46 protein-coding genes (1 of these 46 running past the window's edge) are annotated in these 57,671 nt (G+C 62.4%); 29 read left to right on the top strand and 17 right to left on the bottom strand.

Annotated features, from left to right (window positions below):
- Positions 1–146: 146 nt before the first annotated feature.
- Positions 147–1,373 (top strand): trehalose 6-phosphate synthase, encoded by a 1,227-nt coding sequence (locus E8L03_RS05615; RefSeq protein WP_171266796.1) that lies wholly within the window; start codon positions 147–149, stop codon positions 1,371–1,373.
- Positions 1,374–1,431: 58 nt separating this feature from the next.
- Complete coding sequence (locus E8L03_RS05610) at positions 1,432–4,611, top strand: beta-phosphoglucomutase family hydrolase (protein WP_144305831.1); 3,180 nt, start codon at positions 1,432–1,434, stop codon at positions 4,609–4,611.
- A 221-nt stretch (positions 4,612–4,832) separates the two neighbouring features.
- Here the strand turns inward: E8L03_RS05610 and E8L03_RS05605 are convergent, their stop codons facing one another.
- The gene (locus E8L03_RS05605; protein ID WP_171266795.1) at positions 4,833–5,978 is read right to left on the bottom strand and encodes an aminotransferase class V-fold PLP-dependent enzyme; all 1,146 of its coding nucleotides are present in this window, start codon (positions 5,976–5,978) and stop codon (positions 4,833–4,835) included.
- A 164-nt stretch (positions 5,979–6,142) separates the two neighbouring features.
- On the opposite strand from E8L03_RS05605, the gene E8L03_RS05600 reads away from it, so the two are divergent.
- On the top strand, positions 6,143–7,039 hold the full coding sequence (locus E8L03_RS05600) for a radical SAM protein (RefSeq protein ID WP_171266794.1): 897 nt from the start codon (positions 6,143–6,145) through the stop codon (positions 7,037–7,039).
- Positions 7,040–7,208: 169 nt separating this feature from the next.
- On the opposite strand, the gene E8L03_RS05595 is transcribed toward E8L03_RS05600, so the two are convergent.
- Genes E8L03_RS05595 through E8L03_RS05585 form a run of 3 tightly spaced genes read right to left on the bottom strand, consistent with a single transcriptional unit; the run spans position 7,209 to position 9,741 of the window.
- On the bottom strand, positions 7,209–7,508 hold the full coding sequence (locus E8L03_RS05595; RefSeq protein ID WP_144305834.1) for a hypothetical protein: 300 nt from the start codon (positions 7,506–7,508) through the stop codon (positions 7,209–7,211).
- Positions 7,509–7,534: 26 nt separating this feature from the next.
- Complete coding sequence (locus E8L03_RS05590) at positions 7,535–8,470, bottom strand: polysaccharide deacetylase family protein (RefSeq protein ID WP_171266793.1); 936 nt, start codon at positions 8,468–8,470, stop codon at positions 7,535–7,537.
- Between the two features lie 41 nt (positions 8,471–8,511).
- Complete coding sequence (locus E8L03_RS05585) at positions 8,512–9,741, bottom strand: zinc-dependent alcohol dehydrogenase (protein WP_171266792.1); 1,230 nt, start codon at positions 9,739–9,741, stop codon at positions 8,512–8,514.
- 348 nt (positions 9,742–10,089) lie between these two features.
- On the opposite strand from E8L03_RS05585, the gene E8L03_RS05580 reads away from it, so the two are divergent.
- Genes E8L03_RS05580 through E8L03_RS05570 form a run of 3 tightly spaced genes read left to right on the top strand, consistent with a single transcriptional unit; the run spans position 10,090 to position 13,533 of the window.
- A complete protein-coding gene (locus tag E8L03_RS05580; RefSeq protein WP_171266791.1) occupies positions 10,090–11,301 on the top strand; it encodes a radical SAM/SPASM domain-containing protein in 1,212 nt (403 codons plus the stop codon).
- 13 nt (positions 11,302–11,314) lie between these two features.
- Positions 11,315–12,496: a glycosyltransferase family 4 protein gene (locus E8L03_RS05575; protein ID WP_171266790.1), complete on the top strand. Its 1,182-nt coding sequence runs from the start codon at positions 11,315–11,317 to the stop codon at positions 12,494–12,496.
- Positions 12,484–13,533, top strand: coding sequence for a glycosyltransferase family protein (locus E8L03_RS05570; RefSeq protein ID WP_171266789.1), 1,050 nt, complete (start codon positions 12,484–12,486; stop codon positions 13,531–13,533). The genes E8L03_RS05575 and E8L03_RS05570 overlap by 13 nt, the downstream gene beginning before the upstream one ends.
- A 251-nt stretch (positions 13,534–13,784) precedes the next feature.
- Here the strand turns inward: E8L03_RS05570 and E8L03_RS05565 are convergent, their stop codons facing one another.
- Positions 13,785–15,218 (bottom strand): oligosaccharide flippase family protein, encoded by a 1,434-nt coding sequence (locus tag E8L03_RS05565; RefSeq protein ID WP_144305840.1) that lies wholly within the window; start codon positions 15,216–15,218, stop codon positions 13,785–13,787.
- A 572-nt stretch (positions 15,219–15,790) separates the two neighbouring features.
- On the opposite strand from E8L03_RS05565, the gene E8L03_RS05560 reads away from it, so the two are divergent.
- The 7 genes from E8L03_RS05560 to E8L03_RS05530 all read left to right on the top strand — a co-directional run bounded on the left by E8L03_RS05560 (position 15,791) and on the right by E8L03_RS05530 (position 23,910).
- Positions 15,791–17,062 carry an aminotransferase class I/II-fold pyridoxal phosphate-dependent enzyme gene (locus E8L03_RS05560; RefSeq protein ID WP_144305841.1) on the top strand — a complete coding sequence of 424 codons (1,272 nt, stop codon included), beginning with the start codon at positions 15,791–15,793 and terminating at the stop codon, positions 17,060–17,062.
- A 139-nt stretch (positions 17,063–17,201) separates the two neighbouring features.
- Positions 17,202–18,392, top strand: coding sequence for an ABC transporter permease (locus E8L03_RS05555; RefSeq protein WP_144305842.1), 1,191 nt, complete (start codon positions 17,202–17,204; stop codon positions 18,390–18,392).
- Between the two features lie 33 nt (positions 18,393–18,425).
- Positions 18,426–19,103 (top strand): ABC transporter ATP-binding protein, encoded by a 678-nt coding sequence (locus E8L03_RS05550; RefSeq protein WP_144305899.1) that lies wholly within the window; start codon positions 18,426–18,428, stop codon positions 19,101–19,103.
- Positions 19,069–20,472 carry a TolC family protein gene (locus E8L03_RS05545; RefSeq protein WP_171266788.1) on the top strand — a complete coding sequence of 468 codons (1,404 nt, stop codon included), beginning with the start codon at positions 19,069–19,071 and terminating at the stop codon, positions 20,470–20,472. The genes E8L03_RS05550 and E8L03_RS05545 overlap by 35 nt, the downstream gene beginning before the upstream one ends.
- Positions 20,473–20,482: 10 nt before the next feature.
- Positions 20,483–21,496, top strand: a complete 1,014-nt coding sequence (locus E8L03_RS05540) for an efflux RND transporter periplasmic adaptor subunit (RefSeq protein WP_167512505.1) — start codon at positions 20,483–20,485, stop codon at positions 21,494–21,496.
- Between the two features lie 96 nt (positions 21,497–21,592).
- Positions 21,593–23,464 carry a hypothetical protein gene (locus E8L03_RS05535; RefSeq protein ID WP_171266787.1) on the top strand — a complete coding sequence of 624 codons (1,872 nt, stop codon included), beginning with the start codon at positions 21,593–21,595 and terminating at the stop codon, positions 23,462–23,464.
- The gene (locus E8L03_RS05530; RefSeq protein ID WP_144305846.1) at positions 23,461–23,910 is read left to right on the top strand and encodes a hypothetical protein; all 450 of its coding nucleotides are present in this window, start codon (positions 23,461–23,463) and stop codon (positions 23,908–23,910) included. The genes E8L03_RS05535 and E8L03_RS05530 overlap by 4 nt, the downstream gene beginning before the upstream one ends.
- 163 nt (positions 23,911–24,073) lie before the next feature.
- Here the strand turns inward: E8L03_RS05530 and E8L03_RS05525 are convergent, their stop codons facing one another.
- From E8L03_RS05525 to E8L03_RS05515, 3 genes are all read right to left on the bottom strand, one after another.
- Positions 24,074–25,246 carry an SGNH/GDSL hydrolase family protein gene (locus E8L03_RS05525; protein ID WP_171266786.1) on the bottom strand — a complete coding sequence of 391 codons (1,173 nt, stop codon included), beginning with the start codon at positions 25,244–25,246 and terminating at the stop codon, positions 24,074–24,076.
- A 9-nt stretch (positions 25,247–25,255) separates the two neighbouring features.
- On the bottom strand, positions 25,256–26,038 hold the full coding sequence (locus tag E8L03_RS05520) for a glycosyltransferase family 2 protein (RefSeq protein ID WP_171266785.1): 783 nt from the start codon (positions 26,036–26,038) through the stop codon (positions 25,256–25,258).
- Positions 26,039–26,177: 139 nt separating this feature from the next.
- Positions 26,178–28,193, bottom strand: a complete 2,016-nt coding sequence (locus E8L03_RS05515) for a flagellar assembly protein A (RefSeq protein ID WP_171266784.1) — start codon at positions 28,191–28,193, stop codon at positions 26,178–26,180.
- A 434-nt stretch (positions 28,194–28,627) separates the two neighbouring features.
- Between E8L03_RS05515 and E8L03_RS05510 the strand changes: the two genes are divergently transcribed.
- Both E8L03_RS05510 and E8L03_RS05505 read left to right on the top strand, forming a co-directional pair.
- On the top strand, positions 28,628–29,089 hold the full coding sequence (locus E8L03_RS05510) for a hypothetical protein (RefSeq protein WP_144305850.1): 462 nt from the start codon (positions 28,628–28,630) through the stop codon (positions 29,087–29,089).
- A 27-nt stretch (positions 29,090–29,116) separates the two neighbouring features.
- Positions 29,117–30,934: an SPOR domain-containing protein gene (locus E8L03_RS05505; RefSeq protein ID WP_171266783.1), complete on the top strand. Its 1,818-nt coding sequence runs from the start codon at positions 29,117–29,119 to the stop codon at positions 30,932–30,934.
- Between the two features lie 102 nt (positions 30,935–31,036).
- Here E8L03_RS05505 and E8L03_RS05500 read toward each other — a convergent pair whose 3' ends face one another.
- Positions 31,037–31,891: a purine-nucleoside phosphorylase gene (locus E8L03_RS05500; RefSeq protein ID WP_171266782.1), complete on the bottom strand. Its 855-nt coding sequence runs from the start codon at positions 31,889–31,891 to the stop codon at positions 31,037–31,039.
- A gap of 152 nt (positions 31,892–32,043) precedes the next feature.
- On the opposite strand from E8L03_RS05500, the gene E8L03_RS05495 reads away from it, so the two are divergent.
- From E8L03_RS05495 to E8L03_RS05460, 8 genes are all read left to right on the top strand, one after another.
- The gene (locus E8L03_RS05495; protein WP_144305853.1) at positions 32,044–32,805 is read left to right on the top strand and encodes a motility protein A; all 762 of its coding nucleotides are present in this window, start codon (positions 32,044–32,046) and stop codon (positions 32,803–32,805) included.
- Positions 32,792–33,532 carry an OmpA/MotB family protein gene (locus E8L03_RS05490; RefSeq protein WP_235896645.1) on the top strand — a complete coding sequence of 247 codons (741 nt, stop codon included), beginning with the start codon at positions 32,792–32,794 and terminating at the stop codon, positions 33,530–33,532. The genes E8L03_RS05495 and E8L03_RS05490 overlap by 14 nt, the downstream gene beginning before the upstream one ends.
- 39 nt (positions 33,533–33,571) lie before the next feature.
- Entirely contained in the window at positions 33,572–33,967 is a 396-nt protein-coding gene (locus E8L03_RS05485) for a PilZ domain-containing protein (protein ID WP_144305854.1), read from the top strand.
- 25 nt (positions 33,968–33,992) lie between these two features.
- The gene (locus tag E8L03_RS05480; protein ID WP_144305855.1) at positions 33,993–35,411 is read left to right on the top strand and encodes a biotin carboxylase N-terminal domain-containing protein; all 1,419 of its coding nucleotides are present in this window, start codon (positions 33,993–33,995) and stop codon (positions 35,409–35,411) included.
- Positions 35,412–35,436: 25 nt separating this feature from the next.
- On the top strand, positions 35,437–37,704 hold the full coding sequence (locus E8L03_RS05475) for a carboxyl transferase domain-containing protein (protein WP_144305856.1): 2,268 nt from the start codon (positions 35,437–35,439) through the stop codon (positions 37,702–37,704).
- Positions 37,705–37,719: 15 nt separating this feature from the next.
- Complete coding sequence (locus tag E8L03_RS05470; RefSeq protein WP_171266781.1) at positions 37,720–38,370, top strand: biotin attachment protein; 651 nt, start codon at positions 37,720–37,722, stop codon at positions 38,368–38,370.
- A 157-nt stretch (positions 38,371–38,527) separates the two neighbouring features.
- The gene (locus E8L03_RS05465) at positions 38,528–38,890 is read left to right on the top strand and encodes a hypothetical protein (RefSeq protein ID WP_144305858.1); all 363 of its coding nucleotides are present in this window, start codon (positions 38,528–38,530) and stop codon (positions 38,888–38,890) included.
- Positions 38,891–38,963: 73 nt separating this feature from the next.
- The gene (locus E8L03_RS05460) at positions 38,964–39,485 is read left to right on the top strand and encodes a single-stranded DNA-binding protein (RefSeq protein ID WP_144305859.1); all 522 of its coding nucleotides are present in this window, start codon (positions 38,964–38,966) and stop codon (positions 39,483–39,485) included.
- A gap of 336 nt (positions 39,486–39,821) precedes the next feature.
- Here E8L03_RS05460 and E8L03_RS05455 read toward each other — a convergent pair whose 3' ends face one another.
- The 3 genes from E8L03_RS05455 to E8L03_RS05445 all read right to left on the bottom strand — a co-directional run bounded on the left by E8L03_RS05455 (position 39,822) and on the right by E8L03_RS05445 (position 42,668).
- Positions 39,822–40,493, bottom strand: coding sequence for a DUF1641 domain-containing protein (locus E8L03_RS05455; RefSeq protein ID WP_171266780.1), 672 nt, complete (start codon positions 40,491–40,493; stop codon positions 39,822–39,824).
- A 12-nt stretch (positions 40,494–40,505) separates the two neighbouring features.
- Entirely contained in the window at positions 40,506–41,750 is a 1,245-nt protein-coding gene (gene sqr, locus E8L03_RS05450) for a type III sulfide quinone reductase, selenoprotein subtype (RefSeq protein ID WP_144305861.1), read from the bottom strand.
- Positions 41,751–42,011: 261 nt separating this feature from the next.
- A complete protein-coding gene (locus E8L03_RS05445; RefSeq protein WP_144305862.1) occupies positions 42,012–42,668 on the bottom strand; it encodes an HAD family hydrolase in 657 nt (218 codons plus the stop codon).
- A 340-nt stretch (positions 42,669–43,008) separates the two neighbouring features.
- Here E8L03_RS05445 and E8L03_RS05440 point away from each other — a divergent pair, with 340 nt between their 5' ends.
- Positions 43,009–44,226, top strand: coding sequence for a patatin-like phospholipase family protein (locus tag E8L03_RS05440; RefSeq protein WP_171266779.1), 1,218 nt, complete (start codon positions 43,009–43,011; stop codon positions 44,224–44,226).
- A 217-nt stretch (positions 44,227–44,443) separates the two neighbouring features.
- On the opposite strand, the gene E8L03_RS05435 is transcribed toward E8L03_RS05440, so the two are convergent.
- Positions 44,444–45,655: an MFS transporter gene (locus E8L03_RS05435; RefSeq protein WP_171266778.1), complete on the bottom strand. Its 1,212-nt coding sequence runs from the start codon at positions 45,653–45,655 to the stop codon at positions 44,444–44,446.
- Positions 45,656–45,674: 19 nt separating this feature from the next.
- Positions 45,675–48,884, bottom strand: coding sequence for a DEAD/DEAH box helicase (locus E8L03_RS05430; protein WP_144305865.1), 3,210 nt, complete (start codon positions 48,882–48,884; stop codon positions 45,675–45,677).
- Between the two features lie 444 nt (positions 48,885–49,328).
- Here E8L03_RS05430 and E8L03_RS05425 point away from each other — a divergent pair, with 444 nt between their 5' ends.
- Positions 49,329–51,542 (top strand): RelA/SpoT family protein, encoded by a 2,214-nt coding sequence (locus tag E8L03_RS05425; protein WP_144305901.1) that lies wholly within the window; start codon positions 49,329–49,331, stop codon positions 51,540–51,542.
- A gap of 163 nt (positions 51,543–51,705) precedes the next feature.
- Here the strand turns inward: E8L03_RS05425 and E8L03_RS05420 are convergent, their stop codons facing one another.
- On the bottom strand, positions 51,706–52,596 hold the full coding sequence (locus tag E8L03_RS05420; protein ID WP_144305866.1) for a flagellin N-terminal helical domain-containing protein: 891 nt from the start codon (positions 52,594–52,596) through the stop codon (positions 51,706–51,708).
- A 260-nt stretch (positions 52,597–52,856) separates the two neighbouring features.
- On the opposite strand from E8L03_RS05420, the gene E8L03_RS05415 reads away from it, so the two are divergent.
- Both E8L03_RS05415 and E8L03_RS05410 read left to right on the top strand, forming a co-directional pair.
- Positions 52,857–53,576, top strand: a complete 720-nt coding sequence (locus tag E8L03_RS05415; RefSeq protein WP_171266777.1) for a hypothetical protein — start codon at positions 52,857–52,859, stop codon at positions 53,574–53,576.
- 277 nt (positions 53,577–53,853) lie between these two features.
- Complete coding sequence (locus tag E8L03_RS05410; RefSeq protein WP_144305868.1) at positions 53,854–54,129, top strand: hypothetical protein; 276 nt, start codon at positions 53,854–53,856, stop codon at positions 54,127–54,129.
- Positions 54,130–54,257: 128 nt separating this feature from the next.
- On the opposite strand, the gene E8L03_RS05405 is transcribed toward E8L03_RS05410, so the two are convergent.
- Together E8L03_RS05405 and E8L03_RS05400 are read right to left on the bottom strand one after the other, a co-directional pair.
- Positions 54,258–55,046, bottom strand: coding sequence for a nicotinate-nicotinamide nucleotide adenylyltransferase (locus tag E8L03_RS05405; RefSeq protein WP_167512506.1), 789 nt, complete (start codon positions 55,044–55,046; stop codon positions 54,258–54,260).
- 13 nt (positions 55,047–55,059) lie between these two features.
- A complete protein-coding gene (locus E8L03_RS05400; protein ID WP_244963671.1) occupies positions 55,060–56,328 on the bottom strand; it encodes a glutamate-5-semialdehyde dehydrogenase in 1,269 nt (422 codons plus the stop codon).
- A 331-nt stretch (positions 56,329–56,659) separates the two neighbouring features.
- Here E8L03_RS05400 and E8L03_RS05395 point away from each other — a divergent pair, with 331 nt between their 5' ends.
- On the top strand, positions 56,660–57,376 hold the full coding sequence (locus E8L03_RS05395; RefSeq protein WP_144305871.1) for a tetratricopeptide repeat protein: 717 nt from the start codon (positions 56,660–56,662) through the stop codon (positions 57,374–57,376).
- A gap of 11 nt (positions 57,377–57,387) precedes the next feature.
- Positions 57,388–57,671 carry the 5' portion of an indolepyruvate ferredoxin oxidoreductase subunit alpha gene (iorA, locus tag E8L03_RS05390; RefSeq protein WP_171266776.1) on the top strand. The gene runs 1,639 nt beyond the window's last position, so 284 of the gene's 1,923 nt are visible here — the first part of the coding sequence; its start codon is at positions 57,388–57,390; its stop codon lies off the right edge, out of view.

Here is a 57,671-nt window from a genome sequence, read left to right as displayed (position 1 = left end):
TTCCGGCATTCCTGCTCTACAGGCGGTCAAAATTGTGGTAGGCTCGCGGTACTCCTCCCCCCAGGGGGGATTCTACTGGATGACGGACGAAGAAATCTTCGAAAACGCAACCAGCAATGCACATGGGAACGCACGCAGGAACCCGCATGGAACGCTTACCGATACGCAAGGAAACCATCTACACGCTGCTTGAGTTTTACGATCTCATGGCCAGGACCCGCAAGGTCAAGAAGGCCATGGCCGAGGACATATTCGCCGGCAGGCCCGGCATGGAGAACGGACGCCAGGATCTGAACAACGCCCTGGACACGCTGCTGGCCATGCCCCGGGACGGCTTCGATCCCCTCAGGCTCCGGCAGGTTCTCGCCCTGGACGGCAAGGGCGTGGCCGTGGACCTGGCCTACGAAAAGACCGAGCTGCTCAAGGACCTGCAGTTCATCGACCTCGACGAGGCATCATTCGTCCGCTTCCTCGGCACTATCCACCCCGACTTCGAGCGCTACGTCCAGGAGGGCGTCTGCCTGCTCCAGGGCAAACGCTTCCGCGCCTTCATCACCGACCGCGACGGCACGGTGAACAACTACTGCGGTCGCTATCGCTCCTCCATCCAATCGTTGTACAATGCCGTGTTTCTGGCGCGTTTCGCCAGGAATGCCTGCGAGTTTCCGATCCTGCTCACCTCGGCGCCGCTGGCTTCGCCCGGCGTGGTGGACGTGAGCGTGATGCCCACCGGCGCGATGATCCTGGCCGCATCCAAGGGCCGGGAGTACCTGGGCCTGGACGGCAAGCGCCACGCCTATCACATCGAGGACGCCAAGCAGGCCGTGCTCGACGCCTTTAACGAAAAGATATCCGCGCTGCTGGAAAAGCCCGAGAAGAACAAGTTCACACTCATCGGCTCGGGCCTGCAGTTCAAGTTCGGCCAGACCACCATCGCCCGGCAGGACATCTCCCGCTCCGTCACAGAACAGGAGTCCCAGACTCTGCTCGACCAGATCGAGGACATGGTCCGCAAGGTCGATCCCGAAGGCGCGGACCTGCGCATCGAGGACACCGGCCTGGACGTGGAGGTCATCCTGACCTTTGAGACGGCCGGCGGCATGGTCAAGGACTTCGACAAGGGCGACTCGGTCCGCTACCTCGACGAAACCTTGGGAATCGGCATGGAGCAGGGGCCGCACCTCGTCTGCGGCGACACCCCTTCCGACCTGCCCATGCTCCAGGCGGCCATGGAGAAGAACCCGGACGAGACGTACGGCGTGTTCGTCACCAAAAAACCGGAGCTTGCGGAGCGCGTGCGGGAAATCTGCCCGCGCAGCGTCGTCGTGCCGGAACCCGACATCCTTGTGACGATGCTCGGTCGGTTGGCCTGAACCATACAGGAACATTACTCGATCTACATAACGAAAGCTGAAACGAGGAAGAGCGCTTATGACCGCTGAAGTATGCAAGGGAGTCATCTTCGACCTGGACGGAGTCATCACTGGAACCGCAAAGGTCCACGCACAGTCGTGGGAGAAGATGTTCAACGAGTTCCTGAGCAGGTATGCAGAACGAGAAGACAAGCCCTTCCTGCCGTTCGATCCCAAGGACGACTACCTCAAATATGTGGACGGCAAGCCGCGCTACCAGGGCGTGAAGAGCTTTCTGCAATCGCGTGGCATAGACCTTTCCTTTGGCTCACCCGAAGACCCCAGCGACAAGGAAACCATCTGCGGTCTCGGGAATCGTAAGAACGACTTCTTCCGCGAGATCGTCAAGGAGCAGGGTCCTGAGGTCTTCGAGACTTCGGTGCAGTTCATCAAGGCGCTCAAGGAAGAGGGCATCCGCGTGGGCGTGGCCTCCTCCAGCCGCAACTGCCGGCTCATCCTGGAGCAGGCCGGCCTCATGGACATGTTCGACACCCGCGTGGACGGCGAGGTCTCGGCCGAGCTGAAGCTTCAGGGCAAGCCCAATCCAGACATCTTCGTCACCGCGGCGCACAACATGGGGCTGCGCTCGGCCCAGTGCGTGGTGGTGGAAGACGCCATCAGCGGCGTGCAGGCCGGCAAGGCCGGGAACTTCGGCCTGGTGCTGGGCGTGGCCCGCGGCGTGGAAGGCACGCTGCTGGAGCGGTTCGGCGCGGATATCGTGGTGCGCGACCTGGGCGAGATCACCCTTGCCGACGTCCGGGAGTGGTTTCGCACTGGTCTGCAGGAGGACGGCTGGAACCTCCACTACGAAGGGTTCGACCCTGGTGACGAAAAGCTCCGCGAAACCCTGACCACCGTGGGCAACGGCGTGGTGGGCACGCGCGGCGCCTTTGAGGGCGAGTCCGCCGGCTTCCACTACTACCCCGGCACGTACATCGCCGGCGTCTTCAACAAGCTGCCCAGCGAGGTCCACGGCCGCACCATCTATAACAACGACTTCGTCAACTGCCCCAACTGGCTGCTCGTCGAGTTCAAGATCGGCAACAGCGACTACGTCAGCCCCATGTCCCTGGAGATACTGAGCTATCACCAGAATCTGGACCTGCGCCGCGCCGTGCTGGAGCGGACCATCGTCTGCAAGGACAAGCTGGGACGCATCACCCGCATCCACACCGGTCGCCTTGCCTCCATGGCCGAGCCGGGGCTTCTCTGCCTGCATTACGACATCACGCCCATCAACTACAACGCGCCCATCACCGTGCGTTCCTCCCTGGACGGCAACATCATCAACGACAACGTCGCCCGCTACAGACAGCTTGCCTCCCGCCACCTGGAGTTCGTCAACTCCGGTCCTGCCGAGGACGGCGAGTCCATTTATCTGCACATGCGCACCAACGTCTCGAACTACGAGATCGTTTTGCAGGCCAAGACGCAGGTCTACGAGGAGCGCGACCGGCTGGAGCTGGACAAGAAGCTCGTCACGGACATGGCGCGCATCGGCGAGGAGATGGTCATCCAGGCAAAGGAAAATCGCACCTACCGCGTGGAAAAGCTCGTGGGGCTGGCCACCAGCCTGCACGAGATCATGGAAGGCGTCTCCTCCCTGCGCGACGAAGCCGCCCGCTGGATGGACAAGGCCCACTCCTTCCACAACGCCCTGGGGCCGCACACCCGCGCCTGGGAAGCGCTCTGGGACAAGTGCGACGTCCAGATCCGCGGGGATCGCTTCTCTCAGAAGGTCGCCCGGCTGCACATGTACCACCTGCTGGTCACGGCCTCGCCCCACAACAAGATGCTCGACGCTGGCATGCCGGCGCGCGGCCTGCACGGCGAGTCCTACCGCGGCCATATCTTCTGGGACGAGATCTACATCATGCCGTTCTACGATCTCCACTACCCCGAGATCGCCCAGGCCCTGCTCATGTATCGCTTCAATCGTCTGGGCCCGGCCATGGAGTACGCCCGCCAGAACGGCTACGAAGGTGCCATGTACCCCTGGCAGACGGCCGACGACGGCTACGAGGAAACCCAGGAGCTGCACTACAATCCGCAGAGCGACGACTGGGGGCCGGACCTCTCCAGACGCCAGCGCCACGTCTCCATCGCCGTGTTCTTCAACATCTGGCGCTACGCCGCCTCCAGCGGCGACAACCAGTTTCTGGCCGAGTACGGCGCCGAGGTCATGCTCCAGATCGCCCGCTTTTGGGGCTCCATCGCCTACTTCGACAAGGACACGGGCCGCTACCACATCGAAGGTATCATGGGGCCGGACGAGTTCCATGAAAAGCTCCCCGGCTCGGACACCCTGGGCCTCAAGGACAACGCCTACACGAACATCATGGTGGTCTGGCTGCTGGAAAAGGCGCTTTCCCTGCTCGATACCGGCATCCTCTCGCCCGAGATCATGTCCAAGCTCGAAGAATCCGGCTTCAGCGACAAGGACGTGGCCAAGTGGCGCGACATGACCACGAAGATGAACGTCATCATCACCGACGACGGCATCATCAGCCAGTTCGAGGGCTACATGGACCTGGACGAGCTCGACTGGGACGACTACCGCAAGCGCTATTACTCCGTGGGCCGCATGGACCGCATCCTCAAAGCCGAAGGGGACTCCCCGGACCACTACAAGGTCGCCAAGCAGGCCGACGTGCTCATGACCTACTACCTTCTGGAACCCGATGAGGTCTCCCGCATCCTCAACCAGCTCGGCTATGCGACCGGCGACCCCATCGAGCTGCTCACCAAAAACTACGAGTACTACGTGGCCCGCACCTCCCACGGCTCCACGCTCTCCAAGATCGTCCACACCGTCATCGCCTGTTACGTGCACGGCTGCCACCAGGCCTGGCAGTGGTTCAAGGAGGCCATGGAATCCGACATCTACGACACCCAGGGCGGCACCACCACCGAGGGCATCCACAGCGGCGTCATGGCCGGCACCATCGAGGCCGTTACCCGCTACTTCGCCGGCGTGGACCTCTCCGGTGACGTCATCTGTATCCACCCCAGCCTGCCGGAGCACTGGACCAAGCTCGCCTTCAAGCTCCTCTGGAAAAGCACCTGGTACGGCTTCCGCATCACCCAGGACCGCGTGGCCGTGCGCGTGGAAGGCAAAGGCCACCGCTCCATCCCGGTCCGCATCGTGGATACCGAGCTCATTCTCACCCCCGGTGAGGAACAGGAAGTGCGGTACTGATAGTCGACATTATATCTGGAATGCACGAAGGCCCGGCTTCTCTAGAGAAGCCGGGCCTTCGTCGCGTCGAGGGGCGCGGGCCAACGCGCGGTTGGCTCTTTGTCCATTGAGGGCTTTGCCCTCAAACTCCCACCAGGGAGCAATGCTCCCTGGACCCAGTACAGGGGTCCAGGGGAACACTCTTCCCCTGGCAGGGGCAGTGGGGGACAGCGTCCCCGCACTCATCCGAGAAAGCGTTCCAACACGCCGAAGAATGTCTCGATATCCTGGTCTGTTGTGTAGAGGTGCGGTGCTACGCGCACGCTGGCGCCGCGGATGGAGACGGAAACCTTGTGGGCGGCCAGGGCGGAGAGCAGGGCGGGGGTGTCCTTGCCGGCGGGCAGGCCAAGGCCGAGCATGTGGGGCGCGCGTGCGCTTTTGGGCGCAACGGCGAGGCCCAGGGATTGGGCGCGGTCGGCGATACGGTCGGTCAAGGCGGCGAGGGTGTCGACAACGGCCGGCAGGGTCCAGTCGAGGATCTGGGTGATGCCGGCGGCGGCCACCGGGGCGAGCTGGAACATGGAGGCCTCGCCCATGTCGAAGCGGCGGGCGCCGGGCTGGTAGGCGTCCTGGTAGTCCACGAGCCGGGAGAAGTCCTCGCTGCCGGCGCGGGAGAGGTAGTTCTCTTCGAGAGGTTCGCCTTCCTGGCGGTGCGGCGCGACGTAGAGGAAGCCGTAGCCGTAGGCGCCGAGCAGCCACTTGTGCGATGCCGTGACCAGGAAGTCCGGCTGAATGGCGGCGAGATCCACGATGGAGGCGCCCATGGCCTGGGTGGCGTCGACGACCAGGGCCGTGCCGGACTCGCGGCAGCGCTGGCCAATGGTGACGAGGTCCACGCGGGTGCCGTCGGTCCAGTGGGACGGCGGCAGGGCGGCGATGGCCGCACGCGGCCCGTCCTCGAAGGCCTCCAGGATGGCGCGGGTCCAGTCCTGGTCCTCCTGGCGAGGGATGGTCTCGACCACGGCGCCGGTGCGGGCGGCGAGATTGCGCCAGGAGTAGACGTGGGACGGGAACTGCTCGGCCAGCACGAGGATGCGCTCGCCGGGCAGCGGCGACAGGTTCCGCGCGGCCGTGGCAACGCCGTAGGAGGCGGCCGGCACGATGGCCACGTCGTCAGACGTGCAGTTGGCGAGCTGCGCGAACAGCGCGCGGCTGGTCTCCATGGAGGCGATGAAGTCCGGCGCCGACAGCTGCCAGGGATGGGCCTTGCGGTCCAGGGCGGCGTCGGCCGCGACGCGCGCAGACTTGAGCAACGGTGAGGTGAAGGCGCAGTTCAGGTAGGCGATGTCGTCCGGGATGTCGAAGAGTGCACGCTGATTGGGGATCATGGCGGGTTCCTGATCAAGGAAAGAAGTTGTAGGAAAAAACCATCTACACCAGGAGTGGAATACGGGCAACAGCAGGCAGAAGATGATGTTGTGTTGTTTCCAGGGTATCTAAAATGAGGGGACCAACAGCGTGCAAGGTCACGGCGCAGGCAAGGAGGAGATTCGTGGTAACAGGCATCCATATTCTACTGACCTATGCGTGCACCCACGAGTGCGACCATTGCTTTCTGTACTGCAGCCCACGGGCAAAGGGTGTGATGACCGCGGCGCAGGTCCGCGCCGTGCTGGACGAGGCCGAGAAGATCGGCACGGTGGAGTGGATCTTCTTCGAGGGCGGCGAGCCCTCCCTGTACTACCCGTTGCTGCTCGAAGGCGTCCGGCAGGCGCGGAATCGGGGGTTCCAGGTCGGAATCGTTTCCAACGCCTTTGGCGCGGTCTCCGATGAAGATGCGGAGCTGTGGCTGAAGCCGTTGGCCGAGCTCGGCGTATCAAGCCTCAGCCTCAGCGACGACGCCTTTCATTACGGGGAAGAGCGCAGCCCGGCCAGACGGGCGCTGGAAGCGGCGCAACGGCTCGGGATTCCGGTCTCGACGATCGCCATTGAGAAGCCGTTCGTGGAAGCCGCGCCCGGACAGGGACAGGACAAGGGAGCGCCGGTCATCGGCGGTGGCGCCATGTTCAAGGGCCGGGCCGCGGACACGCTGACAGAAGATCTGCCGAGACGACCGTATCAGGAGTTCACGGCGTGCACCCACGAGGAGCTGGTGAAGCCGAAGCGGCTGCATGTGGATCCGTTCGGCCACGTCCACATCTGCCAGGGCGTGAGCATGGGCAACATGTGGGAGCGACCGCTTTCGGATCTGGTCGCGGAGTACGAGGCTGGCGCGCATCCCATCTGCGGGCCGCTGGTTGAAGGAGGCCCGGCGCTGCTGGCGGAAAGGTACGGAGTGGAGCTCGATGGCTGTGTGGACGAGTGCCACTGCTGCTTCCTTGCCCGGCGTGCGCTGCTCGACAGCTTTCCGGAGCACCTGGCCCCGCGCCAGGTCTATGGTCGGGAGTAAAGAGTGAGACTGCGCCAGCCTGTACACGACGCCCGACTCTTCGAGAGGGCAGGGTGGGGGAGGGCACAGGCTGGCAGGGCCGCACGGAGGGGATGCTCCAGAGCGGCCACGGGATGTATTGATTCAGGCTTCTGCCGGGCGTTGATGCGGCAGCGGAACGCCGGGCGGGCTACTCCTCCTGCCCGGCCTGGTCCAGCCACGTGGTCAGGGCGTCGATGATCTTGCGCGCCTGGTCCTGGTTGGAAATGACGAACTTGGACTGCTGGCGGAACTCGCCGTGCATCTTGCGGTAGCGGCGGATGGCGTACTTCTCCGGGCCGTAGTCTTCCTTTTTGCGATCCCATTCCTGATAGCGGAAGAGGATGGTGGTCCAGCCGCCGCGGGTCAGAATTTCCTTGTCCAGCTCCTTGACGACAAGGATGCCGTCTTCCTCGTAATCAATTGTAATATCGTCGATATTTTCAGCCATGATATGCCTCGGTGGGGTGTTCTGGGTTAGTCGGCGCGCTTGTACAGCTCGCTCAGGGTGACGCCCTGGATGGGGCCGGACTGGGTCAACCAGCTCAGGAAGTGGCGGATCTTCTCGATGAGCCGTTCCACGGCCTCCTGGTTGGTGAAGTTAGGGCTGTGGCCGGGCATGAGCTCCGAGGAGTGGAGGAACATGATGAGCACGTTGCCCCCGCGCATGCGGTGCAACCTGGCGGCCCAGCGCATGGAGGGCGAGGGGTACCAGACGGGCTGGATGCCGGCCGCGGCGATGGCGCTGTAGTTGGCCAGGATGGATTCCTTGATGCCCGTGGGCATGAGCTTGGCCAGGGCGTGGGTGAATCGCGCCGAAGGTGCGAAGACCGGCAGCATGGTCAGCGGCGCCTCGGTCACGCGGGGAAGATCGCCCACGGCGGGCAGCAGATACGGGTCGTAGGACGGGGTCAGGAAGCGGTCCGGCCCGCGGCGCACGTAGCGCAGGGGGGCGTGGCTGGCGTCCACCAGCACGCCGAACTCGGGCAGCAGGGTTTCGATCTGCTTGCCGAAGTCCCAGCGGCCCATGCGGAAGGAGGTGGCAGGCTTGCCGAAGCGTTGCTCCAACGCCTCGAACAGGGTCGCCATCTTGCCGCGCAGCAGTTCCATGGGCATGTCGTCGCTGCGAACGGGCTCGGGCCCGAGATCCTCGATGGGTGGTGTGTTCCAGGGATGCAGGTGCGCGCCTATCTCGGCGCCGCGTTCATCGCGCAGGCGCATGAGCATGTTGCTGGCCGCGTCGTCCTGGGCCACCTGGTAGCTGGTAAGCAGGGTGAGAGGGAATCCGAACTCGTCGTAGACGAAGTTGAGCGCGTCGAGGTGCGATACGTTGCGCACCCCGGGGGGAGTTCGGGAGTACTTGCCGGAAAACAAGCCTTCTTCTTCAACGTCTATGCTGATGACGAGTTTCACGTAGATATCCTTATATTAATCTCGGCTTGGCCGTTCATGGGTCAGCCGCGCATGTCGAAAGCGACCTTCATGCTGTTCGATCCGCGTTTGTCGAAGACGGACTGAAAGGCCTTGCGCCATTCGTGCAAGGGGTAGGTATGGGTGAGCAGGCCACGCGAAGCAAACGCGGGGTCGCCCAGAAATTCGAGGGCCAGATCGTAGGTGCGGCGGCGTTCGCCGCCATACTCTCCATGGCCGTAGTACACGGTGCCGGTCATGGTCAGCGCGCGGAACCAGAGGCTGGAGATATCCGCGCCGCCGGCGCTGTCGGCCGTACCGACCATCACATATTTGCCGCGACCACGCAGGCTTACGAGTCCCTCTTCCAGAGAACGCGGGCTGCCCACGCAGTCATAGAACACATCGGCTCCGCCTTCAAGATTGCCGCCGCCCAGTGTGGTGGGCAGATACCGGGCGTTCACGGCCGCGCCCAGGTCCTTGCGCGAGGGGCTCATGAGCACCTCATCCGCGCCGCCTGCCGTGGCCAGCTCGGCCTGGAAGCGATGCCGTGCCACGGCGATGACCCGTGCGGAAGAGCCCACGGCGCGCAAGGCGCGCACCAGGAACTGCCCGATCACGCCCATGCCGTAGACCACCACAGTATCCTCATCGGACGGGCGGTTCTCCAGCACAGGCTGCAGGGCGGAGGCCAAAGGATCGGCCAGCACGGCCAACTCGTCGGGCATGGAGTCCGGCACGCGTAAACATTGCAGCGGGTGGGCGGCCACCAGCTCGGCCATGCCACCGCCGGTGGCGGAGTTGAAGCCGATGCCGGGCCCGGCCGCCAGCCCCTCGTGGGTGAAATTTTCGCACAGGTTCCAGTCGCCCCGGGCGCAGTAGCGGCAGGGCGGAAGTCCGCGCACGGCGCAGTGGAGCGTGGGCTCCACCACAACGCGGTCGCCCTCGGAAAAGCCGGAGCCGGCCGGGGCGTCGGCCACCTCGGCCACGATCTCGTGGCCCATGCCGATGGGGAAGGAGCCGTACGGCTCCATCAGATAGGACTCGGCCCCGCGCAACAGGTTGAGGTCGGAACCGCAAATGCCGCACATGCGCACTTTAAGGATGAGCCACTCCGGACCAATGCCGCGCCCGGCAAGGGATTCGCGATCAAAGGGAATGTCCATGAGAGCCACGGGCGCCAGGGCGGGCACAAAGCGGCGCCGCATCAGGCGCGCAGCTCCTGCCGAGGCCAGGTAGCGAGGGACGGATTTTCGGTAGATAAGTGCATGCATGGCGGTATTCCGGGAGAATTCCGGTGTCTTTAATCTGTTACGGTAACGCATGTGCGCCGCGCAAGACAAGTACCAACAGCGGGCACCGGAGCGCTGCGGCGAGTTGCGCAGAAGAATTATTACATCAATTGACGCGAGGCCCGGGGCGCGTTACATGACCTTTCGCCGTCTGGATGTCGTACACCGGACGGCCGTCCGTTCGTATGTTTGTTTGTCACCCGGCGCCGTCCGTTTCGATACAACAGTGAGGAAGCCGGGGCGCGCCCCCGATGTTCCCTCCACCTTGCCGGCTCGCTCCGATGCTGAACGGCAGGGCGCCTCCAATCTCCGAAGGATATAGATAGACCCATGTCAAAACGCAGCACTATCGGTTGCGGTTCGATTCTCCGACTCGCATCCCGTCTGTACAAATACCCCTGGATCTACTCCTCCCTCGCCGGTCTCCAGCTCGAAAAGACCTTCTTCAATCAGATCGGCCCCAAGGGCGGAGAAGGCGACGCCAACAAGATCCGCCAAGTCAGCATCCGCATCACCGATCTGTGCAACCTGCGCTGCATCATGTGCGGCCAGTGGGGCGAGCACGGCTTCCTGCATGGGAAGAACCTCAAGGAGCTCAAGAAGTGCGAGGTCCCTGTGGAGCGCTACCAGGAGCTGCTGCGCGATCTGGCGGCCCACGGCCACCGGCCCATCCTGTACCTCTGGGGCGGCGAGCCCACCATGTACAACGGCTGGCTGGATCTCCTGGAGACGGCCAAGGAGCTGAAGATGCCCTCGTCCATCGTGACCAATGGCACCAAGCTGGCGCAGTATGCCGACCGCATCATCGACTCCTCCATGTATCTTTGCCAGATCTCCATCGACGGCCACAACGAGGAGCTGCACAACTCCATCCGTCGTGCGCAGGGCATCAACAGCTTCAAGTCCATCAACGAGGGCATCGACGCCCTGCAGGAAGCTCGCGCCCGCGCCAACAAGAAGCTGCCGCTCATCGCCTCCCTGACCACGGTGTCCCGCGACAACGCGAACAACCTCGTGGACATCTACGAGGCGTTCAAGGACAAGGTGGACCTCTGCGTATTCTACCCGGCGTGGTGGATCAGCGAGGAGCGCGCCGACGCGCACACCAAGGACTTCGAGCGCCGCTTCGGCTTCGAGCCCCAGCTCCACCGCGGCTGGATCGGCGGTTGGACGCCGCAGGACTACAAGGCGCTCAACGAGCAGTTCCAAGAGCTGCGCGCACGCTCCAAGGGCTACAAGAACCCGCCTGTCATTTTCATCCCCAATCTGGATGGCGAGGAGGATCTGGAGAAGTACTACACGGATCACTCCGAGCGCTTCGGCTATGACGAGTGCATCTCTATCTTCCAGGTTATCGAGATCGACTCCAACGGCGACATCTCGCCGTGCCGCGATTACCACGACTACGTGGTCGGCAACGTCAAGGATCAGACCATCACGGAGATCTGGAACTCGGACCGCTTCAAGCAGTTCCGCAAGTCCATCTCCCAGGACGGCCTGATGCCCGTGTGCAGCCGCTGCTGCGGACTTATGGGGTACTAAAGGCTCATACCATATGGTAGTTCGTCGGAGAGGGACACCGGAGGGCGGACCGCTCTCCCTTGCCCTGTTGCTCCAGGATCTCGATTTCGGCGGGACCCAGCGCCAGACCGTTGAGCTCGCTCACCGTCTGGACCGGGAGCGTTTCGCCCCTGAGCTGTGGGTGCTCAAGAAGGGCGAGGATCTTGCCCCGATCGCCCGTGAGTACGGCATTCCGGTCGTGCGTCTGGGCGACGCCTCGTACGTCTCGCCCGGCAGTCTGCATCGTCTCTACTCCACATTGCGGCAAAGGCCGCCCCATTGCCTCACCACCCTGACGGCCGTGCCCAATATCTGGGGCCGGCTGCTGGGTCGGTTGGTCGGAGCGCCGCTCATCCTGGGAAGCTGCCGCGGTGGCGGCGCGCCCAAGCGCCAGCACGAGAAATGGCTCTGGCGGTTTGCGGACCACCACATGACGAACACCGTGCAGCTCAAACGGCGGCTCATTGCCGAGTGCGGCGTGCCGGAAGCGCATATCAGCGTGATCCACAACGGCGTGGATGTGAGCTATTTTTCGCCGCCGCCGGAAGGAGAGCGGGAGCGCGTGGAGGCCGAGGACGGCCCGGTGGTGCTGTGCGTGGCGCGTCTCGTGGAAGACAAGGACCACGCGAGCCTGCTGACAGGGTACGCGCGCATTGCGGCGGACCATCCGGATGCCCAGCTGTGGCTGGTGGGCGACGGTCCGCTGGAGGCCAATCTGCGCAAACGCGTCGGGAAGCTGCTGGATGCGGCAGGCGCTTCGCAGGACCGCGTCCGCTTCGTACCGGGGCAGCTCGATCTGCGTGACATTTACGCCCGCGCCAGCATGCTGGTGCTGCCGTCCATACGCGAGGCCATGCCCAACGTAGTGCTGGAAGCCATGGCCTGCGGGCTGCCTGTAGTGGCGACGCAGGTGGGCGGACTGCCCGAGATGGTGGCCGAGGGCGAGACAGGGCTGCTCGTTCCGGCGCGCAACCCGGAAGCTCTTGGCGACGCCATTGGCCGGCTGCTGACCGAGGTCGAGCTGCGCCGCGCCATGGGTCGGCGCGGCCGGAAACGCGCCGAATACGCATTTTCCTGGCGCGCGATGGTGGAGCGGTTCTCGACTCTTGTGGAATCGCTGGTCTACCAGAATGCGCTGGCCGAAGGACCGCCCGGGGAGTCCACATGGCTCGGATAATCTACGGCGTCATGGGCGACGCCCGCGGCCATGTGAACCGTTCCCTGGCCGTGATGCAGACTCTGCTGGAGCGCAATCCGGACCACGAGCTCTGCTTTGTGGGCGGCGGCACTGTGCGCGATTTCGCGGACATGGGTTTCCGCTACGAGCAGTTCCCCATGCTGGAAACCGTGCTGCGCGACGGACGTGTGGCCGGTTGGGCCACCCTGAGCAACGCCATGTCCATCCTTCTGCGTCGAGGCGAACACGTTGCCCGGCTGATGAAGATCATGGAGGAGTTCAAGGCGGACATCGCGATCACGGACTATGAGTACTTTACGCCGCGCGCTGCAAAGAAGATTGGTATCCCGGCCATCAGCCTGGACCATCAGCACGTGCTGACCCACACACAGTGCATAGTGCCCAAGGAGCAGCGGCTGAACCGCATCAGCTCCGACTCCGTTATCCGCTTCCTGTACAGCGCGGCGGAGCGTTTCATTGTCTCGTCGTTCTACAGGCCGGAAGCACTCGACTCCGAAATCACGGAGGTTTACCCGCCCATCCTGAACAAGCCGGTGCGTGCGTTGGACGCTCCGGAGCTGGGCGATCACGTGTTGGTCTATGTCCGGGGCGGCTCCCTGGAGAGGCTCACTCCGGTGCTGGATGCCGTGCAGCGCAAGGTGTTCGTGTACGGGTTCGAGGAGCAGCCCTCGCGCGGCAACGTGGTGTTTCGCAAGACCTCGCGCTCAGGCTTTCTGGAAGATCTGCGCACCGCGGCCTACGTCATCTCCAACGGCGGGCACAACCTCATCAGCGAATCGCTCTATCTGGGCAAGCCCGTGTACGCCATCCCCACCGGCTTCTTCTACGAGCAGTTCATAAACGCCGTGTATCTGGAGCGCATGGGCATCGGTATGTACAGCGTGCGGATGGAGGACGCGGCGGCCAGGATTCCGGAGTTCGAGGCCCGTCAGGACGTCATGCGCGCCAACATCGCGACCCATCAGTTCTTTGGCAACGACGCCATTGCCGACCGCATCGAGTCGCTGATTCCCTAGGCTTTCCCACCTCCGCCGTTCAGGCGGCTCACAGAACAGCACTCTGCACGTTTTGTTCAAGGGTGCGTGACGCGCTCGTCCTTTTAAGTATCCGTACAGGTCGAACAGGGCGGCTGGCGCAGTCTTCCCTCAAACTATCGCTGCAATGCACCGGTGGAACGGTCGAAACCGTCTATGCCGCCGGGCTTCCTGGCGCTAACCCTACATGCCTACACCGCCACGGGGTGGGCGGGGCATTGTCGCAACGGCTTTTAGATGATGCTCTGCGTTCTCTGCGTGAGGGAACGCCGCCACTGCCAGGCCAGGAAAAGCATGGGCGCCAGGGCGAGCAGCTCGCCGGCCTCGCGGAACAGGTACTTGATTCCGACCACATAGAGCAGGGCGCCGGCCGCCACGGCCAGGACGATGTGGAATACTCCTGCCAGGGGGATCATGCGCAGACGGAACTGGCAGAAGGTGACGGTCATCAGCGCCACGAAGCCCTTGGTCATGACGATGGAGAGGGCCGTGCCCAGGAGCGGGTACTTGGGAATGAGCACGATGCAGCAGACGAGATTGAAGGCCAGACCCAGCAGGTAGAAAATCAGCAGGAGCCGTTCGCGCTGGATGCTGATCATCAGGTAGTGCGCCAGGTTGTGGATGAAGGCGAAGAAGATGCAGCCCACCAGGTAGCGCTGCATCCAGATCGCGTCGGAGTAGCCGTCCCCGAAGATGAGGGGGATCATGCGGTCGCTCTCCACGGCCAGGATGAACATGACCGGCAGGGCTGTGGCGATGAGCCAGCGCGAGGTGTTGCGCGCCAGGTCGAAGAATTCCTGGCGGTTGGAGACCCAGAGCTTGACGAACAGCGGGAAGAGCACCCGCCGCAGCAGCATGCCCGAGACCATGACGGAGAGGCCGTCCACAAGCTGCCAGGTAACGCTGTACTGGGCCACGCCCACGGCGCCGCCGTATTTCTGGAGAAAGAAGAGATTGAGCTTGTTGTAGAAGATGGCGGCGATGGCCATGAGGGTGTAGACCAGCCCGCCGCGCCACGTCTTCCAGATGAGCTTGATCTGCTCCGGTTTGATGCGCGCCCTGGCGCGCCGCAGGATGGACATGCCCGCGCCCGAGATGGCGATGGTGGTCTCGATCATCATATAAAAAGCAACGACAACGGAGTTCATGCCGCCGACCAGGGTGGCGATGCCGAAGCCGTATCCGGCAAAGGCGGCTATGGAGCGCCAGCGGCCTTCCACATCCTGGCGGTCGAGCACCTGGCAGGCCACGTAGAAGGAGCTGGCCAGCGCTTCCAGGCCGATGCCCGTGGAGATGATGATCACCAGCATCTTCATCTCCGGTGTGTAGCCCTGCCAGAAGATGAAGATGAGCATGCCCAGCCATGAGAGGCCAAGCAGGATGCTTTTCACCAGCGTCACCTGCATGAGGATGACAGAAGGGTAATGCTTCTTGCGGGCGAGCAGGGTGGCAAGGTGCTGGTTGAGGCCGAACTCGGCCACAAAAAGCATGATCTGTCCCACGGAGATGGCAAGCATGAACTGGCCGTAGGTCTCCGAGGAGTGCCGCGCCAGATATATGAGGAATACGGTCTCGAGAGCCTGACGTATCCCGTGCGCGCTGAAGAGATAGGCGAACTTCCGGAATATCCGGTGGGATGCGCCTGCAGAAGATTGCGTATCTGTCATGAAAAGCCTGACGTTGGATGTGCCCTGCAATGGAAAAAGGCGCAGTATACTACCTTTGCGCCGGGGGCAAGTGGTCGTCGAGGGTGTTCTTACAGACAGAGGGCCGTGGAGCGCAAGCACTGTCTGAAATAGTTGGCGAAGAATATGAGGCTGGCATGCTGCAAAAATGGATAAAATTCGAGATTTCGCTGGGTTCAAGTTTCCTTGCGTGGAGCGTTGGAACAGGGTAAGAGCAATGAATTACATGGAATCGCAAATGGTTTGGAAGAGGCGTGCGCGTTGTTGACAAGGCGAAGTGGGGCCGTGTAGAAACCCACATTCGTTCGCGACGTAACGGGCAGGCATCGTCAACCAGTACGCGCAAGCGCCGTGTTGTTTTTCCGGGAGCTGCAGTTCCCGCATCGGACAGACGCACCGCTCCGCGTAAACGACATTCCATAGCAGAGCGGAATCTTTTGACGTTACGGTAAACGACGCTCCGCAAGGAACCTGCCGCTGCGAGAGGCCCCGAACCCCGCGCGTGGCCCCGGCGCCGCGAGATAGAACTCCCACATCAGGACACAATTGCCAGCATGAAAATAGCAGAACGCATAGCGCCATACATGAAGCAGGTCGAGGGCGTACAACAGACCGGACTGTACGCCTACTTCCAGCCAGTCTCCCGTTCCATGGGACCTGTGGTGGAGGTGGATGGTAAAGAGCTTGTCATGGCAGGCTCCAACGACTACCTCGGTCTGACGCATGATCCGCGCGTTGTGGAGCGAGCCAAGGACGCCATCGACCGTTGGGGCACAGGCCCTGGCGGCTCCCGCTTCCTTTCCGGAAACATGACGCTCCATGACGAGTTGGAAGAGCGGCTCGCCGCGTTCGTGGGCAAGAAGAAGGCCGTGGTCCACACCACGGGCTTCCTTACCAATCTGGGCTCCATCAAGAGCCTGATGCAGCCTGACGACCTGATTCTCTTCGACAAGGAAAATCACGCCTCGATCATGGAAGGGTGCAAGGCCTCGCGCGCCCGCATCACCTACTTCGCCCATAACGACGCTGCCGAAGCGCACCGCCGTCTGGCAAGCGCCATGGAGAAGTACCCGGAGGCCTCTGCCTTCCTTATTACAGAAGGCGTGTTCAGCATGTCCGGCGACGTCGCCGTGCTCGACCAGCTGGTCAAGCTCAAGGAGGACTTCCCCGAGCTCATCGTCTATCTGGACGACGCGCACGGGCTGGGCGTCATGGGCAGCCACGGCCGCGGCACGGCCAACCATTTCGGCGTAACCGACAAGGTCGACTTCATCATGGGCACCTTCAGCAAGGCCATGGCCTCCATTGGCGGCTTCATTGCCTCCGACAACGAGGACGTGCTCGCCTTCCTGAGGAACGATTCCAAGACCCTTATTTTCTCCGCCGCGCTGCCCGCGGCAAGCGCAGCCGCTGTGATCCAGTGTATCGACATTCTGGAGAAGGAGCCCGAGCGTGTGGAACGCCTGTGGGAGGTCAACCGCAAGGTCCGCAAGGGACTCAAGGAGATCGGCCTGTGCGTGGACGACAATGATTCGCCTATCATCCCTATTCATGTCGGGTCCGAACTCAAGGCGATGAAGATTTCGCGGGAGCTGTTCGCGCGCGGCGTTTTTGCGCTGCCGGCCGTGTACCCGGCGGTTCCCTGGAACCATGCACTTATCCGTACTGCTTTCATGAGCACGCACGAGGACAAGCATATTGAGAAGGTGCTCGATGCCCTGTCCGATGTCGCGCACAAGTACGGTATCTGCAAGCAGGATGTCGACTCCGAGGGCGCCATGACGTCGCCGGAACAGCCCGGCGACACCCCCCCGACCGCTCCATAGCGGCCGCGCCGACAACGAACTCTCCTGCGATGGCATGCTTTTCTTGAGGAAGGCGCCCCCGGGCGGTCTTCCCGTACGGTAATTACTGTTACCGGTAACGAATGAATACGAGCCGTTCTATACGGATTTGTCGCCAGACATGCTGCAAACCAGCGACCTCTTACGCGTAAGCTTCCGCCAAGTCATAAGACAGCACAAGCGCTACCTGGGCGTTCTGCTGTCTATTGCCCTTGGCACGGCCGGCTTCATCGTCATTCTGACCATGGGCGAGGAGGTCAAGTCCAACCTGAACAAGGACCTGGACCTCCTGGGCGGCGCGACCATCATCAAGGCATTCTTCGAGCAGGGCTCCACCAGCGAGTCCCAGATGGCCCGTCCCGAGTGGTTCCATGACGTTACAGTGGATGCCGTAGACCAGATTCCCGGCGTGAACGGTACGACCCTGCTGACCCTGGCGGCCGGGCAGACCACCCAGGACGACCGCGAAGTGAACATCCCCATGTTCGGCGTGGATGAGAACTTTTGGACGGTGATGGGCATAAAAGCCACACAGGGCGAGCTCTTCGGGGCAGAGGCCCAGGAGAAGCGCCACCGCGTCGTCGTGCTGGGCGAGCTGGCCGCGGAAAAGATTTTCGGCCGTACCGATGTGGTGGGTGAGCGGGTCATGATCAACTCGGCCCTCTACCATATCGTCGGCACGCTGGACCCCGGCAACCAGATCGACCGCGCCAAATGGGCCTATGTACCGCTGAACACCCTGCGCGCACGTATGTTCAACCTGTTGCCGCGGCGGCTCTACATCCGCTGCAACACCTGGGACGACGTGCCCCTGGTGGCGGCGGCCCTGCCCCAGGTCATCAAGCAGCACCAGAATGCCAATACCCTCACGGTGGAGGTGGCCTGGGAGCCGCTCAAGCATATCAAGCGCATCGTCTGGTGGGTGGAGATGTTCGTCTACTTCTCCATCGTGGCCACCCTGGGTCTGGGCGGCTTCGGTATCTGGAACGGCATGATGACCGCGGTGAAGTCCAGAACGCGTGAAATCGGCCTGAAAAAGGCAATGGGCGCCGAGGATTGGGACATCATGATCCAGTTCCTTTCCGAATCGACCTGCCTCAGTCTGACCGCCGGCATACTCGGCGTGGGGCTGGGGTACGCCGGCGTTCTGGCGGCCGCGCATATTCTGCACTCCTCGCCGCCGCTCGACCAGTTCTACGTCTATGGCGCAGCCAGCATCGCCTTTGCTCTCTTTATCGGCATCGGCGCGGGCTTCTATCCTTCACTGTCCGCTGCGCGTATGGACGTAGTCGCCGCCATCCGATACGAATAGCCTCGTTTGGGAAACGATACGGAACGCATCACCATGGAACCGCTGATCAAGGTCCGCGATCTACGAAAGAGCTACGAGACAGGCTCCGAGAGCATTGAGATACTCAAGGGCGTGGATCTCGACGTCTTTCCTGGAGAGATGGTCTCCATCATGGGACCTTCCGGCATGGGCAAGTCCACCTTTCTTTTCATCCTCGGCCTTCTGCTCTCGGCAAGCTCCGGCAGCTACATGGCCCTGGGCGAAGAGGTGGCCCGGCTGACCAGAAGCCAGCAGGCGCAGTTCAGGCGCAAGTTTGCCGGCTTTGTTTTCCAGAGCTGTAACCTGTTCGAACACACTACCGTGTATGAGAACCTGGAGTTCCCGTTGATGTACGGCGGCGTTCCCCGCCGCAAACGTAAAGAGATGATCGAAGAGGCCCTGGAACGCGTGAACTTGACGCACCGCATCCACCATCCAGCCAACAGGCTCTCCGGTGGTGAGCAGCAGCGCGTATCCATCGCCAGATCGCTGGTCAACAGGCCGCAGATTATCTTCGCCGATGAACCGACAGGTCAGCTTGACCTCAAACATAGCGATCTGGTAATGAGCTATTTCCGCGAATTCGTGAAGGATAGCCAGACGGCAATGGTGGTTGTAACTCACGATCCCGACGTCGCCGAGCAGTGCACGAGGCAATGTGTCCTGCGCGATGGCAATCTCATTGAAGGCTGATCAGGACATCCTCGTGACGCTTATTCCCCGCTTGCTTCGAAACCTCGCGTACATACTCGTACGGTTGGTTCCACTCGTACTGGTGTTGTTGTGCGTCCTCGCTTCGCCCGGTCTGGCTGCCGACGAAAACGAGGAGGACGTGGCGCCCATCGTTCCTACAGAGCCCCTGAAATTCGACGATGCGTTGCGCCTTACCCTGCAGCAATCGCCGCAGCTCGTCTCCAGTGCCGTGGAGATCAAGGTCAAGCGGCTCGATGTCTGGGATACGCGCGCCGATCTGCTGCCGGACTTCTACCTGACGTCCAACATCCGTTTGAACAACCCGGACGATCGTACCAGTAAGCCGTTCTCGTTCAATTTTTCTTTTGGCAGTTACGATCCTATCCGCGCATATTTTTCCATCGAGTCCAAGCAGCTCCTGACCGACTATGCCGTGCTTGAGCATCTGTCAGTGATCGACGATGTTTTCGGAAGCATCGGCAAGGTCTACATGACACTGAATTTTCTGGACAAGCTCAAGCAAAACTACGTCAAGGGCGTGGAGCTGGCCAACCAGAACAAGGCCTTCGCAACCAAACGCTACAACGAGGGCTGGGGCCTCGCCCTGGACGTGCTTATTGCGGACAAGGCGCTCAAGGAAGCGCAGCAGAAACGCGACCAGGCCGACTCCGACAGACTGGTGGCGCTGGACAGGCTCAAAGGTTTTCTGGGGCTCATGCCCGAGCAGGCGGTGACCCTCGATCTCAAGGATGCCAGAAAACAGCTGCTTCGAGACTTCGACTTTCGTAATGTCTCGCTGGAGTACGCCATTGAGAACTCCATCGAGCTCAAGCAAAGGCGCATCGATGTCTTGTTGCAGAAAGACAAGCTCACGCTTGCATATGCCAAGTATTTTCCCCAGTACTCCTTCGGAATAAACAGGGAGTACTCATCGCGCTCGAACAATGACGTCTACATGGCGACCATCGGGTTCGTCGTTCCACTCTGGGACTGGGGAGAGCGCTACCGCAACGTTGTCCGCGAAAAGAGGGGCATCCGGAAAGTCCGCGCGGAATACCGCACCAAGACGCTGGAGTTTCGGTCTGATTTCCTTGATATGCGCAACGACGCCCTCAAGCTGGCCACAAACTTGAAGCTCGCTCACAACGAAGCGGAGATAGACGCGCTGAAAAAGCAGAAGGCGGAAATCCAATTCAAATCGGGATCATTGCCGTTCCCCGAGTACATCGGTGCGCTTCAAGATAGCCTCAGCGCGCGCACGGTTCTTCTTTCCAAGGAGTTTGAATATGACCTCAAGCTGTTCGAATTCCGGAAGTTCACCGGACATCTCTATACATCCTATGTCGATGCTGCACAATATTCTCATTAATCTCAGGGTAATGGTTGCCGCCGCTGTGGTGGTTGCCGTGCTGTGCGTTCCTGCGTTCGCTCAGAACCAGACTGCTTCCACCGGCAATGCAACGGAGCAGAACGCCTCGGAGCACTCGGCCATGACGCAGCTGACGGATAACGGCACTGCCATGACCACGGATACGCAACAGCAGCTGACCCCCACGGATAAGGATGGGCTCAATCCTGACGACATCATTTTCCAGGGCAAGGTTTACAGCTCGCGCAAGCAGGATGTCGCCACCACCGGCGCCGGCAAGATCAAGGACATCCTGGTCAAGGTCGGTGACCCGGTGAAGGAGGATCAGCCTTTGGTGACCGTCGAACTGCTGGATGTAGCGTATAAGCAGTTTTTGGATAGCGTCTCCACCGAGCCGCTTCTCGACATCAAGACCCAGCTTGCCGAAATCGATGCGCAAATCCAGCAGGCGCGGCAGGATATGAATGAGATTCAGGTGCTTGCGGACAACGACTTTGCCGCTCCAGCTACGGTCAAGCAGCAGCGCACCAAACTCGATCTGCTCCAGCGCAAGCGTGAATCCATTGCGCGTACGTACGACAACACCAGGTCCGCCATTGAGGACCGGGTGGAGAACCTGAAGGATGTTCTCAGCGACGAGGTCGACTTCGATCACGTGCCCAAGGTCGTGTCTGCGATTGCGCCGTTTGACGGGCACGTGCTCCGCCTGAACCCTGACCTCTATGTTGGCCAGGAAGTTCCCAAGAATGTGAATGTGGCCATCGTGGGCGTGCTCGATCCCATGGTCATACGCGCACATCTTTTCGAGCTCGAAGCCAGCCGCATCGTGCCCGGCGAGAAGTGCTTCTTCACTCTCGGCAGCTATCCGGACCGCAAGTTCCCGGCCGAGGTCAGCTACATCGCCCTCACCCCCATTTCGCCCGGCCTGGACCAGCCCTCCTACTATGAAGTGGAGCTGACCGCGCCGAACCCCGACCTGCTGCTGCGCGAAGGGTTCAAGGTCGAGGTCGTCATCAAGAAGTAGCCGCCGTCCAGCGGCCATTGCAGTCCGCCGCCGCATGACGGCCCGGGCTGCCGGCACTTTCCGCAGACGGTGCGAGCCGGGATTCCATGGCCATACATGCTCGGAACTCCTAAGGCAGAACAGACAACGACATTTGACACATGCCGCCGGGACCTCCCGGCGGCGTTTGCGATTACGGCGTTCATCTTTCTCATCGCCCACGGGCGATTTTTGTTCGATCCCTTTGTCGTCAACGACGACGTGCGCCAGCAGCTTTTCTGGATGCGCTCCTGGATCGATCCGCAGCTCTACTCCCCCCGCGATATCCTGACCCAGTTTTCGGCGCAGTACGTCTCGTGGGGCGTGCGCGGGTTGTACCGCTTGTTTGCACTCTTCGGGGGCGATCCTCTCATCGTCTCCAAGTTCGTGGCCGGCGCGTTGTACACGCTCATGGGCGGGGCGGTTTTCGGCCTGGCCCGACGCATCGTCGGCGGCGGCAGTCTGGGCCGCTACATTGGGTTCGCCGCGCTGGCCGTGTTCTGGCTCCACCCATACTTTCTGCACAACATTTCCGGCGGCCTGGCCCGCGCATTTGCAGGCCCGTTGCTGGTCTGCCTGCTCTGGGCGTGGACGGCGGATCGCGGCCGGCTGGCGCTGCTCTGCCTCGTGCTGGAGGCGCTGTTCATTCCATACATCTTCGCCCTGTGCGCCGGGGCGTTCGGCCTGGCCTGGCTGTGGGACATGACCCATGGCAAGCAGAAGGCGCTGCCGGCCGGCGCGAGCACCATCACCATCGCTGCGGCCTTTGCCGTGGGCGGGGCCGTCACCCTGGCGTTCAATCTCGCTCTCACTGCGGCAGGGTTCGGCCCGCTGATAAGCAAGGCGAACATGGTCGGCCGCGTCATTTTTACGGACGCAGGTCGGCTGGACATCTTCCCCACGCCTTCGCTTTTCAAGCTGGCGCTGCTCAGCCCGCTGGAAAAGCTCATGCCTTTCCAGGTCTGGGGGCCGGCTCTGGGCGGTGTGGCCGCTGTCTGCTTTGGCATACTACTGCTCATGACTGTGCGTAAGGCGCCGTGGCGCACGGCGGCGCGCAACTCGGCGTCCATTGCGGCCATCATTGCCGCCTCGCTGCTGCTGTACTGGGTGTCGAGCCTTGTGCTGCTCAAGCTGTTCTTGCCGGAGCGGTACATCGAGTACAGCGTGCATATACTCTGGTGCCTCGCACTGGGCATCCCCCTGGGAGCAGCCACGGCCCGGTTAGCCACAGGACGCAACTGGCGCGTGGCGGGCGCAGTCCTGGTCCTCGCCCTGGCAATGCTCGCAGGCGCGCGCTTGCAGGGGGAAGGGCTCTACCATTACGAGGAGTACGCGCCGCTGTACGAGGCCGTGCGCCGCACGGACAAGGATGCCGTGATTGCCGGCCATCCCGCGCTTATGGATGATGTGCTGACCTTTGGCCGCCGCCGGGTCTACGCCACGTTCGAGACGTCCCAGCCGTGGTGCGTGGGGTTGTGGGACAAGGTAGAGCCCCGGCTGTACAAGATTTTCGGCGCCTACTACTCGGACGACGCCGAGGCCATCATTCGCATGTGCCAGGAAGAGGGCATCGACTACCTGGTCGTGGACGACCGCAACTACAGCCCGGAGTTCCTGCATCCGGCCAAGGAGTACATGCCCCTGTCCCAAGCGCTCGGTCTACCGGGGTGGGCCTCCTGGGCTGCGGAACCCATCGCCAGCGTAGCGGAATCGCTAGGCGCGCCCAAGACGGCGCCCAAACCACCGCACCGCTCCGACACCTACCGCGGCGGCGTGCCGTTCTTCGCCCCATTTGACGAATACATAGTCGATGTGGTGCAACAGGCGCATGGGCAGTTTGCGCTTCTCGACGAGGAGCGTTTTCCCGGAGAGCGGATAGGACCGCATCAAAGACTCATCGACATCCGTTCGGCGGCGCAACGCGCCGGGCGTTCAAAGGAGACGAAATGAAACGCCCATCTCTTTCTTTTCGATTTCTGGCCATAGCCATACTGGCACTGTGCGTCATCCTTGGCGCGACAGGCACACCCTTGCAGGCAGCCAAGAACACGCAGGCCCCGCCCACGCCCTGGAACGTGACCGGAGTCTGGGAGGGCCAGTTCCTGGCCGTCAGGCTGGAGGCGCATCTGGAGCAGGGCACGGAGGCCGTGCACGAAGGGCTCGCCAACCGCATCTTCGGCGTGGTCTACAGCATCAGCCCCTTGGGCAGTAAAACCACCTATCATATCGCCGGGCTGATTCACGGCAACACCATCACCGGCATTCACGGCAGCGGCCACTCCTTCAAGGGTACCATCAGCGACAACGGCAACCGCATCGACGGGGTGGTGCTCCTGTCCGGCGGACAGGAGCTGCCGCTGTGCGCCACCAGACGGCGCGAGGCAGCCGCCAAGTAAGGCCACCACACGGCGCCGCAAGGCGCCGTTTCCTTTTGCTGAGGAAGGTTCCCGGCGTGCGCATCCGGCAATGGCCGATCTGAAATCCCGCTTGGGCCGTTTGGAAGAGGTGCGGGCGTTGCCCGCGGCCATGAAGAGTAGAGGAGGGCGGCAGCCAGGTGGCTTACTGCGCAGCCGGGGCCGTCTCCGCCGGAGGAGCGGTAGGGGCAGGAGCGTCTGGCCGATCCGATCCGGGAGACTGCAAGGGTGCCTGTTGCCCCGCAGGATTCGCGGTCGCCTGCAGGCGCTTTCTGTAGCGCGTTGAGCGCGACATGTACTCCAGCGCCACCGGTGCGAGCTTCGTTGCGACCATCTCCCGGCCTGCATCCGTCAGATGCACGCCATCGGGCTGGTACGCCGCCTCGGTTCTGTCGACAAGGGCGTTGGAGAAATCGACAAAGAAGTCGTGTTTGCCCAGCCGGGAGCGCAGCGTGTTGTATACGGTCTGGAAGTTGGACCGCATTGTGCCGAACCGCTCGGTATTGATGAAATGGTCCTGCTCCAGCGCCTTGACCGCCGGTGCGACATCTCCATGTTCCGCCCACATGGCTGGTTGCCAGACCACGGCGAACTGGGCGCCGCGATACTGCGCTTCCTGTGCAAGACGGGCGTAGCGCTGCTCCACCAGATTCGCGAACATGATGAAAGCAGGGTCGTCCTTGTCGACGGGCACTGCCACCTGCTTGAACTTGTCTACAAGCTCCTTGGTGAACGAAGCCTGGACCGCGGCGTTGATCGGCTTGAGCAGCCCGAACGCGCTCCGGTGATAGCTCTCTATGAGCGCCCTGAGACGGCGGTAGCCGTGGTGTGCGTATGGCGTGCGGTACTGCGAGAAGTACACGCTTTCGTTGGCGCCGTCGTAGAATACGATCAGGTCGGGCGTTTCATTCTGCTCGATGGAGAGCTTCTGCAGGTAGTTGGCTTCCAGCAGGCTGTTGAAGGAGTCCTCGCCCCAGTTGCGGACGAGCACGCCGTCATGTCCGTCGGCGCTCAGCTTTCTGGCGAGAAAGCTGGGGATGGTTGCTGCAGGGTTGTCCGTCTGCCCGCGCATGGTGGAGCCGCCAAAGCACCAGATGATGGACTTCGGCGACTCCGGCTGCGGAACAGTCTTTTTCGGACCCTCCAGGTTGAGGAAGAGGGTATAGGGATCGTAGTAGACGCGGCTCCCTTCGCGCAGATTGCCGTAGATCACGAGGTTGGAAACGGTGATGACGGCGAAGGAGCAGAGCTCAACCAGCAGAACGGTGAGTAAGACCCATCGGATCAGAGTCCACAGAGCGCGCAGCAGGGTGAGCATTACGTTCTCTTACGCCTTGCAGCTGGGATTCTTCCTCTTCTTGAGATCCGGCGGGAAGAGCGGGTGCTCCTTGAAGCCGAGCTTGCAGAGCCGGAAGTCCAGGCCGGTGCGCAGGCAGCCGAGACCGTAGATGCAGCTGCGCTTGAAGTTGATGGACGAGGAGTCGGGCTCGTAGCGGGTGGGGCAGCTCACCTCGGCGACCTCGAAACCGGCGTAGATAACCTGCGCCAGCATCTGGTTGTCGAAGACGAAGTCGTTGGACGTGGGGGAGAGGTCCAGGGTCTCCAGCAGGTGGCGGGAGAAGGCGCGGTAGCCCGTGTGGTACTCGGAGAGCTTGGCGCCCACGAGCACGTTCTCCATGAAGGTCAGGGCGCGGTTGGCCACGTACTTGTACATGGGCATGCCGCCGCGCAGGGCGTAGCCGCCCAGGATGCGGGAGGCGAGCACGCAATCGTAGAGATCGTTGCCGATGAGCGTGGTCATGGCCGGGATGAGCTTGGGCGTGTACTGGTAGTCCGGGTGGACCATGATCACGATGTCCGCGTCATGCTCCAGCGCCAGGCGGTAGCAGGATTTCTGGTTGCCGCCGTAGCCCTTGTTGGTTTCGTGCTTGTGGACCAGCGTGTCCTTGAGGTTGTTGGCAACGGAGACGGTGGCGTCCTTGCTGCAGTCGTCGACCACGATGACCTGGTCGACAACGCCTTGCGCCATACATTCGGCGTGGGTCTTTTCGATGGTCAGTTCGGCGTTGTAGGCCGGCATGACCACGACAACTTTCTTATCGTTGAACATAGTGGAACGCTCTCTTAATGGAGGTGTGGTTGCGTTGTTGAATCAAGTTGAATCGATTCGATTCGATGACTGAAGCAGACAGGCGCTCATACTGCATTCAACGCAGGAGGTCAAACCGGCGGGGTTCTGCCAGGAAAAATCATAAGGTGCCGATGACGAGCATGTTTTCGGACTGGTCGAAGTAGATGCGGCAGGCGGCCGTCGCTTCGGTGATGTCGAGCCGCGAGCCGTAGCCGTGGATAATCACGCCCGGGTAGGCGAGCTTGTGGACCTTGATCTGCGCCTGGGTGTCCCGGCGCTGCCTGGCGCGTTCCTCGCGGATGGCGTTGGTGATTTCCGCAAGCTCCTTCGCTGCCTGAATGCGCGTCTGCAGAATTTTTTTGACGGACTCGCGCAGATCAGGTCTGGTCCGCTGCATAATGGCCTTGGGCGAATCAGAGCCGAGCTTGTCGTAAATCTTGTCCAGCAGGGAAGTAAGCTCCTTTTTCCGTGCAATCAGGGCCGGGTCGAGCTGCAGCTGCCGGCCCAGATGGACAATGGTCTCCACGCCGGCTTCGTTGCCCAACTCCTGCACCTCCATTCCTTCGCCGCAATGGATTTGCGATCCAAACACCTTGCCGCGCCCGGCCATGGCGATGACCTTGCCGTCTGCGCGCGCCTCGGAGGTGGAGATCTCGTGCTTCACGATCACGTTGCCGTCCGCAACGACGTTGGCGTTCTTCATGAACAGGGCCGAGATGTTCTGTCCTGCACGCACCTGGCCTCCGCCGTCCATGATGATGCCGCCTTTGACCTCCACGGAGCCTTCCGCCTTGACGTTGGCGCTCTCCACCACCTCCTCCACATAGACGTTGGCCGGGGAGTAGACATTGAACCCGGTGAGGATGGAGCCTGAGACGTAGAGGGAGCCTTTTTCGAGGGAGAGGTTGCCCGTGGTCAGGTTCACGTCGCCCTTGGTCTTGTACACGTCGGTTACGTTGAGCTGGTTGCCGTGCAGAAAGACCATGCCCTCCAGCGTGGCGTAATAGGTCTTGCCGTCCTCCAGCACGGCCACGTTTTCCTCGCAGACAAGGTCGAAGGGGCGGCCGTCCGAGGCCGGGACGATGCGGCCGAAGATATCCCGGCCGGGCGTGCCGGGCACGGGCGGATGCAGTATGCCGATGAGCTCGTTCTGTTTGACGGAGCGGACCACGCCGCGCTCCCGGAAGTCGATGGAGCCGTCCTTGGACTGGGAGCCCACGGCGCTGCGCTCGTCCTGGTAGAGCATCTCGAACCAGCCGTCGATGCCATGCACGGGTTTGCGGCCGCGGCATACGGTGCTCATGCGCTGGGCCGCGCCGGTTTCCTTGGCGCTGGCGATGGCCTGGTCCACGGCGTGCTCGTCAAAGCCCTCCACGAAGTCGAGCATGGCGAATATGTCCCGGTAGCGCGCGGCCGTGAACGGCCGGCCCTCGTTGTCCTGGGCGAAGATGTCCGCCACCAGGGCCAGGCCGTTCTCCTGCACGGTGAAGGCCGGCTTGATGCTCAGCAAGTTCTTGACGAACTGCACCATGCCGTAAGTTTCGCTGCGCACGGTGTAGGAGTTCTTGTCGATACGGCAGAAGGGCTTTTCCGTGAACTCCAGAGGCTCGCCCATGGCCGGGCCCTGGGGAGGCATGGCTGTGCCGGTTACGAGCATGCCGGGCTGCGCATCCTCTGCGGGCACGATCACGCCGATGTCGTCGCCCGGCACCACAGGGAAGCTCCAGTCCCCCTGCGGCGTTATGTTGCCGTCACGGGAGCGCTGAGGCGGCCTGCCCTCGGCGATGAGCAGGTTCTGCACGGCCTCGCCCTGGGCAAGGCGCTGCATGAGAGTTTCCAGCGAAACCTGCTTAGGCGGGATCTTGATGCCCGCGGCAGCGAGTATGTTCATGATCTCGGCGCGAGAAGGGGCGCGCATGCCCGGCTCCGGGGGGGATGCGTCCACCCGCGCTTCGAGCAGGTCCTTGTCCATGCGCACGGTCAACGGGCCGGGAAGCTTCACCGAGGCGGCGAACACGTCTTGCCCGGCAGGTTCGATGTGGATTGAGTCCGGCGAGAGCCTGAATCGTTCGGCGGCAATTTTACGCGCAGCTTGTTCGTTGTCTGAATCAATATGGATAATGGTGCGTCCCACAGCGAGGACCTCCGGAAGTCATGCGCCCGTCACACGGGACGTTGTAGCTGTTTGTTTCAAGCATGCGTCCTGTGAATCTACCCGGTTACGCCGGGCCGAGCGGTATCCATGCATCGAGTCTGACCCGTGAGGACGTTGAGAGACCTGGTAACGGACAGGCCCTCGGCAGGGCGAAAGTGCGCAGCTTCGCACACTGCTTCGGCGCATGGTGTGATGGTCATATATTTCTCCCATGAATTTATTGTATACAAAAAAAGGATAAAGATCAAATGGATAAATAACGATGGGGAATTGGCCGCAGTTTGCCGTGATTTCAAGAAATACTTGAGAATAATTTGAGATTTGAGTATCTTGCACAACGGTCTACTGTGGAATGCTGTTGCATTGCCATACATTCCAATATCTTTTTACGCAGCGTTTACAGAGGGTACGCCATGGATTCCGCGAAAGAGAAAGTGGTCCCGTTGAAAAAGGAGCCCGGCAGCGCCGGAGGTGTCATCCCCAGGGCGGAGTCGGCGGGCAGCATCAAGGCACGTCGCGACATCGGATGGCTCGCGCTCATCGTGTCGTTTATCGCCATCCTGGGCATGGGCGGTGTGTACTATACGCTGTCCTCCAGCCAGAAGGACATGGCCGCCCAGGTGCAGAGCGCTGTGACTGCCAGCAATGACGCGAACCAGGCCCTGGAAGGGCGGGTGGACGACATGCAGGCCCAGCTGGACAAGCTGGCTTCGCTGCCCGGAGACGTACGCGAGATGATGCTGCAAGACATGGTGGACGATCTGGCCAGCCGCGCCGGGGCGCTTGCCGACAAGCTCGGCGATAATGCAGACGCCCAGACGCTCCAGCAACTGCGCGATGTCTTGAGCAAGCTCCGGCCCACTACTGCAGAGTAGCGTGGATATTGTGTGGAGAGTGCGAGCATGACCACGTTCCTTGGCCGCCGCGGTGCGGCGTTGCTGCTGTATCTCGCCATTGCCGCCTTCGGCCTGACTGCGTGCCAGGGAGCCAGATCCGCTTCCAACACCCTCGCACCGCCGGAACCGACCACGGCCGCCGAGCGCAGGGGGCTGGCGTATCTCAAGGCCGGCTCGCTCAACGGCGCGCTGGAGCAGTATGATATTGCGCTGGCCCAGGGCGCTTCGCCGGCGGTCATCAACTGGCGCAAGGGCGACGCCTACTTCTCCGCCAAGAAGTGGAAGCCGGCGTTCCGGCATTTCAAATTAGCCATCGATGAGAGCCCGGACTGGGAGCTTGCCCAGGAAGGGGCCGGCTTCGCCGCTTTCGAGCTGGGCGAGTTCCACAATGCCCGCGTCTATTTCGAGCGATCCACCGAGCTGTACGGAAAGAACTGGGTGCCCCACGCCTTTCTCGCTGTCATCTACAAGCTGGAAGGGCAGCTGGAACAGGCCAAGGCCGAGAGCGAGACCGCCTATGAGCTGGCCGGGGACAACAGGGTCCTGGCCGACGCCACCATGAAGCGCGCCTTTCTCCGCGCCGCCTTGTTGAAAGAGCAGCGTAAGGACGAGCCCCAGACCTCCGTGGCCGCTCCCGATGCCGAAGCAGGACCGTTGGGGCGGTTGGAGTCGCTCGCTCCGGACACGAGCCAACCCGGCCAGGAGAGCGCCAACCAGGAGAGCGCGGGACAGGCTCCGGAGAAAACCGGTGACGGCTGGGAGGTGGTGGAGGAACGGCGGATTCCCGGATACATCCTGGGCACGAACGGCACCAGGAGCGTCAATGCCACGCGGGCCGCACGCGCAGCCACGGCCGTCCGAGCCGACGAGGCCGCCGCGGCGCAGACAGAAAAATCACAGCAGGCGGAGGCCAATGCGACCAGAGAGGCCTTGGAGGTCGAAGGCGGCAACAAGACTGCCGGCCCCACCAAAGAGTCCGGTCTGAACATGAGCCACGAAGGCTCTGTGACGGTCATCGAGTCGCCCGGCTTTGAGGACATGAACGGCACGTTGGCAGCGGGCAACGCCAGCCTGGCCGGGCACAGGGCCAACGCGACTTCCGCCAATGCGACATCTTTGAGCGCAAGCGCCTCGAAGGTGAGCCCCGCCAATACGACAGCGGCGCCTTCCCCTGCACCCTCGCGGCAGGCCGGCGAAAGTGCGGCCGCGCAAGTTTCCACCGTCGCAGCAGCCGCGAAAAACGCCACGGCGGAGCGGGCCGCTCAGAGCGCCATCTCCGCCAACCGGTCAGCAGTGCCTCAGGTGGTTGAGCCTAAAATCGCCGAACGCAAGAAGGCCGAGCCAGAGAAGGCTGAGCCCAAGCCGGTCGTCCCCACGGCGGCTGGAGCGAATGCGACTGCGCCTCGTAATGCGCCCCACAACGCGACGCAGGTCGCCACGGCCATGAGCGCGCCCAAACCGGCAGCTCCCAAACCGGCCGCGGACAATGCGACCCAGGCAGGCACAGCCGAAGCGGAATCGCAGCAGCACAATGCGACCAGGCCCAGGGTCGCGAGTATTGCCGAGCCGGGTATGGTCTACGCCGTGCTGGAGAGCTCCTGGCGCGAGGAGTACCGCGCCGTGAACCGCGTGGCTGATCTCAAGAAGCGCGGCATCCGCGCCCATGTGGTGCCCTCGCAGGTCAAGAACAAGGGGCTGTGGTACCGGGTGATGATCGGGCCGCGCAAGAAGCTGCAGGAAACCAAGGACATCAAGGAAGAGCTCAAGAAGCGCTTCGGGCTCACGGACCTGGTGATCCTCAAGATTCCGGAGTCGAAGTTCTAGCGCATGGCACAACCTTAAGAAAGGTTAGGATGCGCGTATGCAAGCATTTAAGACAATAGCAAATTGTTTGCGCTGGGAGTTTGGGGTCGAGGTTAAAATGTGCTAAGCAGCATCGTTGCCGCGACTCGGGGTGTCCAGGGCCGGCGCCAGCTCCGCGAGCAGCCTGCCCAGATTTTGGGAGGATGCTTCCGCCGCGGCGACGACCTGCTCCAGGCTGGTCTCGGCCATGCAGTCGGGCAGGTTTTTGTTGGTCAGGGACGAGATTGTCAGCACCCGCAGGCCCATGTGCCGGGCCGCCAGCACCTCCATCACCGTGGACATGCCCACGGCGTCCGCGCCCAGGGCGCGCAGCATGCGCGTCTCGGCCGGCGTTTCCAGCTGCGGACCGCGAACGCCAATGTAGACGCCTTTTTCCAGACGGATGCCTATGCGCATGGCGGCGTCCATGGCGGCCTGGACCAGGAACGGATCGTAGGCGCGGCTCATATCCGGAAAGCGCGGCCCCCAGGCGTCGTGGTTCGGGCCGGTCAGGGGGCTTGTCCCGGTCAGGTTGATGTGGTCGGTAACCGCCATCAGGGAGCCGGCGTCGAATAGCGGGTTCAGGGCTCCGGCCGCGTTGGTGACCACCAGGGTGTGGATGCCGAGGCCGGCCAGGACGCGCACGCCGAAGGCGACCTCTTCGGGGGTATACCCTTCGTACAGATGGAAGCGGCCCATGAGCGCGGCAACGGGCACGCCGGCCAGGGAGCCGAAGGCAAGACGGCCGGAATGGCTATGCACGGTGGAGGTAGGGAAGCCTGCAATGTCCTCATATGGCACGGAATAATCTGTTTTCAGAGCAGAGGCTGCTCCGCCCAGACCCGTGCCGAGAACAAGACCCAGGCGCGGCATTTGGCGCACCTGGGGCATGGCGCGAATAACCTCTACGGCTTCCTGGACTTTTTCAGGTTTTTGCATACAATCCACCCCGGAAGTTAAAGGTTCTTCCCATCGCAGTGGGCGATTTTGGGAAGGACTTGAAGAGGATGCACAGGTCGTTGAAGCTGCGGACATACCCGGGCTTCGGCATAACTCCTCCGCAGCAGGCGGAGCAAGCTTAGGCACGGACAATGGATATTGCAACGCTATTTGGAATCATCGTAGGATTCGCACTGGTGCTCGGCGCCATCTTCCTCGGTGGGTCCATCTCCATATTCGTGAACATTCCAGGCTTGATGATCGTCATCGGCGGAACGTTCGCGGCTACCTGTGTGACATTTCCCCTGGAAGAAGTGCTCCAGGCGTTCGGCGGCGGCGCACGCGCCTTTGGAATTAAAAAGGTCAAGCCGCAGGAAGTGGTCTCGACCATGGTGCGCATCGCCGAGATCAGCCGCCGGGAAGGCCTGGTGGCCCTGGAGAAGATCAAGACCGAGAACGCGCTGCTCAAGAAGGCGTGCCAGCTCATCGCCGACAACGCCGACCCCATGCTCATCCGCGACACGGTGATGATCGAGATCGCGACCATGAAGCGGCGCCACAACGTGTCCATCGCCGTGTTCAAGCGCCTGGGCATGTACGCGCCGGCCTTTGGAATGATCGGAACGCTCATCGGCTTGGTGCAGATGCTCTCCCAGCTCGATGATCCAAAGTCCATTGGGCCGGCCATGGCCGTGGCCATCCTGACAACGTTCTACGGCGCGCTCATGGCCAACCTGCTGTTCATTCCCATCGCGGGCAAGCTCAAGGCCAGGACCTTGCAGGAAGAGGTGCAGCTGAACATCATCTTCGAGGGCGCGAAGTCGATTCTGGAAAATAACAACCCGCGCCTGGTCTACGAGAAGTTGTCCTCGTTCATTTCACCCAAGGAGCGTCGTTCCGGTGGCAGACAATGAATTCCCGGTAGGAGTGGGGATCGACGAAGACAATGACGGGCCAGATGAGTGGATCGTCACCTTCGCCGACGTGTGCATGCTCCTGCTCGTGTTCTTCGTGCTGCTGTACTCCATGTCCACAATAGACTTGACGCGCTTCACCGACTCATTTACTGCGGTGCGCCAGGCCTTGGGCAGGGAAGGCATGACCGCCACCCACATGCGGGTGGAGCAGGAAGAGGGCGCGATCATGGAGTCCGTGCTGCTCCAGCGCCAGCTTTTGGCCGACCAGCGCAAGGTCTACACCGAGATGCGCACCTTCATGAACCGCAAGGGGCTCGAAGGCGTCATCGGAGCGGTCTTCGACGAAGGCGTCATTACCCTGCGCCTGCCCTCCGGGGTGCTTTTTGCTCCGGGAAAGGCCGAGATTACGCCCGAAGGCCGCAAGGTGCTGTCGCAGCTCAAGGATTTGTTCATCCAGCGGAACGATCAGCATATCGACATCCGCGGATTTACCGATAACACGCCGCCCCCGGAGGACAGCCGATTCAAGGACAACTGGGAGCTCTCCGCAATGCGCGCGGTCAATGTGCTGCGCCTTTTGCTGGAGGACGGCGTGGAAGCAAGCAGGATGACGGCGACCGGTCTGGCGGACATGGACCCGATCTATCCCAACACCTCGCCGGACAACCGCGCCAAGAACCGGCGGGTGGAGTTTGTGCTCGAAAAACGGGTGGGTAACCCTTGACGCCGGACGTGACGGCTCTATTTCCCGGCAGAGGTCCGCGTGGACAAGTTTAAATTCAACGTTCCGGATCGCGACAACAAGCGTCGCGCATATCGCGTGAATGTGCACGGGCTTCGGGTGTATATCCCCGAACGCGAGGAGAGCTATCCAGCACGGGACCTGAGCGCCGTCGGCATGTGCATTATGGCGTCCGAGGGCAGCTTTCAGTGGGGCGAGGTCTTTGAATGCGAAGTGTTCATGGAGGACCAGTCCTATGTTTCCGGATTGTACGCCAAGGTGCAGCGTTTACTGCCAGACGGGCAGGTGGGCGTGAGCTTCGAGGAGCTCGACCCGCGCAACGAAGCCAGGCTGGACAAGCTCGTTCTCGAGACGCAGAAGCGGATGATCAATCAGAAGCGCGCTCGGGAATCCAGCCAGGATCCCGACAACGACTGACCCAATTCTTGTAAGGATACGATTTGTGAGTGTTTCACGACATAAGGTCCTGGTGGCCAACCGGGGCGAGATAGCGGTGCGCATCATGCGCGCCTGCATGAAGCTCGGACACGATTTCGTGGCCCTGTACACCGAGGCGGATGCACAGTCCGGCCACGTGCGCCTTGCGCGCGAGAAGGGCGGCGAAAAGAGCCTCTACCGGGTGGCCTCCTACCACGACGCCAACGAGATCATGGCTGTGGCCGACGCCAGCGGCGCGACCGCAGTGCATCCCGGCTACGGTTTCTTTGCAGAGGACTTCCGATTCGCCCGCCGGGTGACGGAGCGCAACCGCAAGCTCATATTCATCGGACCGTCCTGGCGCGTCATCCGCGACCTGGGAGACAAGATCAATACGAAGCGCCTGGCGCGCACCCTGGAGGTGCCCACGGTCCCAGGCTCGGACAAGCCCATCTACGATGAGCTTGAAGCCGAGGAGATCGCCGAAAGCCTCTTCGCCTTCCAGGCCGAGCAGGGCATCGACAAGCCCCTGGTCCTGGTCAAGGCCTCGGCCGGAGGCGGCGGCATGGGCATCGAAGAGGTGCACGACCCGGACATGTTCCGCTCTGTGTACCGACGCATCCGCAACTACGCTATGCGGCAGTTCAACGACGAGGGCGTGCTCATCGAGCAACGCGTCCACGAGTTCAACCACCTCGAAGTGCAGGTGCTGGCCAGCAGAACCGGCGAGCCGCCGGTCCACTTCGGCACCCGCAACTGCACCATCCAGTCCACGGGCCGGCAGAAGCGCGTGGAGGTCGCCCCCGGGTTCGCGCCGGACTCCATCTCCTACCGCTTCAACGGCAACAAGGTGCTCAACGACATCGTGGACCACTCCCTGAAGATGGCTTCCAAGGTGGGTTACGACTCTGTGGGCACGTGGGAGTGGATCGTCACTCCCGTGGGCAAGCCCTTCCTCATGGAGGTCAACACCCGCATCCAGGTGGAGAACGGCGTTTCCGCCATGATCTCCCGGATCAAGGGCGACCCGAACGTGGACCTCATTGCCGAGCAGATTCGTCTGGGTCTGGGCGACGAGATGGGCTATACTCAGTCCGACATCACATTCGAGGGCGTGGGCATCGAGTACCGGATCATCGCCGAGGACCCGGCCAACAAGTTCGCGCCGTGGATCGGCCGCATCGAGAAGTACGGCTGGCCCGAGCACGACTGGCTCCAGGTCTACACCCAGGTCCCCACGGACGACCCCTACGAGATCCCCACGGAGTACGACCCCAACCTGGCGCTGGCCATTGTCTGGGGCAAGGATCTCGAACAGGCCAAGGCCCGCGGCAAGCAGCTCATCGACGCATTCGTCCTCGAAGGCAAGGACGCGCAAGGCCGGCCCCTGAAATCCAACCTCGCCTTCCTCAAGGAAAAAACGGACGAGCTGCTGGAATTCTAGCGCTTCCGTACCAATACGATTCACCATGGATACCGATAAGAAACTCCAGCTCCTCGGCGAGCGACTCAGATACATCCAGGATATCTTCGGGAACAGGACCAACGAGCATATCGAGCTCCTCAAGACCAAGCTCGACGAGTTCCTGAAGCGCGAGCCTACCCTGGCGTTCCCGGACAAGGTGCGCGAGCTCGCGTCCCTCGAAGACCTCTTTACCTTCCAGGAGAACAGGCTCGAACGCGAGCTCACCCCCATGGACAAGGTGCGCATCGTCCGCCATCCCCAGCGCATCTGTCTCAAGGACATCCTGGAAAACGTCTACGACAACTACACCGAGATCGGCGGTCAGGACGAGTACTCCATCGACCCCTCCATGCTCATCGCCCGGGCCTACATCACCCGGCGCATGCGCGGCCGCGTGCAGCACCAGCCTGTCATGGTCATCGGCCAGGAAAAGGGCCACGGCCAGGAGTTCCGCAACGGCGGATCGGTCAAGCCCTGGGGCAACGCCAAGGCGCTGCACTACATGAAGGTCGCCGAGACCGAGAACATTCCGATCCACACCTACGTCTTCACGCCCGGCTCCTATCCCATCGAGGACTACCCCGGCGCGGCGCAGCAGATCGCCAAGAACCTCTACGAGATGGCCTCGCTCAAGGTGCCCGTCATCGCTGTCTTCTCTGAGGGCGGCTCCGGCGGCGCGGAGGCCATCGGCCTGGCCGACAAAAGGCTGATGCTCTCCCACGGCTATTACTCGGTCATTTCGCCCGAGGGCGCCGCGGCCATCGAGTCCGGCATCCGCCAGGGCCAGCGCGCTCCCGTGGAGTTCATCGAGAACGCGGCCAGGAATCTGAAGATCACTGCCGAAGACAACAAGCGCATGGGCTACATCGACCGCATCGTGCCCGAGCCTCCGTTGGGCGCGCGTCCCGAGCACTACGACTTCTTCAAGCTGCTGCGGCAGGAGGTCATCAGCGCCACGGACGAAGTCGTGCTCAAGGTCCGCGGCATCAAGCTCTTCCGCGCCTGGGCCCTGCGTCGGCGCAAGCGCATGCAGACCACACGCACCGACGCCGAGAGCCTGTACGTACGCTGGGGCCTGTCGGCCAATGCGCGCGAGGACCTGCTGGTCCGCCGCTACAAGCGCTTCGGCAACATGAGCCGCAAGGCCTTCCTCGATCCGCGGCCCACGTGGAAACGGGCGCACTCCTCGGCGTACGAGATGCTCTGGTCCGTGTACTCCTTCTTCAAGTACGACATGTTCCGCAAGCACTCCAAAAAAGTGCGGCGCACCGTGGAAGAGGTCGGCGCGGAAGTTTCGTACGTGTGGGACCGGGTGCTGACGCCGGTGAACAAGCTCAGGAACGTGCTCTCCAAGCCCAAGGCGCTGCCGCCGGAAAAGGAGCAGCAGCTCACCCAGCTTTCCTATTGGGAAGAGGAGAACGGCTCGCAGAGCGGCGCCTGGAAGTACGTGAGCCCCAAAGCCCGCGAGGACCGCGCCATAAGCTGCCCCAACGCCGCCACCCACGGCTGCCTGGATCTCTGGGCGCCGGACCTGTACGGCGACTTCGCCGGCGTGTGCAGCTACTGCGGCCACCACTTCCGCATGGAGTACCACTGGTATCTTTACAACGTCTTCGATGCCAACTCGATCTATGAGTTCAATGAAGAGATCGAGTCGCAGAACCCGCTGGACTACGAAGGATTTGCCCAGAAGCTGGAGCAGGCCAAGAAGAAGACCGGTCTGAAAAGCGCCTGCAAGACCTTCGAGGCCCGCATCGACGGCATCCAGCTCATCGTGGCCATGCTTACAGCCGACTTCCGCGGCGGCTCCGTGGGCGCGGCCGAGGGCGAGAAGTTCTATCGTGCGGCCGAACGCGCCCGCAAGAAGCACTTTCCCTTCCTGGCCTATGTGCACGGCACGGCCGGCATCCGCATCCAGGAAGGCGTCAACGGCGTCATCCAGATGCCGCGCTGCACCATGGCCATACGCCGCTACATCGACGCCGGCGGGCTCTACCTCGTGCTCTACGACACGAACTCCTACGCCGGCCCTGTGGCGTCGTTTCTGGGCTGCTCGCCGTACCAGTTCTCCATCCGTTCGGCCAACATCGGCTTTGCCGGTCCGGGCGTCATCAAGGAGACCACGGGCATGGACATTCCCCCGGACTACCACAAGGCGTACCGGGCCCTGTCCCGCGGGCACATCCAAGGCATCTGGGACCGCCGCGAGGTGCGCGGCAATCTCCAACAGGCCCTGCTCACCATGGGCGGCCGCAACCTCTACTACCGTTAAGCACGGGAGGATCGAGTGCTCGACATCACGAAGCTCCTCGAAGAGCTCAAAGCCTCCCCGTACGAGGAACAGAATGTCTACACGCCGCATACCGGCGTGCTTACATTCCCGGAACTGAAGCCTGGCGATACCGTTGCCGGCGTTACGGGAACCTACAAGGAGAAGCCCGGCACCGTGCTCGCCCACATCGAGCGCGAGCGCAACAAGAAGCCCATCAACGCCACCGAGTCCGGCGAGGTCGTCTCGCTGAACAAGGAGCTGGGAGGGCAGTTCGTGGAGGCCGGCCAGCAGATAGCCACGCTGCGCCACTATCTCTCCAAGGACGAGGTCATCTCCATCATCCTCAAACAAACCTTGTACCTCTTCCCCGCGCCGGAGCGCGCCAAGTACTACTTCACGCCGGACATCGACCAGAAGGTCAAGTCCTCGGGCGCCAGCTCCATCACGGTGCGGCCCGGCATGGAGCTGCTCATTATGTCGCGCATGAAGCGGGAGTCCCCGGTGTTCTACGAGGGACCGGAAGGGGTCATCTATGCTGTGTACTTCCAGCCCAACGAGAACGTGGACATGGGCGCGCCGCTCATCGGCGTCTGCCCGCCGGACCAGCTCTCGCAGATCGAGGACGTGGTGGTGCGCGTGCAGACCGAGTGGGTGGAGCGGCAGTAGCACCGCCTGCGGCCGCGTCTGCGCGTGGACCGGGCAGTCGTCGTCCGGCGTTCGGCATACCGCGCCGGGCCATGAGTCGTCCGGGAACCAGACCGCCGCATATAGTGCGGCCAGGACAACAGCCTGCGGCGGCAGGTCAGAAGCGAGGAGGTGCCGGATGGGCAAGATTCTGCAGATTCGCGTGAGCGCCTACACCTACCGGCCCGAGGACGTGGAGGAGCGTTATCCGCGCCTCACGGCCCTGGCGTGGCCTGCGCGAGGCTCCGGCGCTCCGGGCCCCGAGCCCACGATCGGCCTGCTGGAGATGGTGGACGCCCTGGCCGACCAGGCCCGCTTCGGCGACTGGTCCAAGGAGCTTGTGGCTGACATGGAGCCTGTCCTGGCCACGGCGCAGGACCGCAAGTCCAAGCTGGAGCGCGCGCTCTCGGACTGGGACCCGCACACCGCCGACACGCTTTCCTACGAGATCGAGGATGCTCTGGCCAAGCTGGAGAAGATGGCGCCCAAGGCTGAAGATTGATTCGAATTGACCGGTGCGTCCTCCCGTGTCAGTCTGGGAGCTCGCATCAAACGATATTTTATGGAGGCAACGCATGGCCGGAAGCCTGAATAAAGTTATGATTATCGGGCGCTTGGGGCGTGATCCCGAGCTTCGTTACACCCAGGGCGGCTCACCTGTCTGCAACCTCACCCTTGCCACCGACGAGTCCTACAAGGATCGCGACGGCAACAAGGTGGACCAGACCGAGTGGCACCGGGTCGTGGTCTGGGGCCGCCAGGCCGAGACCGTGGCCAACTATCTGCGCAAGGGCCGCCTGGCCTACGTGGAGGGCAGCCTGCAGACCCGCAAGTGGCAGGACCAGCAGGGCCAGGACCGCTACACCACCGAGATCAAGGCCTTCAACGTCCAGTTCCTGGACAGCCAGCGCGACGGCGAGGGCGATTTTCAGGGCCAGCGCCCGCAGCAGGGTGGCCGTCCGCAGCAGCGGCAGCAGCAAGGCCAGCAGGGACGCCAGCAGGGCCCCCGCGAGCAGGGACCGCCGGACTACCCGGACGAGGACATGGGACCGGCCTTCCCGTCCGAGGCCAGCGGCATGGACGACGTTCCGTTTTAGAAGCCACCCAACAGTGATCTTTTGCCCTGTGGCGGCGTCAGGCTCGTTCCGCCCGAAGGTCGAATATTTTCGCATATACTTCCTTCGCGCGAAACTCGCCTTTCTTGCCACAGAACAAACTTTCTATTGTTGAGAGGCTCCTCTTCCTGTTTCTTGATTCTTCGCTGCTTCAAACATTGCCAAGGGAGAGCTTTCCGCTGGAAGGCTCTCCCTTTCCCTTTCGATGGGGACGCCGTCCCCATACCCCTGCCAGGGGAATTCAGTTCCTCTGGACCGCAGAAACGGGTCCAGGGACGTCAGTCCCTGGCAGGAGCGTGAGGGCGGAGCCCTCGCAACTCACTGACCGTTGCTGCCCACGGCTTTGAGCAGCTCGAGCATCACGCCAATGCCGCGGCGCACCTCCGGATCGCGGGCCGCGCGCACCATGCCCCGCAGGCCCACGGGTTGGACCGTGTCCAGATCCACCTTGGCCGGTGCGGCGGCCAGCCGTTCCAGCACGGCCACGGCGTTCTTGTCTCCAAGCCCTCGCGCCAGGCCCAGCAGGCCGACCAGACTGTCGTTCATGGCGTTCAGGTCGTCCTCGTCGAACTCGTCCGCGATGCGCTCCAAAAGCTCAAGCTGTTTTCTGAGCAACGAGAACACCCCGCGTTTGTCCAGCTCGTCCAGCTCCTGAATCCATTGGTGGATGGTCGTCTTCAGCAGCGGCTCGGCCGTGGCGGCAAAGTCGATGAGGTTGCTCATGGACTCCATCATGAAGGTGAGGTTGCGCACGTTGCGCAGGCTCTTCTTGAGCAGGAAGAGCATGTCTTCGAGCAGGAAGTCGGCCTCCACGTCCGAGAGCTCCACGATGAGGGCGCGCACGGCCTCCTCCACCCGCGGGGCCAGCTCGTTCTTGAGCTCCTCTACGGATCGGGCAGAGCGCGTAACGGGCTCGATGCGTTCCACCAGAAGGGCGACCTGCGACTCGAGGGCGCTCAACCGCTCCAGCACCTCATCGTTGTGTGCCATGTCGCACCTCCCCTAGATTGTGCACTCGGCGCCCTTGCGCACCTTGCCGGCCAGGGTCATCTGGCTTTCCAGCGGCAAGTCCAGCCCCTTCATCATCAGATTCCAGTACACCCAGCGGAACATCATCTTGCCCCAGTGGTTGGAGAGGGTCTCCTGCAACAGGCTGAACGGTCCCAGACCGGGGAAGGGGAACTTTCCGGGCAGCGGCTCCACGTCGTAGTTGAAGTCCAGCAGGATGGCTTTCTCGAAGCCGGAGTCCAGAAAGCAGGTGGCGTGGCCGTCAAAGGTGGGCAGCGGTTCGTGGCCGTCGATCTCGCGCAGCAGGTTCTCGACCAGGGTGTACGACTGGTAATGGGCCACGGAGCCGGCCTTGGATGTGGGCACGTTGGTGGCGTCGCCCAGGACGTAGACCCGATCCAGCCCCTGTGCCTTGAGCGTGTGCTTGTCCGTGGGCACGTAACCCATGGGGTCGGTGAGCTCGGATTCGATGAGCGCGTCGGCGCCGAAGTTGGGCGGGATGGAGACCAGCAGGTCATAGCCCACCTCCCGGCCGTCGTGCGACTCCAGGGTCTTGTTCTTCACATCCACCTTGGCCACCTGATAGTTTGGCGTGACCAGAATCTTCTTTTTCTCGGCGATCACGCCCAGGGCCTTGGACGCCACGGGCTTGGTGAACACGCCGTCCAGGGGCGTGACCAGCTCGATCTCCACGGCGTCGCGCACGCCTGTGGCGGTGAAGTACCAGTCCGCCATGAACACGAACTCCAGCGGCGCGATGGGGCACTTGTACGGCAGCTCGGCAATGTTCACCACGAGCTTGCCGCAGGTGAAGTACTTCAGCGGCTTGCGCAGGGCCTCGGCGCCGTCCGGCGTGTAGAAGGTGTGGATGTCCGTGCCCCAGCCTTCCTCCATGCCCTCCACCTCGTCCGGCTTGACCCGGCAGCCCGTGGCGATGACCAGATAGTCGTAGTCATAGGAGGCCAGCCGCGTTTCCACCTTCCGGTTCTCGACATCCACGCGCGTCACCTCGTCGAGAACGAAATCCACTCCCTTGGGAATGAACTCCCGCTTGGGCTTGATGCACTCCTCCAGCGAGTAGATGCCGAAGGGGATGAAGAGCCAGCCGGCCTGGTAGTGGTGCCTGTCGCTGCGATCGATGATGGTGATGGACCAGTCCGAGTCCGAAAGCTCCTTGCGGAGCTGGTTGGCGACAATGGTGCCGCCGGCGCCGGAGCCGATGATCAGAATCTTGCGCATGGCCTACCTCCTCCAGGCAGCAAGGCGGGTTGCCTGTCGTTTTGTTGCCGAGTGCATTCTCCGGGCGTTTCGAAAGGATTCCACCATGTACTGTTAGAGCACAGTCTGCGGGACGGGGCAAAAGATTTCGTTTTTCCCCATGGAATGGCACAACACGTCTGGCCCGGGCCGGGATTGGCCGGGGCGAGACCGAGCGGCTTCAGGTGGTCGCAGCTGGCGGCTCGTTTTCCCCGAAAAACGTCCGTGCATGCTGCGAGAAGATCAAATCGGGCAGGGCGACGTGCTGTAGGTCATGGCTTCAAGCTGCTGCCGTGTGCTCGCGAGGTCTTTGTGCACGATGCCGCGGATGCCTATCGAGGAGGCCACCTCCACGAACAGGGAGCGGTCGTCGATGTAGACCACCTCATCCGGCTTTGCCTGGCCGATGTCCAGGGCGAGGCGGAAGATCTTCTTGTCGGGCTTGCGGAAGTGCACGAAGCTCGAAGACACGAAGACATCCACAAAGCAGTCCAGGGCAAAGGTGCGGATGCGGTGCTCGGTGAGCTCCCGGCCCTCGTTGCTGACCACCACGATCTTGAGGCCGTGCTCCGCCTTCATCCGGCGTACCAGCTCGATCATCTCCGGATAGGGCTTGGACTGGTCGAACATGAACTTCCTGAACGTTTCCCGAGTAAAAGATCGAGGTTTGAAGAACACCAGCCGGTCGAGGTACTCGTCCAGGCTGAGCTCTCCTTCCTCGTAGGTATCGAAGGTGAGGTGGTGTCGCTCGTTCATGTCCTCGGCGTCGAGCTGGAAGGTCTCGGCGGCCAGGCTGCGGGCGTTGCGGTCCCAGCCGTTGGTGAGCAGCACGCCGCCGACGTCGCAGAACAGTGTGGTGACGGGGGCTTGGGAATCAGGCGTCTTCGATGTCTCGGTCATTGAGTTCTCCATAGAGCAGGGCGGGATACAGGGACATTGTATCTTTGGACTCCTTTTGGCGTGTGGAGTCAACAGTGGTCAAAACCTTCTCACCTGCTGAAGAAGCGCTCGCCCAGGCAGCGCGATGCCGCCGCGAACTCTTGCCGGGCGGAGGCTTCCGACTGCGCGGGGCTCCAACGGTGCGGCGGAATCTCCTCTCGTGCATGGTCGGATACCCGGAATATGCCGCGCCGAAGCGCCGAATCGATGATTTTGATTCGATCACTTTATCTGATACACATACTAAGCTTGGCAGAGGCGTGATATTTTTGCCCTTCCCAAACAGTGCCATGAGGATTCCATGACCCGATTCACCCATCCGGGCTACGCCTGTCTGAAAACGCTGCTGGTGCTGGCCGCCGCAGCGATCCTGCTCACCTCCTGCGCTGCGCTGCCGCGCAGGGCCCTGCCCGAGAAGTATGAGGACATGGCCCAGGTAGACGGCCTGCAGAGCGTGCGCACGTGGGCGGATGAGTTCAACCCGGCCTTCCAGCACACGCTCGTGGAATCAGTCAAACAGCGGCAGGCGTACTACGAATCCAGGGGACTGCCCTGGCCGACAGCCGATCCGCTCAACTTCCTGGCCATCTCCGGAGGCGGTGATTACGGTGCCTACGGTGCGGGCGTTCTCTTCGGCTGGACACAGGCAGGCGACCGGCCAGAGTTCGACCTCGTCACCGGCGTGTCCACCGGCTCGCTCATCGCGCCCTTCGCCTTCCTGGGGCCGAAGTACGACGATCAGCTGCGCAAGGTGTACACCACCATCGACGCCAAGAAGGTGTTTATCCTCAAGCGCATCTTCCAGATCATCGGCGGCGACTCCATAGCCGACACCAAACCACTGGCCGAGCTCGCCGCCAAGTACATCGACGCGAAGATGCTCAAGGCCATCGCAGCTGAGCACGACAAGGGCCGCCGGCTGTTCATCGCCACCACCAACCTGGATGCGCAGCGGTCCATGATCTGGGACATGGGGCGCATCGCCAAGGCTGGCCGGCTCGATCTTTTCCGCGAGGTCCTGCTCGCCTCGTCGTCCATTCCGGCTGTCTTTCCGCCGCAGTATATTGAAGTGAAGGCCGCGGGGCACAAGTATGACGAGATGCATGTGGACGGCGGCGTGGTTACGCAGGTCTTCCTCTACGGGCCATTTATAGACCCCACAAGCGCGGCTGCCGCGCAGGGGGCCAACTTCCACGACCGTGAGAAGAACATGTACATCATCATGAACAACAAGGTCGCGGGCACGTACGACCCGGTCAAGCGCAAGCTTGCCGACATTGCCGGCACAGCGGTATCCAGCCTGATCCGCAACCAGGGCATCGGCGCTCTGGACCGGCTCTACCTGCTCGCCAACCGCGACGGCTTCGACTACAACCTCACCTTCATTCCGGACAGCTTCGTGCCGGCGACCACCAAGATCTTCGATCCCGGCGTGATGAATACGCTCTTCGATCTGGGCCGGGAGCGTTCCCTGGCCGGTGCCGCCTGGCAGGACCACCCGCCGGGCTTCACGCCGTAGCGGCATTTCCGTTGTGATCAGTGTCTTTGGAAAAGGCCCCCATGCAGGTTGCTGCGCGGGGGCCTTTTCCTATTATTGGGTGCGCGCCGCATTCTACACAGAGCGGCGGGGCAGAACGAGGATGACGCCAGTGACGGCGGCAGAGGCGATGGAGGTCGTCGTAGAGCCGAGGCGGCGTAGATCAAGCCGCCCAGGCAGGCGCCGGCGAAGTTGTGAATTACGCCGAAGCGCTGCGCGTCTCGGGCAGCCGCAGGAACACGAAGACTACGACGATTGCGGAGAAGATGGAGACTGAGACGCAGTTGGCAAAAAAGCCGAAGGAACCGTAGAGCAGGCCGGCCAGAGCGCTGCCCAGTCCGAAGCCGAGCTGCTCGAAGGCGTTGCCCAGGGAGAGGTACTGGCCGCGAAATGCGTCCGGCACGAGCTCGGTCTGCAGCGTGCGAAAGCCGGAGGCGCGGGACGAGCCAAAGCCCATCATCACGAAGTACAGAACGGTGATGCCGTAGGGGAACAGGCCGGCAAGGGGAGTGAGCAGCACGAGGACGCCCACGGCCGCAGTGCCGCCGGCAATGACCCAACGCCGGCCGATGCGGTCCGAGAGCCTGCCGGCGCGCGGCGCAGCCACCAGAATGGCCACGGCGGCGAAAGAGAAGGTCCAGGCCGTCTGCTGCGGCGTCATGTGCAGGACTTCGTTCATCCAGATGGGCAGGTAGGTGATGTACACGGACATGCCGGAGAGGATGAGGATGCCGACCACCATGGCCGTGCCCAGCTCGCGCGAGGCCAGGATATGGCGGTAGTCGGCCATGAGTTCGGACAGGGGCCGCCGCCTCGGGACCACATTCTCCGGCTGGGGGACGAAGAACCAGATGCCCACGGCGCACAGGACCATGAGCCCGCCAAAAGCCACGAACGGCGTGCGATAGCCGTGGATCCCCGCCATCCACGTGGCCAGCGGCAGTCCGGCCACCTGGCCGAAGGCAAAACCGCTGATGACCACGCCCATGGCCCAGCCGCGGCGGTTGGCGGGAAAGGCGTCGCCCATGTAGGCCAGAATGCCGGAGGTGCACATGCCGGCCACCATGCCGGTGACCACGCGGGCGATGAGAAAACCGGCGTAGCTGTGCATGAAGCCGTGCAGCACCAGGGCCACGGCCACGGACGCTGAGCCGATGATCAGGATCTTGCGGCGGCCGATGCGGTCGGAGACCGGTCCCCAGAACAGGGTGGTGACGCCGATGGCCAGGGCGTAGCCCGAGACGAGCCAGCCCAGCGACGCCGTGGAGGCGCCGGTCTCCTGGCCGATAGCCGGCAACAGGGGCAGGATGGCGATGAACTGGCTGCGTATGGTGAACATAAGCAGCCAGAGCACGCCCAAAGCGATGAGCAGATGGCGGGGGAGCTTTTCTGTCCCCGATCGGTCGGGCATATCGAGCTCGCTGTCGCGGCTAAACCTCGAAAAGCATTTCGAGATCGTTGCGCGTCAGGCTCTTCCAGGCGTCCTGGCCGGGGATGATGGCCTCGGCCACGTCGCGCTTCTGGTCCTGCAGCTTGAGTATCTTCTCCTCCACCGTATTCTGGCAGATCATCTTGTAGGAGAACACCTGCCGCGTCTGGCCGATGCGGTGGGTGCGGTCCGTGGCCTGGCTCTCCACGGCCGGGTTCCACCACGGATCGTAGTGGATGACATAGTCCGCGCTCGTGAGGTTCAGGCCGGTGCCGCCCGCCTTCAGGGAGATAAGGAAGATGGGAATCTCCGGCGTGTTGTTGAAGCGGTCCACCTGGTCGAAGCGGTCCTTGGAGGCGCCGTCCAGATAGGCGAAGGGCGTCTGGCTGATCTGCAGCCAGCTGCGGATGATATGCAGCATCTGCACGAACTGGGAGAAGACCAGCACCTTGTGGCCTTCCTCGATGATGTCCGTAACCATGTCCTTGAAGGCGTCGAACTTGCCAGAGGGCAGGTTGGTGGAGACGCCGGGCATGTCCAGCTTGAGCAGTCTGGGATGGCAGCAGATCTGGCGCAGCTTGAGCAGCGCATCGAGAATGGACATCTGGCTCTTGGCGATACCCTTCTCGTCCACGTCCTGCAGCACCTGCTCCTTGAGCTTTTTGGCCAGGGATGCGTAGAGCTCCAGCTGCTCGTCGGCCAGGGCGCAGTAGTAAACGTTCTCGATCTTGGGCGGCAGGTCCTTGGCCACCTCGCTCTTGGTGCGGCGCAGGATGAACGGCTTCACGCGCTGGCGCAGGTAGTCCAGAGTCTCGGCGTCGCCGTCCTTGATGGGCTTGACGATACCGCGCTGGAAGGAGTGCTGCGAGCCGAGGAAGCCCGGCATGAGGAACTCGAAGAGCGACCAGAGCTCGAAAAGGTTGTTCTCGATGGGCGTACCCGAAAGGCAGATGCGCTGCTTGGCCGAAAGCTTGCGCACGCTACGCGCCGTAATGGTGTTCGGGTTCTTGATGTTCTGCGCCTCGTCCAGGATGATCGTGGAGAACTCGTACTTCTGCAGCTCTTCCAGATCGCGCCGCAGCAGGGCGTAGGTGGTGATGACCACATTGGACTTCTTGATCTTCTTGAACAGGCTCTCGCGGCGGGTGCCGTAGATGATCAGCCGCGTGAGAAGCGGGGCGAACTTCTCGGCCTCGCGCTCCCAGTTGGGCAGAACCGAGGTGGGCACGACGATGAGGTTGGGGCCGGTGATGCCCTTGTTGTGCAGATAGAGCAGGAAGGCGAGTGTCTGCACGGTCTTGCCCAGGCCCATTTCGTCCGCCAGGATGCCGCCGAAGCCGTACTCCTTGAGGAAGTTGAGGAAGGAGAGGCCCTGCCCCTGGTAGGGACGCAGCTCGGCATTGAGGCCCTCCGGTGTGGCCAGCTGCCGGATCTCTCTGAAGGAGTGGATCTTGGTGCGCAGCTTTTCCCAGAACGAGTCGGTCACGGCGTGGGGCACGTCGTCCAGAATCTTATCCAGCACCGGCGCCTCGAACTGCTTGAACTTCTTCTGCGGCGGCTTGTCCGGATCCAGACCCAGGCTGCGCAGCTTGTGGCCCAGCTTCTCCAGCCAGCTTTCCGGCAGGGAGGTATAGGAGCCGTCCTTGAGCTGGACGTAGCGCTTGCCCTGGGTCCAGGCTTCCCAGATCTTGTCGATGGGCACGCGCTGGTCGTCGTACTCCACGGCCAGATCCAGCTCGAACCACTTCTCGTCCTCGTTGGACTCCACCTCGGCCGTGATGACAGGCTGCGAGAGACGGACCTTGTAGCGGGTCAGGTTCTTCTCGCCGTAGACGCGGTACTCCTGCACCAGGGCGGGGTAGGCGTCCAGCAGGAAGGCGATGGCCTCCTCCGGCTCCAGGAACCAGATGGAGTTGGAGCGCGGCTGGAAGTTCATGTCCTGCAGCTTCTGGGTCAGTGCGGCCTCGGCCTCCTGATTACGGCGGATGAGGTACGCCTTGGCCTCGCTCTGGTAGCTGCCGGTCTGCAGATCCGGATTTGGGCCGGGCAGGGACACCTCGCCGTGCTCGGTCTCGTACACATTTTCTATCTGCAGGGTGAGCAGGCTGCCTTCCTCGTCCAGGAAGAGCTTGGGATTGTACGTGGCCGGGACGAAGATGGGCTTCATCTGCTCCAGGAACTCTTCCTGTCCGTGCAGCTCGGAAGCAGGCAGGCGCGTCCAGACGCGGTCCAGGAACTCGGAGATGTCCGTGTGCGAAATGATGGGTTGCTCGGCCACGATCTCCTGGATGAGCTGGGGCTCCAGCCCGGTCTGCACCGGGTAGAACGCCTTGTTCCAGCAGACCCAGATGGGCATCTGGCCGTAGAAGTAGGCCTCCTGTCCCACGATGGGGAAGGGTGGCTTGCCTTCGCGGCCCAGCATGACTTCCAGGCGCAGGCCCTCGTCCTCCAGATGAGGCGTGAGCATGAGCCGCATGGTCTTGCGCTCCACACGGCAGGGCTGCTCCGTATCCCGCCAGAACAGATAGAACTCCCGGCGCAGGGCGCGGAAGAACCAAGCCAGCAGGCCGTCGGGAATATCCACTCGATGGCCGAAGTAGTCGATGTAGCCGCCGATCTGCTGGGCCACCTTGGGCAGCAGGGGAGCGTTCTCGCTCCAGTCCGGATTGTTGATGATCTGCTCCAGGGTGACCTCGTTCTGCACCGTGGAGAGGCCGGACTTGTTCTGCCGAGCCCGGAAGAAGGCCACCTGCAGGCGGCCGGGTTCCGGATAAAAACGGTATATGAGGTAGTGGCGTCCGGCTTCGGGCTCCGGCTCTGTGGAGAAGAAGGAGCGGAAGACCTGGCGCCATTCGGTACGTGGTTTGGCGGGCGCGGCGTCTTCGTCGCGCGACTCCATGGAGCTCAGAAACTTGAGGGCCGTGGCCCCAATGTGTCTGCAGACGCCGGAGAATGAGTCCGGGCAGTTGCAGTAGTAGCTGATGCGATTTTCTTTGAGATTGACAGAAAGCTCGGGAGAGTAGACCTGAAAGTCCTCGCCTTGGATGTTCCCGTTGATCTCCCAGAAGGTCTCGCCCTTTTTGAGCGAGAGCTTCTGTACACCGCCATTGGCGACAATCTGCTGGGATCCTTCGAGCAGGTATTCGGGTATAGAATCGGTGACGAATTCGTTGAGCAGGCCTTTGACCAGGCTCTCTTCGCCTTTATCCATGGACAATGTACAGCTCCTTCCTGACGTGCGCATCGTAACATACGGCGTGACCTTTCACGATACGCGAGCGCAATGCCAGGGTGCGTCTGGGGCCGGCGTTTCGATGGACTGCCTTCACGGGCATTGGGCAAACCGTTCGACCATAAATCTACGAATTGGATAGAAAAACATTTGGCACCGCGGGTGGGTGATTGTGCACGGTGTTTTACTTGGCAAAATACCCCAGGCGCGTTGCAGTCGCTCATTCTACCTTAATTTTGCAAATTGGCAACAATTCCGTATGGGGGGTCGCAAAAGGAGGGGAACTGTATGTAAACCCCCTTACATGACTTGAAGAAAGTAGGGCTTTGCGAGTATCAGGAAAGCATGGTTCACGATATTTCCACTCAGCAAAATCAAGCCAGCTGCGAGCCGACGGATGCGCCAAAGCCCGCAAGCAGGCCCATTGTACGCATCGGCGAAATACTCGAAAAGGTACGCGCCTACATGCCGGATTCCGGCGTGGACCTTATCCAAAAGGCATACGTCTTTTCCGCAGCCGCCCATGCCGGTCAGGTGCGCCGATCCGGCGAACCCTATCTTTCCCACCCCCTGGAAGTAGCCAACACCCTGGCCGACATGCGGCTGGACGAGGCCACCATCGCCTCCGGCCTGCTGCACGACACGGTGGAGGACACCAAGGTCTCCATCGAGGAGATCGACGAGGAGTTCGGCGAAGAGGTCGGCGACATCGTCGAGGGCGTCACCAAGATCAGCCAGATGCCCTTTGAGACCAAGGAGCAGGCCCAGGCCGAGAACATCCGCAAGATGATCCTCTCCATGGCCGAGAACATCCGCGTGCTCATAGTCAAGCTTGCGGACAGGCTGCACAACATGCGCACCCTGGAGTTCATGCCGGCTGAGAAGCAGAAGATCATCAGCCAGGAGACCATGGACATCTATGCGCCCCTGGCCAACCGCCTCGGTCTGCACAGGCTCAAGCTGGAGCTGGAAGACCTCTCCCTGCGCTACCTCAAGCCGGACATGTACAACCAGCTCTGCTCCGGCGTGGAGCGCTACCAGGTGCGCGGCAAGGAGTACATCGAGAAGGTCATCGTCCTGCTCGAAGAGATGCTCCAGGAGAACGACATCCCGGGCCGCGTCTCCGGTCGCACCAAGCATATCTACTCCATCTACCACAAGATGGTGCAGCAGAACCTCACGCTGGACCAGGTCTACGATATCATTGCCTTCCGCGTGATCCTCAAGTCCATCAAGGACTGCTACGCCACGCTCGGCCTGGTGCACGCCGCCTGGCGTCCCGTGCCCGGCAGGTTCAAGGACTACATCTCCATGCCCAAGGCGAACATGTATCAGAGCCTGCACACCACGGTCATCGGGCCGGACGGTGAGCGCATCGAGATACAGATCCGCACCGAGGAGATGAACCAGCTCGCCGAGTACGGCGTGGCCGCGCACTGGCGCTACAAGGACCACGGCAAGGTCCGCACCAAGGAGGCCGAGCAGTTCTCCTGGCTCCGGCAGATTCTGGACTGGCAGAAACAGGAGAGCGACTCGCGCGAGTTCATGCGCTCCCTGCGCTTCGACCTCTTCAAGGATGAGGTCTACGTCTTCACGCCCCAGGGCGACGTGAAGGAGCTGCCCGAAGGCGCCACTCCGGTGGACTTCGCCTACCTCATCCACACGGACATCGGCGACCACTGCGCCGGCGGAAAGGTCAACGGAAAGCTCGTGCCGCTTTCTACGCCGCTGAAGAACGGCGATACCGTGGAGATCATCACGGATAAGCAGCGCCACCCCAGCCGGGACTGGCTGAAGTTCGTGAACACGGCCAAGGCTCGCACGCGCATCCACCATTACCTGCGAACCGAGGAACGCGCCCGCGCCATAGCCCTTGCCAAGGAGCTGCTGGAGAAAGAAGGCCGCAAGATGGGCATCAACGTGGCCAAGGCGCTCAAGGACGGCGTGTTCGACGAGCTGGCCGGCGAGTTCTCCTTCAAGGAGCAGGACGATCTGCTCTCCGCCGTGGGCTACGCGCGCATCACGCCGCGCAAGGTGCTGAACAAGCTCCAGCCCACCAGGCCCAAGCCTGAGGAGAAGGAGCGGGACAAGGAGAAGGGCAGAGCCCCGGCAGAGACCTCCAAGGCCGACATGACGCCGGAGGAGACCAAGCGCGCCCAGTCCATGGACAGCGTTTCCATCAAGGGCGTGGACGACGTGCTCGTGCGCTTCGCCGGCTGCTGCAACCCGCTACCCGGCGACACCATCGTGGGCTACATCAGCCGCGGCCGCGGCGTCACCGTGCACACGGCCGACTGCCCCAACGTGCAGAACGTGGAGCCCGAACGCATCATCCCTGTTTCTTGGGGCGGGGACATGGAGACGCCGTACCCGGCCAAGATCCGTATCATCTCCCGCAACCGCAGCGGCGTGCTCAGCCGCGTCTCCACCCTGCTGGCGCAGGAGGGCGTGAATATCGATGCCGGCCACTTCCACTCCACGGTGGACGGCAACACCGAGATCGTCTTTACCGTGCAGGTGCGCGAAGCGGCCATGCTCTATGTGGTGTTGGACAAGCTCTCAGCCCTGGACGACGTGCTGGAGGCCATCCGCGTGACCGCGCCTGTGCGCGGCGAGGGCGGCCACCAGCATGGATGAGTATTTTGATCAATGCTCGTAAAACAAAGAAGGCCCCTTTCGGGGCCCTCTTTCTGGCGCGTCTGGCGAGTGGGAGATGTCGCGGATCGGGAGTGTGCAGGCGTCCCTCGTGTGCCGCGATTGGTTGATTTCGCGATGGTTGTGAGTCAGATTCCCTTGTGGGTTAGCCGCCCACGAGCGTGAGGGCCATCCGCGGCAGGGAGTTGGCCTGCGAGAGCATGGCCACCGCGGACTGGGTCAGGATCTGGTTGCGCACGAACGAGGTCATCTCCTGGGAGACGTCCACGTCGGAGATGCGGGACTCGGCAGCCTGCAGGTTCTCAGACTGGATTTCCAGGTTGGTGATGGTGTTCTGCAGACGGTTCTGCAGAGCGCCCAGGTTTGCGCGAATCTTGTCCTTGGAGACGATGGCGTCTTCCAATGCGGACAGGGCCTTCTGGGCGCCTTCCTGCGTGGAGATGGAGAAGCCGTCGCCGCTTGCGGATTGGTTGCCCACACCAAGGCTCGACGCAGTCGCGCTGTTGATCTTGATGTAGTAGTAGTCCTCGGACGAGTCGTTGGCCGTGCCGAAGTGGATCTTCATCTTGCCAGTGGCCTGCAGCCCGGAACCGCTGTGCGTGTCCGACGACAGGTTGCCGTTGAGCAGGTACACACCGTTGAAGTCCGTGGCGTTGGCAATACGGGTGATCTCCGAGGCCATGGCCTGGTACTCGGAGTCGATGATCAGACGCTGGTCCGAGCTGTAGGTGCCGGTGGCGGCCTGCTCGGCAAGCTCCTTCATCCGGATCAGCTTTTCGTCGATGACGCCCAGGGCGCCGTCCGCCGTCTGGATCATGGAGATCGCGTCGTTGGCGTTGCGCACACCCTGGTTCAGGGCGGCGATGTCCGAGCGCATGAGCTCGCGAATGGCGAGGCCGGCGGCGTCGTCAGCCGCAGTGCCCACCCGGAGGCCCGAGGAGAGTCGGCGGACAGAGGTGCCGAGATCGCTGTACGAGGTGCTCAGGTTGCGCGCTGCGTTGGCGGCCATCATGTTGTGATTGATAACCAGTGACATAGCTATTCCTCCGTGAATGTTTTTCTTGGCGTCCTTGCCAAAAATCGAGGGGCGTTGTTGCGCCGCCCGTCCTGCACCGGCATACGGCCGGAAGTACACCCCACCCGTCCAGGGTGGATGGGAGATAGACTTCTCCTCACTCGTCTGTCTTTTCGGACGCAGGGCATGCCCATCTTTAGGGGGCGCGATTATTTTTTGCATCAGGGGGCAGGAGGTGCTACCAGATGCATGCGCTTGGAGGCGTTAAGAGGAATCACCATATGAATACACGACATACGCAATTCAGAAAGATAGCGCTCGCAGCCGTGGCCGTAGGCACGCTGCTGACTGCGCATGGTTGCGCGCTCTTCAAGAGCCCGCCGCCGCAGGATCAGGAAACCATCGCCCAGCCGGCAACGAAGCAGACGCCGGAGCCCAAGAAAGAAACGAAACCCGTGGAAAAGAAGCAGACCACGAAAAAGACCAAGGCAGAGGACAAGCCCGCTGCCGACAGCACAAAAGAGATGGGCCCGGGCGAGACTGCCCAGGGATACGTCATCGGTGGCGAAAAGGGTGCCCTGGCGACGGACTCCGCGCAGAAGAACGGCTTTGGCGGCATTCGTTCGGTGGAGCCCGCCATCGTGCTGCAGGGCGAAGGCCCGTACCCCACGGTGGATGACCTGCTGCTTGCCTCGGACGAGGCGGCGGAAGACGGCCGCGTGCTCGGCGACATCTCGCCCTTCGACGCCTTTCCGGACATCCCCGGCGACGACACCGTGGGCCGGGTGTTCAAGGAAAAAGGCAAGTCGGGCGTGCGCATCAAGCTGTTCGCCTTCAATGCTCCCGGCCAGAAGCACCACCGCCGCGTCTACGGCTATGTGGTGGAGGATACGGTGAGCGGCGAGGTCCACGGCTTCTTTGACGGCGACGGCGACGGTGTGTTCGAGCAGGCCACGCTCAAGCCGGTCATCCAGCCCGCAGCGCTGACCCCCGGAAGCTGATTGCACTGTCGGCTTCTGGCGCCAATCCGGGCCGCGGAAATCATGGCGTGTCCAGGCGATGCTCTCGGACATCCGGCAGAAGAACAGGCGGACGAGCAGAGCGGGCGAGGGTGATGGACGCGTGGACCGGACTGTGACCTGCCTCGGTCACACGCACCGCCACCGTGCATCCTACTTAATACGACGAATTACGGGCCAGGACGGCCGCAACCTTATGCAACGGGTCGTACCAACGATGCATCACTCTGATTTGCTTGGAAAGAAGGCGCGCCGGGCCGTGTTTCTCGCCATCGCCGGCGTCCTGTTGTTTGCCGCTCCGGCCCTGGCCGGTCTGCTGCAGAACAAGGACTCTGTTCCCTACGACTACCAGGTGTTCTGGGACGACATGGAAGCCCCACTCAAGGGCATCATCGAACCGGGCCAGGAGGTGGAGCTGCGCGAGAGCCCCTGCACCATCGCCCTGCCCAAGCGGAACGACTCCATGTACATGCGCCCCGGCGAAACTGTTTTTATCCGCAAAGGCATCCTGCGCCGCCCCGAAGACAAGAAATAGAGTTGGCGGTCAGTGCGGGGGACGCCGTCCCCCACGCCCCCTGGACCCCAGATCTGGGTCCAGGGAGCAGTGCTCCCTGGTGGGAGCCCGAGGGCAACGCCCTCGGATCATCCAGATAGAATCATCTGCTATCCCTGTGCTGAGTCCCGTGCGCCCCAGGCCGCATCCACGGCCGGAGCATTCGCCAGCAGCACGTCTTCCACGCATTCGGGCATGAGGCCCAGGAGCGACCGGTCCGCGCGCCACAGGGTGCGGATCATGGAGCCGCTGACATCCTGCCGGGGCATGGTCATGAACGGAGCCCAGCCGCCGCGCCAGTGGATGTGTGCGTACTCCGGGCCGCTGTGGGGATACTCGCCGCCGAAGCCGGCGGAGAGGGCGCGTATTTCCGAAGAAGCGTCCGGGAAGAGGTCCGGGTAGCGGCCCATGAATTCGAGCACGTCCTGCACGTCATTCGCACCGCGGGTAACGACGACGAAAGTGGCGAGCTCGAACAGCTCCCGCCATGCGTGCCAGGTATCCAGGACGATCATGTCCGTGGCGCCGAGGCAGAAGAAGAGCCGCGCATCCGGCTCGGTGCGGCGGTACTCGCGTAGCGTATCCACGGTGTAGGACGGTCCCGTGCGGCGCGCCTCCAGGTCGGAGACGCGGTAGTGCGTGGGAGAGGCTGAGCCGCCGGTGTTGAGTCGCGCTTCCACGGCGCGGGCCATCGCCATGCGCAGGGACATGGGCAGCAGACGGCAGTTCGGCTTGTGCGGCGGCGTTGCTGCCGGCATGATGTCCACGCGCTCCATGCCGGCGGCTTCATGGAGCGCCACGGCGACGCGGATGTGCGCGGAGTGCATGGGGTTGAACGATCCCCCATAGATGCACACCGAACCCGGACCGCCGAGACGCTCTTCCGTAGAATTGCTCATGGGCCGGTGCGTCCTAGGCGCGGACCTGGCCATTGCCCAAAACGACGAACTTGGTGGTGGTCAGCTCCTTTACCCCCATGACGCCGTAGGAGTGGAGCTTGGAGGTGGAGATGCCGATCTCCGCGCCCAGGCCGAGTTGTCCGCCGTCGTTGAAGCGGGTGGAGGCGTTGACCCCGACCATGGAAGCATCCACCTCGCGCAGGAAGCGCAGGGCGCGCTCGTAGTTGCGGGTGCAGATGACCTCCGTGTGGTTGGAGCCGTGCTCGGCGATATGGTCCTGGGCCTCCTGCATGGAGGAGACGGTCTTCACGGCCAGGATCAGCTCGTGGAACTCCTTGCCCCAGTCGTCGTCCGTGGCGGGCACGGCCTTGTCGCCCATCAGGGGCAGAGAGCGGGGGCAGGCCCGCAGCTCCACGCCGGCGGCAGCGAGCTTGTCCGCCACCATGGGCAGGAACTGCTCGGCGACATCCTGGTGCACCAGCAGGGCCTCCAGGGCGTTGCACACGCCGGGCCGCTGGCACTTGCCGTTCTCTGCGATGGCCACGGCCTCCTCCAGATCCGCATCCGCATCCACGTACACGTGGCACACGCCCTTGTAGTGCTTGAGCACGGGCATGCGCGCGCCTTCCACAACGGCGCGGATAAGCGTCTCGCCGCCACGGGGAATGACCACGTCCACGTAGTCTTCCAGAGTCAGGAGCTCCTGGACGGCGGCGCGGTCCGTGATAGGCACCACCTGCACGGCGTTGGCCGGCAGACCGGCGCTCTCCAGGGCTTCGTGCACCAGGGAGGCAAGGTAGAGGTTGGAGTGGATGGCCTCGGAGCCGCCACGCAGGATGATGGCGTTGCCGGCCTTGAGACAGAGAATGCCGGAGTCCACGGTCACATTGGGGCGGGACTCGTAGATCATGGCGATGACGCCGAGGGGGATGCGCATCTTGCCCACCTGGAGGCCGTTGGGCCGCTGCCACATGGTCTCCATGGCGCCCACGGGATCGTCCTGGGCCGCAACGTCGCGACAGGCTTGGGCCATCTCCGCCTGCACGCGGGGCGTCAGGCCGAGGCGGTCCAGCCGGGCGGCGTCCATGCCGCGCTCTTTGGCGGCGGCAAGGTCCTTCTCGTTGGCTGCGGTAATCTCCGGGCCGCGCTGCTCGATGAGGGAGGCCAGCGCCTCCAGCGCCTGGTTCTTGGCGGCCGGGCTGGCCGCGGCCAGGATACGGGAAGCCGCCTTGGCGCGGCGGCCTATGGTCTGCATGAGCTCAGGAATGGACTGTTCAGACATGTGTTTTGCTCCTTCTCCATATGTACGGTATTGAAGCGAGTCGATTATCCATTTTGTCAAAATTGAAAATCAGTAATGATGTCGGCAGGTTTGTTTAAAAAACAGAAAAAAGTCGCGACAATCTTTTTGACAATCCTGTAAGAGAAGACTTACAAGCCTTCTCGCCGGGAGGGGTTCCCGGCAACGGCTTCGACTGTTACTAGCACAGTCCGTCCGCAAAACCAAAGCGATCGCAGGTTGGCGGGCTGGCGGTTTTTTCGCCAGTCCGGTTCCGTGATTGCATCGTGGTGAACACGTCGTTTTGAATGCGTAGAGAGGAGGAATCTCTTCCATGGCCGCACGCAACAATACCAAGTCTTCGAAGGGCGAACCGAACGGCGCTCCGGCGCAGCATCACTCCGGCATCGCAGGGGCTCTTGAGGACCTCGAAGTATCTGACGATCTGCACCCGCTGCTGCAGTTCATCGTCGACCACATCAAGCCGCTGGCCGCAGGGCTGGTGGTCTTCCTGCTCGTTATCGCCGGCTACGGCATCTGGGAGTACACCCAGGGGCAGGCCATGACCAAGGCCAGCAACGAGCTGGGCACCATCCTTGCCCAACCTGCTGGCGAGGAACGCATCGCCGCGCTGGAGCAGTTTCTCAAAAGCGCGCCTGGCGAGCTGAAGGAAGGCGTGCGTCTGGAGCTTGCTTCCGAGCTGGCCGACGCCGGCCAGTACGAACGCGCCGCCGAGGCTTGGCAGACCGTGGGCAAGGATCAGGGGCAGACCTTCCAGGTCATCAGCTCCATCGGCCGCGCCCAGTCGCTCATGCAGGACGACAAGAGCAAGGAAGCGCTGCAGGTGCTGGAAGACGCGCTGGCCATGGCCGGCGAGAGCTTCTATGTGCCGCTCAATCGCATGATCGCCAACGCTGCCGAGGAGTCGGGCAACTACGCCCGCGCCGTTGACGCGCTGAAGAAGATCGCGGCGAGCGACGAGTCCCGGCCACAGATGTATCTGAAGGACAAGATTGCGCGACTGGAAGCGCAAATGAACAAAGAAAGCTAGGAGCTTTTTGGATGCCCCATCCTCTGATGGATACCAAGCCGGGAGAAACGCGGCTCCTTCTTGGCAACGAAGCCATTGTGCGCGGCGCCATAGAAGCCGGCATTGACTGCGTTACCTGCTACCCGGGTACGCCGTCCTCCGAAGTCCCGGATACGTTTTACCGCGTGAAGCACGCCGCGGCGGAAAACGCGGATTATCATTTCGAGTACTCGCCCAACGAGAAGGTCGCCCTGGAAGTGGGCGGCGGCGCTTCGCTTGCCGGCGCCATGACCCTGGTGACCATGAAGCATGTGGG

The sequence above is a fragment of the Oceanidesulfovibrio marinus genome (assembly GCF_013085545.1).
GTDB classification, from domain to species: domain Bacteria; phylum Desulfobacterota; class Desulfovibrionia; order Desulfovibrionales; family Desulfovibrionaceae; genus Oceanidesulfovibrio; species Oceanidesulfovibrio marinus.
This window is presented reverse-complemented; position numbering and strand designations above follow the sequence as displayed.

What these genes read in the sequence shown, in the direction of transcription:
- E8L03_RS05615 (WP_171266796.1), top strand. Translation starts at nt 147, where the DNA reads ATGGAACGCTTACCGATACGCAAGGAAACCATCTACACGCTGCTTGAG.
- E8L03_RS05610 (WP_144305831.1), top strand. Translation starts at nt 1,432, where the DNA reads ATGACCGCTGAAGTATGCAAGGGAGTCATCTTCGACCTGGACGGAGTC.
- E8L03_RS05605 (WP_171266795.1), bottom strand. Translation starts at nt 5,978, where the DNA reads ATGATCCCCAATCAGCGTGCACTCTTCGACATCCCGGACGACATCGCC.
- E8L03_RS05595 (WP_144305834.1), bottom strand. Translation starts at nt 7,508, where the DNA reads ATGGCTGAAAATATCGACGATATTACAATTGATTACGAGGAAGACGGC.
- E8L03_RS05585 (WP_171266792.1), bottom strand. Translation starts at nt 9,741, where the DNA reads ATGCATGCACTTATCTACCGAAAATCCGTCCCTCGCTACCTGGCCTCG.
- E8L03_RS05580 (WP_171266791.1), top strand. Translation starts at nt 10,090, where the DNA reads ATGTCAAAACGCAGCACTATCGGTTGCGGTTCGATTCTCCGACTCGCA.
- E8L03_RS05575 (WP_171266790.1), top strand. Translation starts at nt 11,315, where the DNA reads ATGGTAGTTCGTCGGAGAGGGACACCGGAGGGCGGACCGCTCTCCCTT.
- E8L03_RS05570 (WP_171266789.1), top strand. Translation starts at nt 12,484, where the DNA reads ATGGCTCGGATAATCTACGGCGTCATGGGCGACGCCCGCGGCCATGTG.
- E8L03_RS05565 (WP_144305840.1), bottom strand. Translation starts at nt 15,218, where the DNA reads ATGACAGATACGCAATCTTCTGCAGGCGCATCCCACCGGATATTCCGG.
- E8L03_RS05560 (WP_144305841.1), top strand. Translation starts at nt 15,791, where the DNA reads ATGAAAATAGCAGAACGCATAGCGCCATACATGAAGCAGGTCGAGGGC.
- E8L03_RS05555 (WP_144305842.1), top strand. Translation starts at nt 17,202, where the DNA reads ATGCTGCAAACCAGCGACCTCTTACGCGTAAGCTTCCGCCAAGTCATA.
- E8L03_RS05550 (WP_144305899.1), top strand. Translation starts at nt 18,426, where the DNA reads ATGGAACCGCTGATCAAGGTCCGCGATCTACGAAAGAGCTACGAGACA.
- E8L03_RS05540 (WP_167512505.1), top strand. Translation starts at nt 20,483, where the DNA reads ATGGTTGCCGCCGCTGTGGTGGTTGCCGTGCTGTGCGTTCCTGCGTTC.
- E8L03_RS05535 (WP_171266787.1), top strand. Translation starts at nt 21,593, where the DNA reads ATGCTCGGAACTCCTAAGGCAGAACAGACAACGACATTTGACACATGC.
- E8L03_RS05530 (WP_144305846.1), top strand. Translation starts at nt 23,461, where the DNA reads ATGAAACGCCCATCTCTTTCTTTTCGATTTCTGGCCATAGCCATACTG.
- E8L03_RS05525 (WP_171266786.1), bottom strand. Translation starts at nt 25,246, where the DNA reads ATGCTCACCCTGCTGCGCGCTCTGTGGACTCTGATCCGATGGGTCTTA.
- E8L03_RS05520 (WP_171266785.1), bottom strand. Translation starts at nt 26,038, where the DNA reads ATGTTCAACGATAAGAAAGTTGTCGTGGTCATGCCGGCCTACAACGCC.
- E8L03_RS05510 (WP_144305850.1), top strand. Translation starts at nt 28,628, where the DNA reads ATGGATTCCGCGAAAGAGAAAGTGGTCCCGTTGAAAAAGGAGCCCGGC.
- E8L03_RS05505 (WP_171266783.1), top strand. Translation starts at nt 29,117, where the DNA reads ATGACCACGTTCCTTGGCCGCCGCGGTGCGGCGTTGCTGCTGTATCTC.
- E8L03_RS05500 (WP_171266782.1), bottom strand. Translation starts at nt 31,891, where the DNA reads ATGCAAAAACCTGAAAAAGTCCAGGAAGCCGTAGAGGTTATTCGCGCC.
- E8L03_RS05495 (WP_144305853.1), top strand. Translation starts at nt 32,044, where the DNA reads ATGGATATTGCAACGCTATTTGGAATCATCGTAGGATTCGCACTGGTG.
- E8L03_RS05475 (WP_144305856.1), top strand. Translation starts at nt 35,437, where the DNA reads ATGGATACCGATAAGAAACTCCAGCTCCTCGGCGAGCGACTCAGATAC.
- E8L03_RS05465 (WP_144305858.1), top strand. Translation starts at nt 38,528, where the DNA reads ATGGGCAAGATTCTGCAGATTCGCGTGAGCGCCTACACCTACCGGCCC.
- E8L03_RS05460 (WP_144305859.1), top strand. Translation starts at nt 38,964, where the DNA reads ATGGCCGGAAGCCTGAATAAAGTTATGATTATCGGGCGCTTGGGGCGT.
- E8L03_RS05455 (WP_171266780.1), bottom strand. Translation starts at nt 40,493, where the DNA reads ATGGCACACAACGATGAGGTGCTGGAGCGGTTGAGCGCCCTCGAGTCG.
- sqr (WP_144305861.1), bottom strand. Translation starts at nt 41,750, where the DNA reads ATGCGCAAGATTCTGATCATCGGCTCCGGCGCCGGCGGCACCATTGTC.
- E8L03_RS05445 (WP_144305862.1), bottom strand. Translation starts at nt 42,668, where the DNA reads ATGACCGAGACATCGAAGACGCCTGATTCCCAAGCCCCCGTCACCACA.
- E8L03_RS05440 (WP_171266779.1), top strand. Translation starts at nt 43,009, where the DNA reads ATGACCCGATTCACCCATCCGGGCTACGCCTGTCTGAAAACGCTGCTG.
- E8L03_RS05435 (WP_171266778.1), bottom strand. Translation starts at nt 45,655, where the DNA reads ATGCCCGACCGATCGGGGACAGAAAAGCTCCCCCGCCATCTGCTCATC.
- E8L03_RS05430 (WP_144305865.1), bottom strand. Translation starts at nt 48,884, where the DNA reads ATGGATAAAGGCGAAGAGAGCCTGGTCAAAGGCCTGCTCAACGAATTC.
- E8L03_RS05420 (WP_144305866.1), bottom strand. Translation starts at nt 52,596, where the DNA reads ATGTCACTGGTTATCAATCACAACATGATGGCCGCCAACGCAGCGCGC.
- E8L03_RS05415 (WP_171266777.1), top strand. Translation starts at nt 52,857, where the DNA reads ATGAATACACGACATACGCAATTCAGAAAGATAGCGCTCGCAGCCGTG.
- E8L03_RS05405 (WP_167512506.1), bottom strand. Translation starts at nt 55,046, where the DNA reads ATGAGCAATTCTACGGAAGAGCGTCTCGGCGGTCCGGGTTCGGTGTGC.
- E8L03_RS05400 (WP_244963671.1), bottom strand. Translation starts at nt 56,328, where the DNA reads ATGTCTGAACAGTCCATTCCTGAGCTCATGCAGACCATAGGCCGCCGC.
- E8L03_RS05395 (WP_144305871.1), top strand. Translation starts at nt 56,660, where the DNA reads ATGGCCGCACGCAACAATACCAAGTCTTCGAAGGGCGAACCGAACGGC.